Origin of the sequence: Colwellia sp., from assembly GCF_013215345.1 — a bacterium.
In the GTDB taxonomy this organism is placed as follows: domain Bacteria; phylum Pseudomonadota; class Gammaproteobacteria; order Enterobacterales; family Alteromonadaceae; genus Colwellia.
On record NZ_JABSOV010000013.1, the window covers coordinates 1 to 57,671 of the forward strand.

The 57,671-nt window shown below is 40.2% G+C and carries 48 protein-coding genes, 1 rRNA gene and 1 riboswitch (1 of these 50 running past the window's edge); of the genes, 18 read left to right on the forward strand and 31 right to left on the reverse strand.

The window, feature by feature from the left end; translation table 11 throughout:
- The 7 genes from HRT50_RS02430 to HRT50_RS02460 all read right to left on the reverse strand — a co-directional run.
- Positions 1 to 342: ribosomal RNA gene (locus HRT50_RS02430) — 16S ribosomal RNA — on the reverse strand; the annotation flags it as partial.
- A gap of 671 nt (positions 343 to 1,013) precedes the next feature.
- On the reverse strand, positions 1,014 to 1,784 hold the full coding sequence (locus HRT50_RS02435; RefSeq protein ID WP_291610984.1) for an SDR family oxidoreductase: 771 nt from the start codon (positions 1,782 to 1,784) through the stop codon (positions 1,014 to 1,016).
- Between the two features lie 10 nt (positions 1,785 to 1,794).
- Entirely contained in the window at positions 1,795 to 2,685 is an 891-nt protein-coding gene (gene mmsB / locus HRT50_RS02440; RefSeq protein WP_291610986.1) for a 3-hydroxyisobutyrate dehydrogenase, read from the reverse strand.
- Between the two features lie 384 nt (positions 2,686 to 3,069).
- A complete protein-coding gene (locus tag HRT50_RS02445) occupies positions 3,070 to 4,242 on the reverse strand; it encodes an enoyl-CoA hydratase/isomerase family protein (protein WP_291610988.1) in 1,173 nt (390 codons plus the stop codon).
- A gap of 45 nt (positions 4,243 to 4,287) precedes the next feature.
- Positions 4,288 to 5,076 carry an enoyl-CoA hydratase gene (locus HRT50_RS02450; protein WP_291610989.1) on the reverse strand — a complete coding sequence of 263 codons (789 nt, stop codon included), beginning with the start codon at positions 5,074 to 5,076 and terminating at the stop codon, positions 4,288 to 4,290.
- 101 nt (positions 5,077 to 5,177) lie between these two features.
- The gene (locus HRT50_RS02455; protein ID WP_291610991.1) at positions 5,178 to 6,335 is read right to left on the reverse strand and encodes an acyl-CoA dehydrogenase family protein; all 1,158 of its coding nucleotides are present in this window, start codon (positions 6,333 to 6,335) and stop codon (positions 5,178 to 5,180) included.
- Between the two features lie 9 nt (positions 6,336 to 6,344).
- Positions 6,345 to 7,544 carry an acetyl-CoA C-acyltransferase gene (locus tag HRT50_RS02460; RefSeq protein ID WP_291610993.1) on the reverse strand — a complete coding sequence of 400 codons (1,200 nt, stop codon included), beginning with the start codon at positions 7,542 to 7,544 and terminating at the stop codon, positions 6,345 to 6,347.
- A 309-nt stretch (positions 7,545 to 7,853) separates the two neighbouring features.
- On the opposite strand from HRT50_RS02460, the gene HRT50_RS02465 reads away from it, so the two are divergent.
- The 10 genes from HRT50_RS02465 (at position 7,854) to HRT50_RS02510 (ending at position 19,059) form a co-directional block, all read left to right on the forward strand.
- Positions 7,854 to 8,246 (forward strand): MerR family DNA-binding transcriptional regulator, encoded by a 393-nt coding sequence (locus HRT50_RS02465; RefSeq protein WP_291610995.1) that lies wholly within the window; start codon positions 7,854 to 7,856, stop codon positions 8,244 to 8,246.
- Between the two features lie 137 nt (positions 8,247 to 8,383).
- Positions 8,384 to 9,553: an isovaleryl-CoA dehydrogenase gene (locus HRT50_RS02470; protein WP_291610996.1), complete on the forward strand. Its 1,170-nt coding sequence runs from the start codon at positions 8,384 to 8,386 to the stop codon at positions 9,551 to 9,553.
- A gap of 313 nt (positions 9,554 to 9,866) precedes the next feature.
- A complete protein-coding gene (locus tag HRT50_RS02475; protein WP_291610999.1) occupies positions 9,867 to 11,483 on the forward strand; it encodes a carboxyl transferase domain-containing protein in 1,617 nt (538 codons plus the stop codon).
- Between the two features lie 62 nt (positions 11,484 to 11,545).
- On the forward strand, positions 11,546 to 12,445 hold the full coding sequence (locus HRT50_RS02480; RefSeq protein ID WP_291611000.1) for an enoyl-CoA hydratase/isomerase family protein: 900 nt from the start codon (positions 11,546 to 11,548) through the stop codon (positions 12,443 to 12,445).
- Between the two features lie 4 nt (positions 12,446 to 12,449).
- Positions 12,450 to 14,510, forward strand: a complete 2,061-nt coding sequence (locus tag HRT50_RS02485; protein ID WP_291611002.1) for an acetyl/propionyl/methylcrotonyl-CoA carboxylase subunit alpha — start codon at positions 12,450 to 12,452, stop codon at positions 14,508 to 14,510.
- Between the two features lie 2 nt (positions 14,511 to 14,512).
- Positions 14,513 to 15,460, forward strand: coding sequence for a hydroxymethylglutaryl-CoA lyase (locus HRT50_RS02490; RefSeq protein WP_291611003.1), 948 nt, complete (start codon positions 14,513 to 14,515; stop codon positions 15,458 to 15,460).
- A 51-nt stretch (positions 15,461 to 15,511) separates the two neighbouring features.
- Positions 15,512 to 16,237, forward strand: coding sequence for a CoA transferase subunit A (locus tag HRT50_RS02495; RefSeq protein ID WP_291611005.1), 726 nt, complete (start codon positions 15,512 to 15,514; stop codon positions 16,235 to 16,237).
- Positions 16,238 to 16,239: 2 nt separating this feature from the next.
- Positions 16,240 to 16,896, forward strand: a complete 657-nt coding sequence (locus HRT50_RS02500; protein ID WP_291611007.1) for a 3-oxoacid CoA-transferase subunit B — start codon at positions 16,240 to 16,242, stop codon at positions 16,894 to 16,896.
- Between the two features lie 230 nt (positions 16,897 to 17,126).
- A riboswitch (cyclic di-GMP riboswitch) is annotated at positions 17,127 to 17,229 on the forward strand.
- A 59-nt stretch (positions 17,230 to 17,288) separates the two neighbouring features.
- Positions 17,289 to 17,648: a DUF3718 domain-containing protein gene (locus HRT50_RS02505; RefSeq protein WP_291611009.1), complete on the forward strand. Its 360-nt coding sequence runs from the start codon at positions 17,289 to 17,291 to the stop codon at positions 17,646 to 17,648.
- A 259-nt stretch (positions 17,649 to 17,907) separates the two neighbouring features.
- Complete coding sequence (locus tag HRT50_RS02510) at positions 17,908 to 19,059, forward strand: patatin-like phospholipase family protein (protein ID WP_291611012.1); 1,152 nt, start codon at positions 17,908 to 17,910, stop codon at positions 19,057 to 19,059.
- A 183-nt stretch (positions 19,060 to 19,242) separates the two neighbouring features.
- Here the strand turns inward: HRT50_RS02510 and HRT50_RS02515 are convergent, their stop codons facing one another.
- Positions 19,243 to 21,210 carry a monovalent cation:proton antiporter family protein gene (locus HRT50_RS02515; RefSeq protein ID WP_291611014.1) on the reverse strand — a complete coding sequence of 656 codons (1,968 nt, stop codon included), beginning with the start codon at positions 21,208 to 21,210 and terminating at the stop codon, positions 19,243 to 19,245.
- 362 nt (positions 21,211 to 21,572) lie between these two features.
- Between HRT50_RS02515 and HRT50_RS02520 the strand changes: the two genes are divergently transcribed.
- On the forward strand, positions 21,573 to 22,490 hold the full coding sequence (locus tag HRT50_RS02520) for a GGDEF domain-containing protein (protein WP_291611016.1): 918 nt from the start codon (positions 21,573 to 21,575) through the stop codon (positions 22,488 to 22,490).
- Between the two features lie 33 nt (positions 22,491 to 22,523).
- Here HRT50_RS02520 and HRT50_RS02525 read toward each other — a convergent pair whose 3' ends face one another.
- The 3 genes from HRT50_RS02525 to HRT50_RS02535 form a co-directional block, all read right to left on the reverse strand.
- Positions 22,524 to 23,315: a hypothetical protein gene (locus HRT50_RS02525; protein ID WP_291611018.1), complete on the reverse strand. Its 792-nt coding sequence runs from the start codon at positions 23,313 to 23,315 to the stop codon at positions 22,524 to 22,526.
- A 29-nt stretch (positions 23,316 to 23,344) separates the two neighbouring features.
- Positions 23,345 to 24,697: a DEAD/DEAH box helicase gene (locus tag HRT50_RS02530; RefSeq protein ID WP_291611020.1), complete on the reverse strand. Its 1,353-nt coding sequence runs from the start codon at positions 24,695 to 24,697 to the stop codon at positions 23,345 to 23,347.
- Positions 24,698 to 25,075: 378 nt separating this feature from the next.
- The gene (locus HRT50_RS02535; RefSeq protein ID WP_291611022.1) at positions 25,076 to 25,705 is read right to left on the reverse strand and encodes a TetR/AcrR family transcriptional regulator; all 630 of its coding nucleotides are present in this window, start codon (positions 25,703 to 25,705) and stop codon (positions 25,076 to 25,078) included.
- Between the two features lie 485 nt (positions 25,706 to 26,190).
- On the opposite strand from HRT50_RS02535, the gene HRT50_RS02540 reads away from it, so the two are divergent.
- Positions 26,191 to 28,050, forward strand: a complete 1,860-nt coding sequence (locus HRT50_RS02540) for a M2 family metallopeptidase (RefSeq protein WP_291611024.1) — start codon at positions 26,191 to 26,193, stop codon at positions 28,048 to 28,050.
- Between the two features lie 211 nt (positions 28,051 to 28,261).
- Here the strand turns inward: HRT50_RS02540 and HRT50_RS02545 are convergent, their stop codons facing one another.
- From HRT50_RS02545 to seqA, 5 genes are all read right to left on the reverse strand, one after another.
- Positions 28,262 to 29,515, reverse strand: coding sequence for a dihydrolipoyllysine-residue acetyltransferase (locus HRT50_RS02545; protein ID WP_291611026.1), 1,254 nt, complete (start codon positions 29,513 to 29,515; stop codon positions 28,262 to 28,264).
- 30 nt (positions 29,516 to 29,545) lie between these two features.
- Positions 29,546 to 30,523 carry a transketolase C-terminal domain-containing protein gene (locus HRT50_RS02550; protein WP_291611028.1) on the reverse strand — a complete coding sequence of 326 codons (978 nt, stop codon included), beginning with the start codon at positions 30,521 to 30,523 and terminating at the stop codon, positions 29,546 to 29,548.
- Between the two features lie 180 nt (positions 30,524 to 30,703).
- Positions 30,704 to 31,885: a thiamine pyrophosphate-dependent dehydrogenase E1 component subunit alpha gene (locus tag HRT50_RS02555; RefSeq protein WP_291611029.1), complete on the reverse strand. Its 1,182-nt coding sequence runs from the start codon at positions 31,883 to 31,885 to the stop codon at positions 30,704 to 30,706.
- A 359-nt stretch (positions 31,886 to 32,244) separates the two neighbouring features.
- Positions 32,245 to 33,906 (reverse strand): phosphoglucomutase (alpha-D-glucose-1,6-bisphosphate-dependent), encoded by a 1,662-nt coding sequence (pgm, locus tag HRT50_RS02560; protein ID WP_291611031.1) that lies wholly within the window; start codon positions 33,904 to 33,906, stop codon positions 32,245 to 32,247.
- Positions 33,907 to 33,957: 51 nt separating this feature from the next.
- Positions 33,958 to 34,569, reverse strand: coding sequence for a replication initiation negative regulator SeqA (gene seqA / locus HRT50_RS02565; RefSeq protein ID WP_291611033.1), 612 nt, complete (start codon positions 34,567 to 34,569; stop codon positions 33,958 to 33,960).
- 373 nt (positions 34,570 to 34,942) lie between these two features.
- Between seqA and HRT50_RS02570 the strand changes: the two genes are divergently transcribed.
- The 5 genes from HRT50_RS02570 to fur all read left to right on the forward strand — a co-directional run bounded on the left by HRT50_RS02570 (position 34,943) and on the right by fur (position 37,640).
- Entirely contained in the window at positions 34,943 to 35,731 is a 789-nt protein-coding gene (locus HRT50_RS02570) for an alpha/beta fold hydrolase (protein WP_291611036.1), read from the forward strand.
- 226 nt (positions 35,732 to 35,957) lie between these two features.
- Positions 35,958 to 36,179, forward strand: coding sequence for a DUF2788 domain-containing protein (locus HRT50_RS02575; protein ID WP_291611106.1), 222 nt, complete (start codon positions 35,958 to 35,960; stop codon positions 36,177 to 36,179).
- A gap of 3 nt (positions 36,180 to 36,182) precedes the next feature.
- Entirely contained in the window at positions 36,183 to 36,464 is a 282-nt protein-coding gene (gene ybfE, locus HRT50_RS02580) for a LexA regulated protein (RefSeq protein WP_291611038.1), read from the forward strand.
- Positions 36,465 to 36,496: 32 nt separating this feature from the next.
- Positions 36,497 to 37,024: a flavodoxin FldA gene (gene fldA / locus HRT50_RS02585; protein WP_291611040.1), complete on the forward strand. Its 528-nt coding sequence runs from the start codon at positions 36,497 to 36,499 to the stop codon at positions 37,022 to 37,024.
- Between the two features lie 172 nt (positions 37,025 to 37,196).
- Entirely contained in the window at positions 37,197 to 37,640 is a 444-nt protein-coding gene (gene fur, locus HRT50_RS02590; protein WP_291611042.1) for a ferric iron uptake transcriptional regulator, read from the forward strand.
- A gap of 126 nt (positions 37,641 to 37,766) precedes the next feature.
- Here the strand turns inward: fur and HRT50_RS02595 are convergent, their stop codons facing one another.
- The gene (locus tag HRT50_RS02595) at positions 37,767 to 38,336 is read right to left on the reverse strand and encodes an alkylphosphonate utilization protein (protein ID WP_291611044.1); all 570 of its coding nucleotides are present in this window, start codon (positions 38,334 to 38,336) and stop codon (positions 37,767 to 37,769) included.
- Between the two features lie 182 nt (positions 38,337 to 38,518).
- Between HRT50_RS02595 and sstT the strand changes: the two genes are divergently transcribed.
- Positions 38,519 to 39,742: a serine/threonine transporter SstT gene (sstT, locus tag HRT50_RS02600; RefSeq protein WP_291611046.1), complete on the forward strand. Its 1,224-nt coding sequence runs from the start codon at positions 38,519 to 38,521 to the stop codon at positions 39,740 to 39,742.
- A 192-nt stretch (positions 39,743 to 39,934) separates the two neighbouring features.
- Here sstT and tilS read toward each other — a convergent pair whose 3' ends face one another.
- From tilS to uppS, 14 genes are all read right to left on the reverse strand, one after another.
- A complete protein-coding gene (gene tilS, locus HRT50_RS02605) occupies positions 39,935 to 41,284 on the reverse strand; it encodes a tRNA lysidine(34) synthetase TilS (protein ID WP_291611048.1) in 1,350 nt (449 codons plus the stop codon).
- Between the two features lie 56 nt (positions 41,285 to 41,340).
- Positions 41,341 to 42,297, reverse strand: coding sequence for an acetyl-CoA carboxylase carboxyl transferase subunit alpha (gene accA, locus HRT50_RS02610; protein WP_291611050.1), 957 nt, complete (start codon positions 42,295 to 42,297; stop codon positions 41,341 to 41,343).
- Positions 42,298 to 42,407: 110 nt separating this feature from the next.
- Entirely contained in the window at positions 42,408 to 45,962 is a 3,555-nt protein-coding gene (gene dnaE, locus HRT50_RS02615) for a DNA polymerase III subunit alpha (protein WP_291611108.1), read from the reverse strand.
- Positions 45,963 to 45,975: 13 nt separating this feature from the next.
- Entirely contained in the window at positions 45,976 to 46,632 is a 657-nt protein-coding gene (rnhB, locus tag HRT50_RS02620; protein ID WP_291611052.1) for a ribonuclease HII, read from the reverse strand.
- A gap of 45 nt (positions 46,633 to 46,677) precedes the next feature.
- On the reverse strand, positions 46,678 to 47,853 hold the full coding sequence (gene lpxB, locus HRT50_RS02625; RefSeq protein ID WP_291611053.1) for a lipid-A-disaccharide synthase: 1,176 nt from the start codon (positions 47,851 to 47,853) through the stop codon (positions 46,678 to 46,680).
- A 149-nt stretch (positions 47,854 to 48,002) separates the two neighbouring features.
- The gene (lpxA, locus tag HRT50_RS02630) at positions 48,003 to 48,773 is read right to left on the reverse strand and encodes an acyl-ACP--UDP-N-acetylglucosamine O-acyltransferase (protein WP_291611055.1); all 771 of its coding nucleotides are present in this window, start codon (positions 48,771 to 48,773) and stop codon (positions 48,003 to 48,005) included.
- Positions 48,774 to 48,821: 48 nt separating this feature from the next.
- On the reverse strand, positions 48,822 to 49,274 hold the full coding sequence (gene fabZ / locus HRT50_RS02635; RefSeq protein ID WP_291611057.1) for a 3-hydroxyacyl-ACP dehydratase FabZ: 453 nt from the start codon (positions 49,272 to 49,274) through the stop codon (positions 48,822 to 48,824).
- Between the two features lie 127 nt (positions 49,275 to 49,401).
- The gene (gene lpxD / locus HRT50_RS02640; protein WP_291611059.1) at positions 49,402 to 50,451 is read right to left on the reverse strand and encodes a UDP-3-O-(3-hydroxymyristoyl)glucosamine N-acyltransferase; all 1,050 of its coding nucleotides are present in this window, start codon (positions 50,449 to 50,451) and stop codon (positions 49,402 to 49,404) included.
- A gap of 72 nt (positions 50,452 to 50,523) precedes the next feature.
- Positions 50,524 to 51,042, reverse strand: a complete 519-nt coding sequence (locus tag HRT50_RS02645; RefSeq protein WP_291611061.1) for an OmpH family outer membrane protein — start codon at positions 51,040 to 51,042, stop codon at positions 50,524 to 50,526.
- A 124-nt stretch (positions 51,043 to 51,166) separates the two neighbouring features.
- Positions 51,167 to 53,707 carry an outer membrane protein assembly factor BamA gene (gene bamA, locus HRT50_RS02650; protein WP_291611063.1) on the reverse strand — a complete coding sequence of 847 codons (2,541 nt, stop codon included), beginning with the start codon at positions 53,705 to 53,707 and terminating at the stop codon, positions 51,167 to 51,169.
- 234 nt (positions 53,708 to 53,941) lie between these two features.
- Positions 53,942 to 55,300, reverse strand: a complete 1,359-nt coding sequence (gene rseP / locus HRT50_RS02655; RefSeq protein ID WP_291611065.1) for a sigma E protease regulator RseP — start codon at positions 55,298 to 55,300, stop codon at positions 53,942 to 53,944.
- Between the two features lie 21 nt (positions 55,301 to 55,321).
- Positions 55,322 to 56,539 carry a 1-deoxy-D-xylulose-5-phosphate reductoisomerase gene (gene ispC / locus HRT50_RS02660; RefSeq protein WP_291611066.1) on the reverse strand — a complete coding sequence of 406 codons (1,218 nt, stop codon included), beginning with the start codon at positions 56,537 to 56,539 and terminating at the stop codon, positions 55,322 to 55,324.
- 71 nt (positions 56,540 to 56,610) lie between these two features.
- Positions 56,611 to 57,474 (reverse strand): phosphatidate cytidylyltransferase, encoded by an 864-nt coding sequence (locus HRT50_RS02665; RefSeq protein ID WP_291611068.1) that lies wholly within the window; start codon positions 57,472 to 57,474, stop codon positions 56,611 to 56,613.
- 92 nt (positions 57,475 to 57,566) lie between these two features.
- Positions 57,567 to 57,671, reverse strand: the 3' end of a protein-coding gene (gene uppS / locus HRT50_RS02670; RefSeq protein WP_367238742.1) for a polyprenyl diphosphate synthase. It continues 660 nt past the right edge of the window; only the last 105 of its 765 coding nucleotides appear in the window; its start codon lies beyond the right edge, outside the window; the stop codon is at positions 57,567 to 57,569.

Consider the following 57,671-nt stretch of genomic DNA (forward strand, 5'->3'; position numbering starts at 1 on the left):
GGAGTCTGGGCCGTGTCTCAGTCCCAGTGTGGCTGATCATCCTCTCAAACCAGCTAGAGATCGTCGCCTTGGTAAGCCTTTACCTTACCAACTAGCTAATCTCACTTGGGCTAATCAAATGGCGAGAGGTCCGAAGATCCCCCCCTTTGGTCCGTAGACGTTATGCGGTATTAGCAGTCGTTTCCAACTGTTGTCCCCCACCATAAGGCATATTCCCAAGCATTACTCACCCGTCCGCCGCTCGTCAGCAGAGTAGCAAGCTACTCTCTGTTACCGCTCGACTTGCATGTGTTAAGCCTGCCGCCAGCGTTCAATCTGAGCCATGATCAAACTCTTCAATTAAAAATCGTTTGTGTAACCTCATCACAAGTGATGTGTTACTGCTCAATGAATTCTGTCGTGATACCAACCGAAGTTGATATCGCATTACATAGTCGCTACCTATCTCGCTAGAAATAAGTAACTATATTTATTTGCATGAACATCATTCATTAAGCGTTTTTGTTCTCCTCGAAAGGAAAACTAGGTAAAACAACATTAATGTGAGTGCTCACACAAATTGCATGATAACTAATTGTTAAAGAAAACGTCCCGTATGGAACGTAGATAAGAGTCACATTCGCTCTTCATCTGGAGCAAATTAAGTTGAACTTAATTTGCGTTGCTCGTTGCTGTAGCCCCGAAGCAGGATGCGTATAATACGCTTCCGAGTTTTGAAGTCAACGTTTTTTCTTAATTAAAAGTAAAGTATTTTAAAACACTTTAAAACTCAACGTTAAGTTAACTAATTTACCTTAATAGCAAGTAGATAACTTATCAAAACAGTTCTTTGATGATTCAATTTGCGTGAACCCCTTGGAACTGGAGCGCATTATAGAGAGAGTTCATTTTAGTACAAGCATTAATATCATTTTTTTATCAATTCTGGTTTGTTCGAACAATGATCGTACAAACCAGCGATATATTGATTAAATAGCATGCTAACAAAAGGCTACGGTCGGGAAGAATGCAAGCTACATGCAAAGACCGCCATCAATTTCAACAACACGACCAGTGAAGAATTCATTTTCAAAGATGTATTTTGCTGTATGAGCAATTTCTTCTGCTTCACCTAAACGACCAACAGGTTTCATTTTCTCTAACCGGTCGCGCATCTCTGGTTTCATTGCATCTGTCATGGCTGTTCGGATCACACCAGGTGCAATTGCGCCAACACGAATACCGTGACGGCCAAGCTCTCTAGCCCAAGTTGTTGTCATCGCAACTACGCCCGCTTTTGAGGCCGCATAGTTGGTTTGTCCCATATTACCGCCACGGGCAATTGAAGACATATTAATAATGACGCCTTTCCTACGCCCTTCAATCATATGAACTGCTGCTTCACGGCCACATAAAAATACCCCGGTAAGGTTAACGTCAATGACAGACTGAAAGCTTGCTAAGGACATCTTCTTAGCGACAACACCGTCTTTAGCTTTGACAAACATCCCGTCACGTAATATTCCAGCATTATTAACTAAGCCATCAATACCATCGAAGTCTTTATTAATTTGTTGGAAGGTTTCTTCTACTTCAGCTTCTTTACTGACATTCGCTATGTAGTAGTTAACTTTTATATTTTCATCGCCCGCGGCAGTAACTTGCTTAACGCTTTCTTTTAACTGCTCTTCATTTAAATCGATTAACGCGATATTGGCGCCACTTTTGGCAAAGCTTATTGCCATTGTCAGACCTAAACCTTGACCACCACCGGTTATAACGATTGTTTTATCTTGTAATTTCATTTGTCTCAACTTAGCTTTTATTAAATAGATTAAAAATACTGGAGAAATCTTTACTGCCATTTCCTGAAGCTGCATGCATAGCGTATAAACTTCGCGCCAACGCTCCCATAGGGGTAGACGATTGACTTGCTAATGAAGTTTCCATGGCTAAACCTAAATCTTTAGCCATTAAATCTACCATAAAACCACCTTGATAATCATTCGATGCTGGTACATTTTCCATTACATCTGGGCATGGGTTATATACATCAAGGGTCCAGTTACTGCCTGAGCTTTTACTCATGATGTTAGACAACACCTTAGGGTCTAAACCATTAGCAAGGCCCAATTGTAATGCTTCACTAGTACCTAGCATTAATACCGACAACAGCATGTTATTACATACTTTGGCTATTTGCCCAGCGCCATGTTCACCGGCATGGAAAATATTCTTGCCCATGGCCTCAAGGATTGGCTCGGCTTGGGAAAACTCTTTACTGCTGCCGCCGACCATAAAACTTAACGTGCCAGCTACAGCACCACCCACACCGCCTGAAACGGGTGCATCAACAAAATTGATGTTTTTTTCAGCCAGTGCTTTAGCAACTTTGCATGAGGTAGCGGCATCAATAGTTGATGAGTCTATGACTAGTGTGCCCGGTTCAATATGGTTAATCAGGCCATTTGATTCCGAAAGGTAAACGGCATCAACATGTTTGCCTGCCGGTAGCATTGAGATAACAAATTGTGCACCTTGTACACATGCTATAGCACTAGTCTTAGTGCTAGCCCCAACTTCAACAACATGAGCCACAGCTTCAGCTGAAAGATCAAAAACACAAACCTCGTGACCCGCTTTAACTAAGTTAATAGCCATTGGGCCGCCCATATTACCTAAACCAATAAAAGCGATATTTGCCATGATGTATCCTTAAAAATAATTACAGTTGTTATAATTGTTATATACCCAAGCGACTTCAAGATACTCGTTTCAGGATTGCTGAGCGATTCATAATCAAGGCGCGTATTTTATTAATGGTTATTCCCTTAATTACATACGTAACGATGAATATTATTTGCTCATACGTCCCACTAGGGCTGGTTTAGAAACGTTTTATCCATCGTTATTGATTTCGACAAGGGAATAACCATTTTCTTCAATCAATGCCTTGCCTAAAGACGTTTCTAATTCCAGCTGAATCCTGCATCTTGAGGTTGTTTGGGTATATGTCTTATCTAATAACTAGCTGCTAACCCAGCACTAACTCTGTGACTTAGTCCGTCTCTTAGCCTGAGTTAATAAAATTTAGCCAAGTTTAACCAGCGGATGTTCTACTGCTGACCATTTAGACTCAAAAAACCAATCCACTACCTTGCTATCAATTGACTCAACTGACGAGTATTGCCATTGAGGACTATTATCTTTATCGATTAATAATGCTCTGACACCTTCAAGGAATTCGCCAAAGTGACCACATTTAACCGCTAAGTTTAACTCCATACGAAAGCAATCAGCCAATGGCATGCCTTTACCTAGTTGCAATTGCGAATAGGCAAGTTGTGCACTTAAGGCACTGCCTCTTTTCAACGACTTTTGTGCTCTGTTAAACCACTTATCTTCTATTTCAACACTTAAGATAGCGGCGACAATTTCACTCAAGTCTTGCTTTTCAACTAACTGACTTATAAATGTTTGATGTTCTCTTAATAATGATGTTGGCAGTTTACTTACTGAGCCTTGTTCAAACTCTTGTAATAGTTGCGCCGCTTTATCGTGATTTAATGGTATTGTCTCGCCCCAGTTAATCATTGTAAGTTGCTCGAGAAAGTTACCTTTGTGTTGCTGCTCAATAAAATAATCAGCAAGCTGGCAAAACTTGGCATCAGCCGCATTGATTGATGCACCTGTTAGGGCAAGAAATAAACCACAACCTGCAGGCATTTTATTTAAAAAGTAGCTACCGCCGACATCAGGGAATAAACCAATACCTATTTCAGGCATGGCAATACGTGAGCTTTCAGTAACAACCCTATGGCTGCCGCCAACAAGCATGCCCAGACCACCACCCATGACAATACCACTACCCCAAACAATAAAGGGTTTGTTAAAGGTGTGAATTAAATAATCTAATTGGTATTCTTGGGTAAAATAATCTTCAATTTCTGGTGCGAAATTTTTATCTGTAATCAGCGCTTTAATTTTATCTTCACTGCTAATGCTATTTTTCAGCGCATTATCTTTCATCGCCTCATATAAATGCACTATATCGCCGCCAGCACAAAAAGATTTATCACCTTCTCCCTGTAAAAATACCGCGGCAATGTCTTCTTGCTGTTGCCAGGTAAGTAACTGCGGGTACAGTAGGCCGATCATCTCGCCACTTAAGGCATTAAGTGATTTAGGTGAATTAAGGGTGATTACACCAACCTTTTTACCGTTATCACAATTAAGTTCATGAAAAAGAACTACATCCGTCATATTTTTTCCTATTTATAGGCTGTTTAGCGTTTTAAAGTATTGATACTACTTATTTAGCCAGACAGGCTTACGTTTATCTAGAAAAGCTTGTACGCCTTCTTTTTGATCAAGTGAATCAAATAAATCGACAAAAGCTTGCCGCTCTTGTATCAATACTTTATTAATAGGCATGATTCGATTTTTTTGAATTAAACGCTTACAAACGCTTACCGCTACGGGGCTTTGCTTGGCGACTTTAGCCGCTAAAGCGATTGCCGCAGATTTACCTTCACCTTGACCAACAACCTCTTCAACTAAACCAACTTTTAATGCTTTATCAGCATCAAGGCGTTCACCACATAAAATCATGCGCTTAGCCCAGCCTTCACCGACTAACAGTGCTAAATTTTGTGTACCACCAGCACAAGGTAACAAACCAACACTTGCTTCTGGCAATGCCATTACGGCATGTTCTTCGGCAATACGAATATCACAAGCTAAGGCGACTTCTAGGCCTCCGCCCATGGCATAACCATTAATGGCAGAAATTGAAACACCACGAAAAGCAGCTAAGGTCTCAAATGCCTGAGCAAAGATATCACTCATCTCTTTAGCTACTTGTTTATCACCATCGGCGAAAACATTAAGGTCGGCACCCGCAGAAAAGAACTTAGTGCCATCCCCTGTTAACACCAAAGCGTATATATTTTTATCTTCATTGAGCGACAAAACTAAATCACGCAAGTCTGCCAAACTTTGTGCAGTCCAAGTGTGCGCTGGAGGGTTATTAAAGGTGACAACGGCAGTATGGTCAATTACTTCTGCCTTTAAAAACTGTGATGAATAATCAGACATTAGATTTCCTTTACTAGGTGCTTTTTTATATTTATTTTTATTTAACGCTAATATTATTGATAACTTAGCGTTACTGATAAAATGTGCTTTGCTAGTTTTAGCTAGAGTATTTGCCCTGCCCCTTCGGTTAATAACCTTCTAGCAATAATTACCCGCATGATTTCATTGGTACCTTCAAGGATTTGATGGACACGTACATCTCTAAAGTGACGCTCTAAAGGGTATTCTTTCATATAGCCATAGCCGCCATGGATTTGTAGGGCAGCATCACAAACTTGAAAGCCTATATCCGTAGCAAAGCGTTTTGCCATAGCACAATAGGCAGTTTTCTCAGGGTCGTTTTGATCTAATTTATAAGCAGCTAAGCGCACAAGTTGTCTCGCGGCAACCAACTCTGTTGCCATATCGGCAAGTTTAAATTGTAACCCTTGAAAAGCGGCAATGGGTTTACCAAACTGTTCTCGTTCTTGCATATATGCCATAGCGCTATTTAATGCTTGCTGGGCAGTACCAATTGAACAAGTGGCAATATTAATACGTCCACCATCAAGTCCCTTCATGGCGAGAGAAAAACCTTCGCCTTCTTTGGCAAGTAAGTTCTCTCGTGGAATTTTGACATTATCAAAAGTAATTTGCTTGGTAGGCTGAGCATTCCAGCCCATCTTATCTTCGGCTTTACCATAAATAACGCCCTCGGCGTCAGCTGGAATAACCACGGCAGAAATACCTTTTGCCCCTGCTTCACCTGTACGTACCATAACAACTAAAACATCAGTTTCACCGGCACCTGAGATAAACATTTTTGAACCATTAATAATATAATGATCGCCATCAACTTTTGCACTAGTGCGCAGTGATGCCGCATCAGAGCCAGAGCCTGGTTCAGTTAAACAATAAGAAGCTAACTTTTCCCCTGTAACTAACTCAGGGCACCATGCTGCTTTTACTGTTTCAGTGCCCCAAGTGGCAATCATCCATGTTGCCATATTATGAATAGTCATCATGGCCGTTGTGGTGGTACAACCCATGGAGAGTTGTTCAAAAATTATTGATGAGTCTAATCGACTTAGCCCTAAACCACCGGCATCTTCTGGTGCATATAAACCACAAAAACCTAACTCGCCCGCTTTAGTGATAACATCTTTTGGAAAAGTATGTTCTAAGTCCCACTTAGCGGCATTTGGTAATAATTCGCTGTCGCTAAATTGCTTGGCGGTATCCGCAAACATTTTCTGGTCTTCGGTTAAATCAAAATTCATGGTTTACTCCTACATTAATTCAAGGGCTATAGCAGTCGCTTCACCGCCGCCAATACAAAGAGAAGCAACACCTTTTGGCTTACTACCATCAGCTAAGCCTTTATTTTTCAATGCATGAATCAAAGTCACCATAATACGTGCGCCACTTGCGCCTAATGGATGCCCTAATGCACAGGCACCACCGTGAATATTGACCTTATTAATATCTAGCGACATATTTTTAACCGCAAGCATAGTTACCATGGCAAAGGCTTCGTTGATTTCAAACAGATCAACATCTGCTGTTGTCCAATTTGCTTTAGCTAATACTTTGGTCATAGCGCCTACCGGGGCAACAGTAAACTCGCTTGGTGCTTGTGCGTGAGTTGCATGAGCAACAATCTTACAAAGTGGTGTTAGACCACGCTTATTCGCTTCTGATAATTTCATCATAACTAGCGCTGCAGCACCGTCAGAAATTGAACTAGAGTTTGCTGCGGTAATAGTGCCGCCTTTTTTAAAGACTGCACGCAATGACGGAATTTTATCTGGGCGAGCATTGCCAGGTTGTTCATCGGTATCAATAAGCGTTTCTTTACGTCGATTAGTCACAGTAACTGGCGTGATCTCATTTTTAAAAGCACCACTTTCAATGGCAGCATTGGCACGAGAAAGTGAACGGATAGCAAACTCATCCATAGCTTCACGAGTAAAGCTTGCTTCATCAGCAGTATCTTGAGCGAAACAGCCCATAGAGATGCCGTCATAAGCATTTTCTAAACCATCTTGCATCATATGATCAATAACTTGGCCATGTCCCATACGTAAACCTGTTCTTACTTTGGGTAATATATAGGGCGCATTACTCATACTTTCCATACCGCCAGCAACGGCTACATCGATAGAGCCAGCAAGTAAGGCATCATGTGCTTGCATGGCAGCTTTCATACCTGAGCCACAGACTTTGTTAATTGTGGTACAAACCGTAGATAAAGATAAATCTGCAGCAATGGCAGCTTGTCGTGCTGGCGCTTGTTTTAACCCAGCAGGCAATACACAGCCCATAATGACCTCGTCAATTTGGTCAGTGGCTATGTTAGCTTGTGCTACTGCTGCTTTAATTGCACTGGCGCCTAACTCAGGGGCAGTAACACTTGCAAAGCAACCGCCAAAGCCGCCCATAGGGGTTCTTACCGCGGAAACAATAACAATAGGATCAGGTGATGACATTCGGTTCTCCAACAAATTTAATCAGATATAATAATTAGTAATTCCTCAAGCCTAACTTAATAACAGCTTTACGCCAACGTAAACTTAAAGGCTTGTTCATCATTCAGACGATAAAGTGTAAGCAGTTAATTACACTCAGCGGTTACAGTCATCAATAGACAAGATTGCTATAAAATCACAGGGGTTACCCCTTAGCGGCTTGAAATTTAAACTGCTAATTCAACAATAGGGTCTAACGCCACCGAGCTTTACGTTAACGTCAACTTCATATAAGATAAATCAATAAATAAGTTTTTGAGTAAAAATTACATGAGCCAACAACTGACTTCGATAAAGTATTCAATTAGTGATTTATCGAAAGAGTTTGATATCACCACCCGAAGCATACGTTTTTATGAAGACCAAGGATTACTCTCCCCTGCTAGAAAGGGTCAGACTCGGATTTATAATCAAAGAGATAAAGTACGATTAAAGTTGATTCTCCGTGGTAAACGACTAGGGTTTTCTTTAGCTGAAACAGGTCGTTTGTTTGAACTTTATGATGTCGATAAAACCAGTGCCACTCAGTTGAATAGCATAATGACCTTGATTACCGATAAAAAAAATGATTTAAAGCAGCAGCTTGAAGATATTAATGCGGTATTAATTGAGCTCAATGATTTAGAAGATAACTGTAAAGGCATTCTCAATTCTTTTGATTAAAGTCAGCCATTAGCAGTGATAGCAAAGCACAATAAATTATAGAAAATATAAACATAAGTAAACACGAACAAACTAAGCCCATTCAATCGTTACTTTGCCTCGCTAAGCGGGGTTGAGTTTAACAAAAAGGAAAAATCATGATTTCACAATACACGTCACTTAACTTCAATTTAGGCGAAACCGTCGACATGATTCGCGATCAGGTCAATGCTTTTGCCCGTGATGAAATCGCGCCACGCGCAGCACAAATCGATATTGATAATGAATTCCCTAAAGATTTATGGCGTAAGTTTGGTGATATGGGCTTATTAGGCATGACCGTCGAGGAGCAATATGGTGGCTCAGGTCTAGGTTATTTAGAACATATTATTGTTATGCAAGAAATCAGCAGAGCTTCCGCCTCTGTCGGCTTAAGTTATGGCGCTATGTCTAACTTATGTCTAAACCAATTACGTAAAAATGGCTCTCATGAGCAAAAACTAAAGTACCTACCTAAGCTTTGTACTGGTGAACATGTTGGTGCTCTTGCGATGAGTGAACCAAATGCTGGCTCAGATGTGGTAAGCATGAAACTTCGCGCCGACAAAAAAGGTGACAAGTACATTCTTAACGGCAATAAAATGTGGATTACCAACGGTCCAGAAGCCGATGTTTATGTGATTTATGCCAAAACAGATACCAGTGCTGGTTCAAAAGGTATTACGGCATTTATCGTTGAGCGTGATTACCCTGGCTTTTCTCGCCATCAAAAATTAGACAAATTAGGTATGCGCGGCTCTAATACCTGTGAGCTAGTTTTTCAAGATTGCGAGGTTCCTGCGGAAAATATATTAGGCGGTGAAGGCAAAGGCGTACGTGTACTGATGTCAGGTTTAGACTATGAGCGCGTGGTTTTATCTGGTGGCTCTTTAGGCATAATGGATGCGTGTATGGATTTAGTTGTACCTTACATTCATGACAGAAAGCAGTTTGGCCAATCTATTGGTGAGTTCCAATTAGTACAAGGTAAAATTGCTGACATGTATACCCAAATGAATGCGGCTAAGTCATACGCGTATATGGTTGCTCAAGCTTGTGATCGTGGTGAAACCACCCGTAAAGATTCAGCAGCCGTTATTTTATTTGCGGCAGAATTAGCGACAAAAATGGCTCTTGATACCATTCAATTACTTGGCGGCAATGGTTATATCAATGAATTTCCCGCTGGCCGTTTATTACGTGATGCTAAATTATATGAAATTGGCGCCGGTACTTCAGAGATCCGTCGTATGCTAATTGGTCGTGAATTGTTTAACGAATCTAAGTAATAATTCATCTTGTTGCTGTGCAGCCTAATTAATTCGTTAAAAGTACTCATTGATAGTTATCAATTCCGTGCCTTTTCCTTTTAATTAAACCGTACAGCTTAAAGATAAATCACTACTAAATTAGCTAATTAACTTCATTGAATGATAAATGAAGCATTCATTTGAATACCAGTGATTGTTTAGTTTGCAGCGGTTTGACTAAAGTACAAGGCAAAAAAGTGGAGTTGACGTTAGTCAATGAGCATTTTTCAACGCTGTAGTTGAGTTAAAGCGCAATAAAATAAATGATGACTAACAAATAAAAGGCTCTCCCGTGGCAAAACTAGTAAGTAAGATAAACACCCGCAGCCAAGACTTCGTCGACAATGCTGCCCATATGCAAAGTCAAATTGATGATTTGCGTGACAAACTCAGTGAAGTAAAACTTGGTGGTGGTGAAAGAAGTCGCAAGCGTCATCTAGACCGCGGTAAGTTATTGCCACGTGACCGAGTTAACGCATTACTCGATGCAGGCTCGGCATTTCTAGAATTATCACAACTCGCCGCTTATAAAGTCTATGATGACTATGTACCTTGTGCTGGCATAATCACCGGTATCGGTCGTGTATCAGGACAAGAATGTGTCATTGTTGCCAATGATGCCACAGTTAAGGGTGGCACTTACTATCCGCTCACGGTAAAGAAGCATCTTAGAGCACAGGCAATAGCCCAAGAAAATAACTTACCTTGTATCTACCTCGTTGACTCCGGCGGTGCTAATTTACCCAATCAGGACGATGTTTTCCCTGATAAAGAGCATTTTGGTCGTATTTTTTTTAACCAAGCCAATATGTCAGCCAACAATATCCCACAAATTGCTGTGGTTATGGGCTCTTGTACCGCAGGTGGTGCTTATGTGCCAGCCATGGCTGATGAATCAATTATTGTTAAAGAGCAAGGCACTATCTTTTTAGCTGGCCCCCCTTTAGTTAAAGCGGCAACGGGTGAAGTAGTAAGCGCTGAAGAATTAGGTGGCGCTGATGTCCATTGTCGTACCTCTGGGGTAACCGATCATTACGCACAAAACGACCATCATGCCCTTGATATTGCTCGCGCTGCGGTTAAAAACTTAAACAGGGTTAAACCGATAAACCTTAATATTCAATCTTTAGACAAAGTAGCAGAGCCGGCTTACCAAGCGGATGAAATCTACGGCATCATTCCTAAAGATACCCGTCAGCCATATGACGTACGCGAAGTTATTGCCCGTATCGTTGATGGTAGTAATTTTGATGAGTTTAAAGCGCTTTATGGTAATACCTTAGTTTGTGGTTTTGCCAATATTTTTGGCTACCCGGTAGGTATCGTCGCGAACAATGGCGTGTTATTTGGTGAGTCTGCCGAAAAAGGAGCACATTTTATTCAACTGTGCGCCCAACGTAAAATTCCACTTGTATTTTTACAAAATATTACCGGCTTTATGGTTGGTAAACAGTATGAGGCTGGCGGCATTGCCAAACATGGCGCTAAAATGGTAACTGCGGTAGCTACAGCACAAGTACCTAAGTTTACTATCTTAATTGGCGGCAGCTTTGGCGCCGGCAACTATGGTATGTGTGGCCGAGCTTATGATCCACGTTTCTTATTTATGTGGCCAAACGCGAGAATATCGGTAATGGGCGGCGAGCAAGCTGCTGGCGTAATGGCGCAAGTTACCCGAGATAAAAAAGCTAAATTAGGGGAAAGCTGGAGCGAAGCAGAAGAGCAAGCATTCAAACAACCTATTATTGAAGACTACGAACACCAAGGTCACCCTTATTATGCTTCGGCGCGTTTATGGGATGACGGTATTATCGATCCCGCTGATACTCGCCAAGTTTTAGGTCTAGCCATATCAGCGTCACTCAATAAAACCATTGAAGACACCAAATTTGGTATTTTCAGAATGTAGCCTGCCCTCACCTGTAGTGAATAAGGGTAAATAATACATAGGAAATAGCTAAAGGAAAAAGTATGTCGATTGATACATCTGACTCAAATAAGTCAAACAATTTAAGTCACTCAAGCAAGGTGCTTTATACAGTAAGCGACAATGGCGTAGCTACCGTTACTTTTGATAATGGTGCCAAGCATAATGCTTTTGATGACACTATTATCAAAATCTTAACCGATATTTTTAATGATATTGCTAAGCGTGACGATATTAAAGTGATGGTGCTTGCCGCTAACGGTAAAAGCTTTAGTGCTGGCGCTGATTTAGGCTGGATGAAGCGCATGGCCGGTTATTCTTATGAAGATAACCTAAAGGACGCTCATAAATTAGCAGATATGCTCAAGGTCTTGAACTTTCTGCCACAAGCAACCATAGCTAAAATCCAAGGGGCTGCATTTGGCGGCGCCGTTGGTCTAGCAAGCTGTTGTGACATAGTGATCGCCAGCAATAAAGCCAGCTTTTGTCTGAGCGAAGTTAAATTAGGGCTTATCCCTGCAACCATTAGTCCTTATGTAGTAAATGCCATTGGCTTAAAAGCCTCACGACGCTATTTTCAAACTGCTGAGCGATTCTTTGCCGATAAAGCCATGCAAATTGGTTTAGTGGATGAAGTTGTCGACGCCGAAGAGTTAACGCCAGCGGTTGAGAAAATGATAAATACCCTGCTTAGCAATAGCCCTCAAGCAATGCGTCAAGCTAAACAGCTTGCTTTTGATGTTGCTTATCAGAAAATTGATGAACAGCTACTCAGTGATACCAGCGCACGCATTGCCAGTATTAGAGTATCAAACGAAGGCCAAGAAGGCCTGAGCGCTTTTTTTGAAAAGCGTAGCCCTGCTTGGCAACAAAGTGCCAATACAGGCAATCAGCTAACTAGCAACCACCTAGCTAGCAGCCAATGTAACGACAGCGAAGGATAAACAAATGTTTAGTAAAATATTAATTGCTAACCGTGGTGAAATTGCTTGCCGCATAATAAAAACAGCCAAAAAAATAGGCATATTAACGGTCGCCGTTTATTCTGACGCTGATAAAGATTCCTTACACGTACATATGGCAGACGAAGCCGTTTACCTTGGTGCTTCACCTTCTCGTGAAAGTTACCTTGTGATAGAAAAAGTCATTGCCGCAGCCAAGAAAACTGGTGCGCAAGCGATTCATCCTGGCTATGGTTTTTTATCAGAAAACGCGGATTTTTGTCGAGCCTGTCAGCAAGAAAATATTACTTTTATTGGTCCTCCTGTAGCCGCTATTGAAGCTATGGGTTCAAAGTCTGCTGCCAAAAACATCATGGCAGAAGCAAACGTACCTTTGGTTCCAGGCTACCATGGTGATGATCAAAATGAACAAACCTTAAAACAAGCCGCCGATGACATGGGTTATCCTGTTCTGCTTAAAGCCACAGCAGGTGGCGGCGGTAAAGGTATGCGCCAAGTATGGAATGAAGCAGAGTTTTCCGAAGGTTTTGCTGCCGCCAAACGTGAAGCAATGTCTTCTTTTGGTGACGATACCATGTTGGTTGAGAAATATTTAACCCAGCCTCGTCATGTTGAAATTCAAGTGTTTTGCGACAACCACCAAAATGCGGTGTATTTATTTGAGCGTGATTGCTCAGTACAACGCCGTCACCAAAAAGTCATCGAAGAAGCACCCGCATTTAGTATGAGTGAGTTTTTGCGCAGTAAAATGGGTGAAACGGCGATAAAGTCAGCGCAAGCCATTGGCTATCAAGGCGCGGGCACGGTTGAGTTTTTACTTGACGTTGATGGTTCATTTTATTTTATGGAAATGAATACCCGCTTGCAAGTGGAACACCCGGTCACTGAAATGATTTCCGGACAAGACTTAGTTGAGTGGCAATTACGTGTTGCCGCTGGTGAAAAGCTGCCTAAGACACAAGAAGAATTGACGATAACCGGTCATTCCTTTGAAGCAAGAATTTATGCCGAAGACCCAAGTAATGATTTTTTACCGGCAACTGGCCAATTAAACTTATTAAAAACGCCACTAGAAAGTAAACATGTGCGTATCGATACCGGTGTTCGTCAAGGTGATGAGGTCAGTGTCTTTTATGATCCCATGATAGCAAAACTCATCGTTTGGGATGAAAACAGGGACAAAGCCTTACAACGTTTAGCGAAAGCCTTACGTGAATACCGTATTGATGGTGTTACCACTAACATTGAATTTTTATATAACTTGGCCACTACTGATGCTTTTAAAAATGCCGATATAGACACAAGCTTTATTGAAAAAAATCACCAAGCTATTTTTCATCAAGCCGATGAAAAGCAACATGATGAGTTATTAACGAAGCAATTACCTACTGCCGCCTTATACATTGTGCTTGCGCTAACAAATAAAAACAAAGAACAAGCAGCATTGAGTAATGATCGCCACTCACCTTGGCATATGACTAATGCATGGCGGTTAAATGAACCACATAATCACTCATTAACCCTTGCTTATAATGACATTGACTATGCAATTACCATTGAACAAAAGCGTCAAGCAAGCGCTGTTTATTACCAAATAACGATTAGCGATGCCGGGACAACCAGCCATACGGTTGATTGCCAGGGCGAAATAGAAGGTGAAAATATAACTGTAACTATCGATGGTCATCGTAGCCAAAGTATTGTTGCTCATCACGAGAACAGCATAAGTCTTTATCAAGAGCATGGCGTATTTAGCTTTAGCCATATCCTGCCGGATCATGGCGAAAATCAAGATGATGATAATCATGGCGGTTTAATGGCACCTATGAATGGCACTATGGTAAGTGTACTGGTAACGCCTGGTGAGCACGTTAGCAAAGATCAGCCATTGGTTATCATGGAAGCGATGAAAATGGAACACACCATTAAAGCGCCAAGTGACGGTGTAGTAAATGAAGTGTTTTTCAGTGCCGGTGATATGGTTAATGGTGGTGCTGAATTACTCGATTTTTCAACACTAGCTACCAGCAAAAGTGAAGAGGCCTAATAATGAGCATTCAACCCCCTGCTTTACCACAACAATTACCTAAACAAGTTAAGATTGTTGAAGTTGGCCCCCGAGATGGTTTGCAAAATGAAGCTCTCATTAATGGAAAGGCTATTAGTGCTGCCGATAAAGTGGCACTTATTGAACAATTAGCTGATGCTGGCGTTAGTTATATCGAAAGTGGCAGTTTTGTCTCACCTAAATGGGTGCCGCAAATGGCAACCTCTGCGGAAGTATTTACCACAATAAAGCGCAATGAAAAAGTCACTTATGCAGCTTTAACGCCAAACATGAGGGGCTATGAAGCGGCAATTGCCGTTAATGCCGATGAAGTTGCCATTTTTGCTGCCGCTTCAGAAAGCTTTAGTCAAAAGAATATTAATTGCTCGATAGCAGAAAGCATTGAGCGCTTTGCCCCTATAATTGCTGATGCTAAAAAGCGTAATATCAAAGTCCGTGGCTATGTTTCTTGTGTTGTTGGCTGCCCTTATGAAGGTGATATTTCCCCTGAGCAAGTAGCCATGGTGGCAGAAAAATTACTGGCTATGGGCTGTTATGAAATATCGCTTGGCGACACCATAGGTGTTGGTACACCTGCCAGCGTAACTAAGATGTTACAGGCCGTGAGTGCCCGTGTACCCACAGCTCAGCTAGCGGTTCACTTTCATGATACCTATGGCCAAGCGTTAACTAATATTTACGCCGCATTAGGCCTAGGGATTTCAGTTATCGATAGTGCTATTGCAGGTTTAGGCGGCTGTCCTTATGCTAAAGGTGCCTCAGGTAACGTAGCCACAGAAGATGTAGTTTATTTACTTAACGGTCTGGGCATATCAACGGGTATAGATTTCGATAAGTTGCTACAAACCGGCTGGTTTATCAGTAATAAGTTAGGAAAACCACCAATTTCTAAGGTATCAAGCGCTTATCTTGCACAGCAGCAATCATAATCGACCATCCATAAACGATAAATGACACAAATTATATAGCAGGAGATAAAAATGGCAGGATTTGACAAAGTAGTAGCAAGCTATGCTGAAGCCATGGCAGGACTTACCGATAACATGACAGTAATTGCCGGTGGTTTCGGCTTATGCGGCATTCCAGAGAATTTAATTAGCGAAATAGAACGCAAAGGCACTAAGGGCTTAACCTTAGTTTCAAATAACTGTGGTGTTGATGATTTTGGCTTAGGTGTGTTGTTACCAAATCGTCAAATTAAAAAAATAATTGCCTCATATGTCGGTGAAAATGCCGAATTTGAACGTCAAATGATGGCGGGTGAATTAGAAGTTGAATTAACCCCACAAGGTACACTCGCAGAAAAAATGCGTGCTGGTGGTGCTGGTATTCCTGCATTTTTCACCGCCACTGGTGTTGGTACACCTGTAGCAGATGGTAAAGAAGTACGTAGTTTTAATGGCCGTGATTATATTTTAGAAGAAGCTATTGTTGGTGACTTTGCCATTATCAAAGCGTGGAAAGCCGATAGATATGGTAACTTAGTTTTTAGGAAAACAGCGCGTAACTTTAACCCTTTAGCCGCGACTGCCGGTAAAATCACCGTCGTTGAAGTAGAAGAAATTGTTGAAGTGGGTGAATTAGACCCAGATCAAATTCATACACCGGGCATTTATGTTAATCGGGTAATTCAAGGGTCTTTCGAAAAACGTATTGAACAACGTACCACACGCCCAGCAGATCCGCTTATAGCAAAAGGAGCATAACCATGGCTTTATCAAGAGAACAAATCGCCCAGCGTGTTGCCCAAGAGCTAAAAGATGGTTATTACGTCAACCTAGGCATAGGTATACCGCCCTTAGTAGCAAACTTTATCCCTGATGATATTGAAGTGATGTTGCAATCAGAAAACGGCTTACTGGGCATGGGACAGTTTCCAACGGAAGATGAAATTGATGCCGACTTAATCAATGCCGGCAAACAAACCGTAACTATGGCCGCCGGTGCTTCTATTTTTGACTCTGCAGAATCTTTTGCCATGATACGTGGCGGTCATGTCGATTTAACCGTACTAGGCGCTTTTGAGGTAGATGTTAATGGCAATATCGCTTCCTATATGATCCCGGGTAAATTAATCAAAGGCATGGGCGGAGCCATGGACTTAGTTGCGGGTGCAGATAATATCATTGTCACTATGACCCACGCTTCTAAACACGGCGTATCAAAGTTACTGAGTAACTGCACTCTGCCGCTAACAGGTAAAGGCTGTATTAAAAAAGTATTAACTGATTTAGCCTTTATTGAAATTAGGGATGGTAAGTTTCATTTGCTTGAACGAGCCCCGGGTGTATCAGTAGAAGAAATAATTAAGTTAACAGATGGTGAACTTGTTGTTAGCGGTGAGATAGCAGAAATGAAATTATAATTCAGTACAATTTTGTAACCAAAGAATAAAGTCCACTTTGTACGATTATAAGTACGAAGTGAATTTTCAGTTAAACTCATAAAGGCAATAGTTATCAATCTGTTGCCTTTTTCGTTACCTACCGTACATAGCATAAAACCTTAACTACCTAGCAGTAATAGTCGCTAAAATCTAGCCACTCGGCCCATTTAACTTGCACTTTGGTTACAATTACGTGATAATTAATTTTGACAAAGAAAAGGCAAAACACGCGAAAACGTGTTACGCAAAACCACCGGTCTAAGGACATATTTGCTTTATAGCAAGTTAATCTATGACAGCGGAGTCACCTCGTTAACAGGTACATCCCGTGGTTTTTTCTTTTATTAACTCAATTAATTAAGGTTTATAAAATGAAAAAATTATTAATAGCTTCAACCATCACTGTTTTAACATTAGCGTCTGCTGTAACAACACCAACGGCACAAGCTGCGGACATTGCGACAAGTTTATGTCAGTACGTAGCATCCGATGACAAGAAACGCATGCGTTCATTTTTAAAGACGAATAAATTAAAGATTCGTCGTATCTTCAACGGTATTCAGTGTAATGGTAAAAACTTATTAGAGTTTGCATCGACTTCAGGATCAGTAAAAACAGGCTCTTTGATGATTTCAAAATTACCAAAGAAAGTTGTTTCGGCTAACCTAACATTCCTTCAAACTGGATCGCAACCATTGATAGACGCTGCCAACGCTCGCGTTAGCAGTTAAAATTATTTTAAAGTAGACGTTAATACCTTTTAGCAATAAAAACGGATGAGTAAAAGCAATACTATTTAATAATTCTATGTCATTTAAAAAGCCAGCTTAGCTGGCTTTTTTTTGCTCTAAGATAAAGTCAGTCCTTCTATAATATTGTTGATATTCCCTAGCGAAGTAAATAAAAAGCACTTACACTTAATAGCAAGTTGGTTAAGCAATAACTGTTGTGCAAGTAGTTAAAAATTATAACAAAAATAACTGATTCTCTATGACACTAAAAAGAAATTACCTTGAGAGTAAAAATGCGCTGGTGTTAACCGGTGGTGGTGCCCGTGCTGCTTATCAAGTTGGGGTATTATCAGCCATAGCAAAGTTCATCCCAAGAAACCATGGCATTCCCTTTCCTATTCTTTCTGGCACCTCTGCTGGTGCTATTAATACCACCTCACTCGCCTGTTATGCTTCCTGCTTTCATTTAGGGGTAAAGAAACTAGAGTGGGCTTGGAAAAACTTCAATATATCAAGTATCTATTATAGTGACCCTGTTAGGGTTTTTAGTCACATAAGCCAAGGTATGTTATCGAGTTTTCAAGCGGATTATGCCAATAAAAAACCCCACTGTTTACTCAATAATGCACCACTAAGAGAATTGCTTGACCAGATACTCGATTTTAACCGTATAGATAATAATATTGCCCGAGGTTATTTATCTGCGGTATCCATTACCGCATCAAGTTATAGTAACGGTGACTCCATTAGCTTTTATCAATCTGATGGGATGGCACAACCTTGGTCACGCGTTAAAAGGCGCGGCGAATTATGCCAATTAAACACTGAACACTTAATGGCTTCAGCTGCTATCCCTATGGTGTTTCCCTCAGTAAAAATTAAGAATCAGCATTTTGGTGATGGCTCAGTGCATCAACTATCGCCTTTAAGCCCAGCAATTCATTTAGGGGCAAAGAAAATATTTGTTATTGGTGTAGATCAACCCAAAGAGCCGTTACACCCAAGAGAAAATAATCCCCATCCACCCAGTTCGGCAACAATTGCTGGTCATTTACTGGACTCAATATTTGCTGATACCATGCACAGCGATCTCGAACGCATGGCCCGTATTAACTCCACCCTCAAATTAATATCAGCCAAAAATAGAAAGGCAAACGAAGGGTTACAGCATATCGAAAGTTTTGTCATAAATCCAAGTCATGATTTTAATGCTATTGCAGCCCAGTATTATTACGATTTGCCCTTATCTATTCGTATACTTTTACGCGGAGTTGGCATAGCTAATGACTCAGAGTCGAGTATTCTCAGTTATTTACTCTTTGAGAAGAATTTTTGTAGTGAATTGATAAGACTAGGCTTCGCTGATGCCATGGAACAAGAGCAAGCCATTAAAGCCTTTCTAGAAATTTAATGGGACTTACAGTGATTTTGGCTTAAAGGCTTAGCTCTTTTCTGCCAAGCCTACTATTTACTTCTTATTTAATGAACCGCCCCAATATTAAAAGCACAGTGTTTTGCGTAGTCCTTGCTGAACTCTTGTATAACTATTGCTTAGCTATTTCTTAACACTTGCAAAATTAGCTCCTTTAATAAATTAACCACCTTCTTGTAAATAACGCTCAACACGTTCCACTCGGCGCGGCTTTCCTCTAACAACTAGGGTATCTTGATCTTGTAATACCGTATCTAATGCTGGTGACTCTGTTTCTACGTCACCTCGGTGTAAAGCAACAATATGAACACGGCGCTGATCTAGCGCTAAAGAAGCAAGTGATTTACCGCGAGCAAAAGAGTTGTTATTGATCTGTATTGCATGGGCGAATTCAATCCGGTCAATAGCCTCTGGACTCATATCTGTTTGTTCGCCCTGAAAAAAACCATGCAGATGATTGTAGTGATTTTTACGCTCTTTTTGCACTCGGCGCATAATTCGAGAAAACGGTACCCCGGATAATGACAGGACTTGAGAAACCAACATCAAACTGCCTTCTAAACTTTCCGGTACAACTTCATTGGCTCCTGCCGCTTGTAATGCGTCGAGTTGGTCATCATTACGTGTTCTGACTAAAATAGGTACATCAGCATTCATACTTCTGACTTTTTGAATTACCTCAATCGATTGTTTATCATTACCAAAAGCAATAACCACCAGCTTAGCTTCGGCTAAATTAGCGGCATTGAGTACCTCTGTTTGACGACATGAACCAAATAGTACTTTTTCACCGGCTTCTCGAGCTTTTTGTGTGCGCAATGGATCAACATCGATAGCGACAAAATCAATTTTATCTTGTTTTAAGAAGCGACTTACTGTTTGACCAATGCGACCAAAACCACAAATAATGACGTGATTTTCCAACACTTTATTTTCAGGTAATTGTGATAAATCTAAGGTCTCCGCAGTCTTTTCTTGGCTTAAAAATAGCGCCCAAGATCGGGCATTGTTAATCATATAAGGGGTGATCGCCATACTAAGCACACCTGCACCGAGCAGCATAGAAGCAACATCAAGTGGTAATACCTGACTTTGACTGGCTAAAGCAATCAATACAAAGCCAAATTCGCCCATTTGCGCCAGCATTAGCCCAGATGCCCAAGCATCTTTACTTGACTGCCCAGCTTTGACTGCCAGCGTTTTAATAACCATAACTTTAACCAACATAAAGCAGAACATCAAACTGACTAAACTTAAAGGCGAAGATAATAATAAGTTAACATCAAGTTTCATGCCGACGGTAATAAAAAACAGGCCTAACAGAATATCACGGTAAGGTCTGATATCAGCTTCAAGTTGATGTTTATATTCACTTTCTCCTAGCATCATACCAGCAAGAAAAGCGCCTAATGCCATTGATAAGCCAAACCATTGGGTGAAAGCGGCCGCCAACAGGGTTACTAATAAGGTGGTTAAAACAAAGAGCTCATCGGTACGAACTTGCGCAATGATATTAAAGACTTTTGGTAGTAACCATTTACCGACAAATAATAATAAGGTAACAACCACTACACCTTTCACCATAGCCAGCATTAACGCCCAAACCATGGTGCTCTGACTATCTAATGCCAACATAGGAATAATTATTAATAGCGGGACAACGGCAACATCTTGAAAAAGTAAAATGGCGACGGAAAGCTGCCCAGACTTTCGCTTCATGGCGCCACTCTCACTTAACTGCCTGATGACTATAGCCGTTGAAGAAAGCGCTAGTATTCCACCAACGACAAAAGCCGCAGAGAAACTTAAACCAAAAAACACTCCGGCAACCATGAAGACAAGCAGAGAAATAGCAACTTGTAAACTGCCTACCGAGACCACTAAATGACGCATGGCCATTAGCCTAGGCAATGAGAATTCAAGCCCTAAGGTAAAGAGTAAAAAAACAATACCTAGCTCAGCAAAGTGATCGTAATCAACTTGATCATTCGCAATGTTTAAGCCATGTTGACCAACGATCATGCCAGCGACTAAATAAGCTAATATCGCTGGTAACTTCAATCGACGAAATAGCCATACCACGAAGACAGCACAGGTTAATATCGCAAGAATTTCAAAATAACCGCTCACACAACTTCCTTTATTTTGCTTTGTTAATTTCTAAGTATGAGCAATAGCTCAAAACTTGAGGTTATTTGCCAAGCGGCAATAACCTGCCATCTCAGTGATCATTCAAGGCAAAATAACGACTTGCCATAATTATAGTTTACCTAGCCTTAAAGTATTTTAACAACAAAAAAAACTATATTTCAATTAGTTAAAGTACGCTATTACATTAATAACCTATCTTTGCTCTAAAAAGTACCCGTATTGAAAAAAATGGTACATTTTTTGCTTTTATCTGTGTAGTGAAAAATAACGTCAAAATATACTCTTTGAGCAATTAAGTTTTATCAATTGACGTTAATAGATAAAGTTAATGAGGTTGTTGTATGCAAACACTAAACGTACTTGATAATAGATTCTCACCGTTCAATACCTATAGTACATTGAGAACTGATGCGCATGTTGCTGGAACTTTTACTAATACTGTTTTCGATAAGCGTCAGATCTTAGCCTTTATGACGCAATTACAAACCACACTCGATATAGATAAGCTATTAAATATTTTTGCGGTAGAAGCGGCACGCTACGTTGATTTTTCTGGGCTTTACTTTAAAAGCCAGAGCGTTAACAAGACGTTACCTGGTAGCAGAAAAGCAAAAAAAGAACGTCGTTTTGATTTGACAATTACCGATGATTTTATAGGTACCCTTAGTTACGGCATCAATAGCCCTATCAGTTTAACTAACTATAAAGTTTTACAACAACTGCACTTATGTTTATTACACCCGCTTAGAAATGCCATTGCTTACCATGCGGCTATGCAACTTGCCATGCAAGATGCATTAACAGGGCTAGGAAATCGCCGTTATTTTGATGAGCAATTAAAGCGTTCTATGCATAATGCTAATCGCCATCATAGTTTGGTGGGTTTAGTCTTAGGTGACTTAGATAAATTTAAAGCGATTAATGATGCTTATGGCCATGTAACTGGCGATTTAGTGTTGCGAGAATTTGCCAATGTGCTGCGCCAGTGTACTCGAAACTCAGACAGTATATTTAGATTTGGTGGCGATGAATTTGCCATTATCGTCGAGAATGCTGACGAGACTGCTTTAGCCATAATTGAAAATAGAATAAATTTAGCATTAACAACGAACGTATTGTTAAGTAAATACCAACTAGGTTGCAGTATAGGTACTACTTTTATGAATAGAGTTGATAATGAAATGAGTTTCTTTGAACGCGCAGATGAAATTTTATACCGCAGTAAAATGCAAGCGGCTGCGCACTTAAGCGTGGTATAGCTTGAAGTCAACCGTCGATAAACGGATTAGACTCTAACTATTTTCAGCCTTTAGCGCCTTAAATGCCACTTTACGTTCATTCGGAGTGGCATTTACTAATAGCCGACAAAAGCGAACCGCTTGGGCAAATGATTTTTCATCGACAGTAATTCCATCAACATTGGCCTTACTTAAGTATTGTAAAACAGCGGTAAAATAGACTTCATCTAAGAAGAACACCTTAGCGTAGTGAGTAATCGCATCCGCTAATGAGGGATACAAGACACCATCAAAACTAAAGGTTGCGCCTTCATCCAATTCAACATCAACCTCATCAAGCTCAATACCATTAGCCACCAATGGCCAACCTAAATAGTTGACTCTCTCCTTGGCAACTTCATACATAAACCAAGCACTTCGGGCAAAACCGGCAAAGTTGCCTTGCTCAAAACCACTGTTCGCTAATTCTTGCTCTGTCCAATTAATACCGATAGCAAGGTCTTTTGCGTAGCGTTTTAATAACTGGCGCTTTACTTGCTCTTTAACTGCCCAAATGGAATTTTCATCGGCTTTGCTGGCAAGCTGTTGACACTCTCGGCACGTTGGCACAGATATCATGGGATGAGGGCATGAGCGTAACAAGTAGTTGTTACGCTCATTAGTAACAATTTTACTCTCGGCAGGAACAATAAAACTTACTTGGCTAGGCTCACCACAAAACCAACAGCAGTGCCTTTTATTAAAAGGGGTTTCAGTAATGATTACTGCTACTGGCTCTGCTGTGTGTACTGATATTTCAGCTACAAGGGGTGCTACCATATTGGTTTCACTACCAGTTTTACTCATTGACTATGAGTGAGCCGTTCAACAAGGTTCTAGCGCTTTCTTTTAATTTTACTATTGTACTTGCTGTTAGTTTGCTCAGCTTTATTTTTCTGCTTTGCTTTACCTTTAACATCTTTTTTAGCTAAGTTTTGATTTTTTTCTTGAGTAGCACGATATCGATTCTTACTTTCACGCTTAACCGTTGCTTCTTGATAAGCTTCATTTTCTTGGTGATTAAACTCGTAACCTGGCACCACAATACGTTCAAATCGGCGACCGATAAGTTCTTCAATGTTTCCTAAAAAGCGCTCATCTTTCGGGCTTACTAAAGAAATTGCCGTACCTGACTTACCTGCTCTGCCCGTACGACCAACACGATGAACGTAATCTTCGGCAAGGAACGGTAAATGAAAGTTAACAACATAGCCAAGGTCTTCTATATCTAAGCCACGAGCAGCAACATCGGTTGCCACTAATACGCGTACCTTACCTTCTTTAAATTGCTCTAAGGCTTTATTTCTTGCGCCCTGAGTTTTATCGCCATGACATAACGCGGCTTTAATACCGTCCAATTTAAGCTCTTTTGCTAAGAGATTAGCACTTTCTTTGGTACCAGCAAAAACAAGCACTTGTTGCCAGTTGTTGACGCCAATTAACTCAGAAAGTAATTCACGTTTACGCGCTTCACTTACCCAATATACTGATTGCTTTATTTTACCTGAAGTGGTGTTTTCTCTAGAAACGCTAATAGTTTTTGGCGTTTTTAACAATTGATTGGCTAATGTTTTTACCCGATCAGAGAAAGTCGCTGAAAACATTAACGTTTGGTGTTTATGTTTAATTGCTAAAAGTAACTTTTCTATGTCGGTTAAAAAACCCATGTCTAGCATGCGATCAGCTTCATCAAGTACTAGAAATTTAACTTGCGATAAATCAACATTGTGCGAGGCTAAGTGCTCTAACAGACGACCTGGCGTTGCCACTAACACATCAAGACCTTGCTTAAGCATATTAGTTTGTGAGGCCATTTTACCGCCACCATAAACCACACCTGTTTTTACTGGCAGGTATTGACTGAACTGCTTAATATTATCGTTAACTTGTTTAGCAAGCTCACGGGTTGGTGTTAGTATCAAGGCACGAATCCCCTGACCTGAAGCACTTTTTTCATTGCCAGCAGTAGTTGAACTGTGCGCCGCATGGTTGGCTTTAGCAATCGCATCTAAAATCGGTAAACTAAAAGCAGCAGTTTTTCCGGTACCAGTTTGTGCGCTCGCTAAAAGGTCAGTACCTCGGCGAATAACCGGAATTGCTTCTTGTTGAATTGGGGTTAAATTCTTATAACCACAGGCCTTAACCGCTTTTAATAAATCCGCTGATAAGCCAATTGCATCAACACTCATATGTCACCTAAACCCTAAAATAAACGCGTAAAAAACTGAAATAGTATAATTGGGCGGGATTATAATACAAATTGTTGTTAAAAGCAGAACTAGTCTTGATTAATTAGCTTTCTGGCTTATTTGTCAAATTAAGGGCCTTGTTGTTGGGTAAGTAATAGCTTTCAACAAAAGAAAAAGCCCCAACAAGCAGCCATCAATGATTTTAAAGAGGTGAAGCAGTTGTGCATTTAGAGTCATAACAACAGCTATCACAGGTTATGTGATTCTTAAGCTTGATGTCGAAAAATTCAGAATCAATATTGGTTCTACAGCTAATCGTTATATGGTTAACTGTAGAACAGTGAAGTTACTAAATTACCAGTACTGTACTCATTCTTGCTAATTATTAGTAATAGGGGCGGCAACGCCAGCGGCAACATAAGGAATGACGCGCTCTATAACTCCGGCGATATCTAACTTGTTATCAAAATCATTTTGAGCAATATCAATCAAGGCTTCACTTGAAGACATAGTAAAAACAATAGTGCCCATGGTGAAGTGTAAACGCCAAAACATTTCTTCAGTTGTTAATTCTGGGTAAGCTATTTTTACCGCTTTGGTGAAATTGGTGAACACATTAGGATACTGGGTTGTTAAGAACCAGCGTAAAAAGCCCTGACTGTCCGTGTACCCGCGGCCTAATAACTGCAAAAAGGTGCTGGTACCGTTTTCTTTAAACTCATTAAGCTTAAGTAACGGATCGATAAAGGCGTAAAATACCTCATGCAAAGTCGGCTTTTGCTCTGCTTGGCAAATTAATGACAGTGCTGACTCTAATTGTGGAGATAATTCATCCATATAACGAGACATCACCGCTTTGATTAACTCTTTTTTAGAGCCAAAATGATAATTCACCGCCGCTAAATTTACATTAGCTTGGCTGGTAATTTCTCTTAAAGAGGTACCATTAAAACCTTTATCGGCAAAAAGTACATCGGCGGCATCTAATATTTTATTTTTGGTACTCATACTTCCACTTCTAACTGCTTGCTGTTTAGCTTATTTAATACTAATAGCATTAAATATAAACAGCTAGTTTAAACACCCGTTTAAAATAGCGTATTCTTTGTAAATAGGTCAAGCTTTTATAAATGACGATATTATAAATATTTAAAATGTAGCGAACAAGAGCACTCTATTACAAAACGTTACCTAATCTATACAGTAAAACACAGGCGGAGCATTTATCATTAACTCAGTTTCAAACAAGCAGTGATTTAACCAGTCGCTGCAGACCTTGACTCCCTTTTATACCATTGTTTTTGTTTATTATTGTTTTATATTTCTACCCTGTTTCATGTTGTAGTTTGCTCATTCATTTGAATGAGCATTTTTTTTGCCTGCAATTCAACCTTCCCAGCCCTAAGTAACTATTTCCCTTATAAACTTTGTATCAAGCAAACATTTTTATATACTAGCGCCACCTAATAACTTATCTAATAACGATTATAAAAATGATACAGATTAAGAAAACATTCAAGTTTACCGGTCTTGCTTTAATTATTGCCGCTTCTTTAACCGCGTGTAATCAAGGCTCTAGTCAACAAGCCTCCGCAGAACAAGCGACTACGGCCACAACTCAAACAGCACTAACCTCAGCCGACGCGCAAAAATTCTTAGATGATGTTGCTAAAGAAATGGTTGTTATGAACCTAGAAGGTTCACGTGCAGCATGGATATATGCTAACTTCATCACTGAAGATACTGCTGCCTTAGCTGCAGATGCCGATCAAAAATCCACTGATGCTGGTGTTAGATACGCCATGAAAGCAGCTACTTTTGATAAGGTAGCGGTTAACGACATACAACGTCGTCAATTAAACATTTTAAAACAAAGCTTAGTTATGCCTGCACCACAAGACTCAGCGAAGTCTGCTGAACTTGCCAACATTGGCGCTAAGCTTGGCAGCATGTATGGCACAGGTAGCTATACCACCAAAGCAGGTGAGAAACTTAGTTTAGGTGATATGACCGCTAAGATGGCTAATTCTCGTGATTACGATGAATTACTTGAGCTGTGGTCAGGCTGGCGTGAAATTAGTCCAGAAATGAAACCACTTTATACCCGCCAAGCAGAGCTTGCCAATGAAGGTGCGAAAGGCCTGGGTTATAAAGACTTAGGTGCTATGTGGCGTTCAAATTATGATATGCCTGCCGATGAGTTTGCTAAAGAACTAGACAGACTTTGGGGACAAGTTAAGCCTTTATATGATGACTTACATTGTTATGTAAGAACTGAGTTAGGTGAAACGTACGGTACTGATAAAGTAGCCCAAGACAAACCTATTCCAGCGCATTTATTAGGTAATATGTGGGCCCAATCTTGGGGCAACATATATGATTTAGTTGCGCCTGAAGATGCCGATCCTGGTTATGATATTACCAAACAATTAGCCATTCATAATTATGATGAAGTAGACATGGTTCGAGGTGCGGAGAAATTCTTTACTTCACTAGGTTTTGACGCTTTACCAGAGACTTTTTATAGCCGTTCATTATTTACTAAACCGGCTGATAGAGACGTAGCTTGTCACGCCAGCGCATGGGACCTTGATGCTAAAGACGATATTCGCATCAAGATGTGTATCCAAAAAACCGGTGAAGAGTTCAATGTTATCCACCATGAGTTAGGGCACAATTTCTACCAACGTGCTTATAAAGACCAACCGGTATTCTTCCAAAACAGTGCCAATGACGGCTTCCATGAAGCTATCGGTGATACGATTGCTTTATCTGTTACCCCTAAATACTTAAAAGAAATTGGTTTAATCGATACCATTCCTGACGAATCAAAAGACATTGGTTTATTAATGAAGCAAGCCCTTGATAAAATTGCTTTTATTCCCTTTGGCTTGATGGTTGATCAATGGCGTTGGAAAGTTTACTCAGGTGAAATCATCCCTGAAAACTACAACACTTCATGGTGGGAATTACGTGAGAAGTATCAAGGTGTAGCAGCTCCTATTGATCGTGATGCTAATGCCTTCGATCCCGGTGCTAAATACCACGTACCCGGTGGTGTTCCGTATAGCCGTTATTTCTTAGCACACATTCAACAATTTGAATTCCATCGTGCTTTATGTGAAATTTCAGGTAATACTGACCCAATTCACCGCTGTTCAATTTACAACTCAAAAGAAGCCGGTGCTGCACTTAATACCATGCTAGAAATGGGTTCAAGCCAACCGTGGCAACAAGCTTACAAGGTTATTACTGGCAATGAGCAAATGGACGCTAGTGCTATTTTAGATTACTTCGCACCATTACACGTTTGGTTGAAAAATAAAAACCAAGGTAAACAATGTGGTTTTTAAGGCTTAAGCATTAAAAGATTAATTGTTGACTAATAGCTACTGATTAACCTTGTGCAATTAAATAAGGTTAATCTAAACCAGCTTTACTTAAGAAAAGTAGTCTAAACATGAGCCACTAAAAAGCCCCGTTACCTTAGGTATTAACCTTTAGATAACGGGGCTTTTTTAATGCGTTTAATTTAGCTTTATAGCGTAACTAACGCGTTAGAAGTTAGCTCATATGTACTAACATATGACTCGGCTTCTCAAGGAATGATTTCCATAGATTACAAAAACGGGCAATAGTACCACCATCAATAACTCTATGATCGCCAGACCAGCTCACTTGCATAATACTGCGTGCTTCGACTTCACCTTGCTCATTAAAGCGTGGTAATTTTTGTAATTTACCCAAAGCAACGATAGCCACTTCCGGCTTGTTGATAATAGGCGTCGCTACAGTGCCACCTATTGCGCCAATGTTAGAAATGGTGATAGTACCACCTTTCAAGTCTTCACTAGCGACACGACCACTACGGGCATCATTGGTTAAACGCATAATATCGTTAGCTAGCTCTAATATTGATTTAGCTTGTACCTGTTTAATATTAGGTACAAGTAAGCCAACTTTAGAATCAACTGCCATGCCAATATTGTGATCGTCAAAGTAAGTTAGCTCAGTGCAGTCGTCATTCACTTTGGTGTTAACCAAAGGATACTCTTTAATCGCTAATGACATAGCTTTCATAAAGAACGGCATCATGGTTAATTTAATATCTTGCTTGGCGTAAACTTCTTTTAGCTCTGTACGTAAAGCGATAAGCTCTGTAAGGTCAATTTCTTCACAATAAGTAAAGTGCGGAATAGTGCTGACGCTATTTTGCATCGCTGTTGCCATGATCTTTTTAATACCGCGAATGGGCTCAACTCTTGTATTACCAATAACAGTACTGCCTACAACACCAGGTGCAACACATTGACCATTTTGACTATGAGCTAAAACATCATCTTTATAAACGCGGCCTTTTTTGCCACTGCCGGCAACTTGATGGATGTTAATATCAAGCTCACGCGCAACGCGCCTAACCGCAGGGCTGGCTAATGCTTTACCCGTGGCGGTTTTATTAGTGTTATCAACTTTTGCATCATTTATTGTTGATGCTACTGGGCTAACAACTGCTGCTTCTACAGCTGGTGCTTTTGCTTCTGGCTCAGCGGTAACTTCAATGTCATCACTGCTGCTTTCTTCATCTGTAGTCATAGAAAAAAGTGGTGAATGCACTTTGGCTATTTCACCTTGTTTATAATACAGCTTTTGCACAACACCTGAATACATGGCAGGAATTTGTACTAAGGCTTTATCTGTCATTACATCAGCAATTGGCTGATCTTCAACAATAGTTTCACCTTCTTTAACTAACCACTCGACGAGTTCACACTCAACGATACCTTCGCCAATATCAGGTAATATAAAATCAATACTCATGTGCTGTTTCCTGTTAATAGGGAGTTATCGTTAAAAGTTAACGGTCTTTTTAATTGCTTCATATACTTTGAGGTGATCGCTAACATACTCTTTTTCTAACGCTAATGGGTATGGCGTATCTAGTCCACATACTCGAGCAATAGGTGACTCTAAATGTAAGAAACATTCACTTTGAATAGTCGCGGCAATTTCACTAGCAAAACCTGCGGTTAACGGTGCTTCTTGACTGACAAGTAAACGCCCTGTTTTCATCACTGAGTTACTAATGGTGTCGATATCCCAAGGTAAAATAGTACGTAAATCTACCACCTCACAAGAAATACCATCGTTACTGGCCAATTGCGCGGCTTTTTCAATGATTTCCATTTGTGCGCCCCAAGCGAGTAAGGTGATATCAGTGCCCGTTTGTACCACTTCTGCTTTACCTAGTGGTAACTGGTAATCTTCTTCTGGCACTTCTCCAACCGAGGCGCGATATAGGCGCTTAGGTTCAAAAAACACCACCGGGTTATCATCACGAATAGAGGCAAGCAATAAGCCTTTAGCTTGATATGGATTACGAGGAATAACGACCTTTAAACCTGGAGTATGAGCAAAATAAGCTTCTGGTGATTGACTATGGTATAAACCACCGGCAATACCGCCGCCGTATGGAGTACGAATAGTCAGTTTACCGACATTAAATTCATTGCCGGTACGGTAACGAAATTTAGCTGCTTCATTGACGATTTGATCAAAGGCTGGAAATATGTAATCAGCAAATTGAATTTCAGCAATAGCAACACTGCCTTGAGCAGCTAAGCCATTGGCAAAACCAATAATGCCCTGCTCTACTAACGGGGTATTGAAACAACGTGCTTTACCATACTTCTCTTGTAAGCCACTAGTGGCACGAAAAACACCGCCAAAATGACCAACATCTTCACCAAAACATACCGTGCGGTCATTGTCCGCCATGGCAATATCAAGTGCGCTATTAATAGCATGTAATAAATTAATTTTCGCCATGATTAGAGTTTCCCTGCCGCTGTAGTTGGGTAAGCTTCATGAGAGTCAGTGTTGATATCACACACTTGGTCAATATAGATTTGCGTCATGATTAAAATTTCCCTGCAGCTGTAGTTGGATAGGCTTCATGAAGATCATTGTTGATAATACACTCATTATCAGTATAAATTTGCGTCATGATTAGAATTTCCCTGCGGTAAACGGATAAGCTTCTGGGTATTTTTTGATGTGAACTTTCACTTCATCTAACTGTGCTTGAAGTTGTGCTGATGGCACATCATAAACATCGGTGATCATGGTATCGATATGCGGCTTGTCTATTTTCTCTGCCACTTTTACTGCCGCTAACACTTGCTCTCTATACTGCTCGTACAAAGCTGTGTCTTGTGCTTCATCCCACCAGTTTTGCTTCAACATCCAGTTTTTCATGCGCAAAATAGGATCATTACTTTGCCATTTAGCTTCTTCTTCTTTTGTTCGATAACCTGATGGATCATCTGAGGTAGAATGTGCGCCAAGACGATAAGACATCGCTTCGATTAATACCGGTTTACTTTCTTTTACCGCATAAGCGCGAGCAATTTGTGTTGCTTTTAGTACCGCTAGAATATCGTTGCCATCAATACGAATGGTTTTAATACCATAGCCAACACCACGCGAAGCAATGCCGTTACCTCTAAACTGCTCTTCAGCAGGAGTCGAAATGGCATAACCATTGTTTCGACAGAAAAAGATAACTGGCGCCTCTTGTACTGCCGCCATATTTAAACCGGCATGGAAGTCGCCTTCTGATGCAGCCCCTTCGCCAAAGTAGCAAATAGTCACAGCATCAAGACCTTGTAATTTTTGCCCATAAGCATAACCAGTCGCTTGTGGAATTTGTGTGGCAAGTGTCGAAGAAACCGTCATACAGTTCAGCGCTTTAGAGCCATAGTGTATTGGCATTTGACGGCCTTTACCTAAATCTTCCGCATTACTAAACAGTTGGTTCATAAAGTTTTCAAGGCTAAAGCCACGATACATTAAGGCACCCTGTTCACGATATTGCATCATGATCATATCTTGCGGCTCTAACCCCGCAGCACCACCAACGCTGGCAGCTTCTTCACCTAAAGCTGTCATGTAAAAGCTTAAACGCCCTTGGCGCTGCGATGCTACCATGCGTTCATCTAATACACGATGAAAGGCTAGCGTCTGATATATTTTTGTCGCTAATGTTTGGTCAATATCAGGTAAATCAGCACCCGGATAGGTGGTGCCGTCTTGATGTAAAATTCTCAATTCAGGAATTTCAACACTGTGGCCATCGATAAAAGTAGGCTGATGCACTACCGGTCCATCATTATAAAGTTCTGTGCTCATAACGTTCTCTTCTTTTTACTCTAACGCGCAAGATATTGCGGCTAAAGTCTGCGAAAGTTGATACCAAGTCGATGATATTAGAAAGCTTAATCAACTTGGTATTAGCTAGGCTTAATTTTTTGTTTTTAGTATAGCTAATTTATACCTATGCCTAAGTAAAGTAAGGCGTGCCATAATAGTCAATTTACTTTACCTTTACGTCAACTGACAATCAATAAACAAAGACAATAAGTTACTATGTGCACAATAGAAAGTGAGCAATATTCTTTACAGTGGGATTAACGTAATGAAGTGGTGGCAATTGATGAAAAAAAGAGTTATTACTAAGTGGGGGGTAATAACTCTTAAATAGCAGAAACCTAGAGCCCTGCTGCTTTAAATGCAGCACTGACAATAGCTTGTGCTTCACTGATGATTTTTTGCAGATGATTATCATCGATAAAACTCTCTGCATAAATTTTATAAATTTCTTCCGTACCTGAAGGACGCGCAGCAAACCAACCATTATCAGTCACTACTTTTATGCCTCCTATGGCAGCACCATTGCCAGGTGCATGGGAGAGTACTTGTATAATTTTATCACCAGCAAGTATGTCGGCACTAACATCATCTATTGAAAGAGCCGTTAATACACGTTTTTGCTCAAATGATGCCACCGCTTCAACTCGACCATAACATGGTTTCCCTAAACTTTTAGCAAGTTCAAGGTAATATAGGTAAGGGTCTTTGCCGGTAACAGCAAGAATTTCTGCGGCTAATAAAGCTAGGATAAAACCATCTTTATCTGTGGTCCAAGTACTGCCATCACGTGCTAAGAAAGAAGCACCTGCACTTTCTTCTCCGCCAAAGGCATAACTTGCATCGGCTAAACCATCAACAAACCACTTAAAACCAACGGGTACTTCTGATAAGGGTAACGACAGCTGGTTAGCAACACGATCAATCAGTGAGCTGGACACTAAAGTCTTGCCTATCTTACAGCTTTTTGGCCAATCTCTATGGGTCATCAAGTAATGAATCGCGACAGCGAGGTAATGATTAGGATTCATCAAACCGCCAGTCGGGGTAACGATACCGTGGCGATCAAAGTCGGGGTCATTACCAACACTGATATCAAAATCATCTTTCATGGCGATTAAGCCAGCCATAGCGTATTTTGAAGAACAGTCCATGCGAATTTTGCCGTCTTTATCTAGTGGCATAAAAGCAAAGCTAGCATCGACAACTTCATTAACTACCTTAATTTTAAGGTCATATTGCTGAGCAATCACCGGCCAATAATCAATGCCTGAGCCGCCAAGCGGGTCAACACCTATAGTTACTCCGGCTTTGGCAATAGCCTGCATATCAATCACTTGGTCAAGTTGGGTAACATAATGATTAATAAAATCTTCTTTAACGAGTAAAGAGGATTGTAATGCCTGCTGGTAAGATAGCTGCTTTATACCCTCTGAGTTAGCGGCAATTAATTCATTAGCACGCTGTTCAATTTTTTTAGTGATGTCACCTTCGGCAGGACCACCATGAGGGGGGTTATATTTAATACCCCCATCGCTAGGTGGATTATGCGAAGGAGTGATCACCAGACCATCGGCAATGTTATTAGCGTCTGATTTATTATGGCAAATAATTAAACGAGAAATAACCGGCGTTGGCGTAAAGCCCTTTCCTGATAATGCGTCACTTTGTATAACAACATTAACACCATTGGCAATAAGTACCGAGATAGCACTAGCAAAAGCCGGCTCAGATAACGCATGAGTATCTTTACCTAAAAAAAGTGGACCATTAATGCCATTATCTTGGCGATACTCAGCGATAGCCTGACAAATAGCAATAATATGCTGTTCATTGAAACTACGCTTGCTGGCACTGCCACGATGACCTGAGGTACCAAAACTAACTTGCTCTGCTGCTAAGCTAACATCTGGAGTCTGGGTAAAGTAGTCACTAACTAGCTGACCAATATTAATTCTATCTTGAGGACGAACAGGTTTACCGGCAAAAGTATCAACACTCATATTTTCTTCTTAATGATTAATGGCAATTAGTTAGAGTCTCTACGCGTTTAGTTAGAGTAACTCACGAATTTTCTCAACATCAATATCACTATAACCTAATGAAATTGACGCTTTAGTTAACATCATTTTTTTACGTGTGGTGTTAGAGTTAGTAATAACCCAAAAAGGACTTTCCGGTATTTGGCGAGGTTTAGTACTGCTACCACTTTCTGCTAATTTATTTTCACTGTTAGCAAAATACAAGCGATCACGGCCACTGATCTCAGTGACTACGCCAAACTGCTCAGGATGCGCACGATATAACGCCGCAAGGATTAATAAAAACCGACCGACAGCGCCACGTTGCATGGCTAGCTCTTCTTTATTAATAAAGTTAAACACAGTTTCATGACTCTCAGCCACTGCTTTAACAAGCTTAACCGCCTCTGGCTTTATAATTCCCGCAGTTTTAATACTCACTACAGGCTGGTCGACTTTAAGGGAGACTTCGACCTTATCTGAAATTTCATTAACGGTAACAGCTTCAACAACGGTTGCTGAGTCTTTAGCTTCTAAACCAAAATTTAGCAAACGGCGTAAAATGGCAGAAGCACTTTCACCAATATATTGGGTATTCGTGGCAATGTATTGATAAAGTTCTTCATCTATTTCGATGTTTTTCATTGTTACCCTTAACTTAAAGAATTCGGGCAGATTATATAGGGAAATGGCGGATGGTTGAACTGATTTATACCCATTACCATTCAAAGTGCAGGATTTCAGTGGGAATTAGCATGACTTTAGACAAGATAACTAATTTATGCATAGTTATTCTATTCTATGCTTTGATTATTTACCGCAGTATAAAGCCATGTTAAACCCATCGAAGAAGGGCTTAACATGGCTATCCTTAAAACGAATTTCACCACATCACATCGAAATAAAATTACCCCGCACTCTGGAACATGCGTCTTGACTGGTAACGGGTATCCTTGCAAATAGTCGTTAAAAACATGACAATATCGTCATTAATGGACAAATAAAAACTAAGTCAAACATGATAAAACAGCACGCAATACTTAACTATAAACAAACAGGTACTGGCGAACATCTTGTACTTATCCATGGTTTATTTGGTAGCTTAGAAAATCTCAATATGGTGGCAAAATCATTAAGTAACAATTTTTGTGTTACTAGTGTTGACGTAAGAAATCATGGTAATTCGTTTCATGCAAGCTCCATGGAATACCCTGAATTAGCACAAGACATTATCAATTTATTAGACCATTTAAACATTTATACTTGTCTATTACTTGGACATTCTATGGGAGGGAAAATAGCCATTCAAGTCGCTATAGAACAGCCTCAACGAATTAAAAAATTACTTATCGCTGATATTGCGCCGGTTAGTTACCCGCCACATCATTTAGAGATAATAAAGGGTTTGCAAGCAATCGATTTATCCAAGGTGATGAAGCGAAAGGATGCTGATGAGCAACTTGCGCCCTTTGTCGAAAACCTAGGTGTTAGACAATTTTTATTGCGTAATTTAGCACTCGATAGCCAAGGTGAATTCAGCTTCAGATGTAGCCTTAGCAACATTAGTTTATGCTACCCACAAATAATGAAAGCCAATGAATTAGCGGCCAACCAAGCCGCTTATAACGGACCAACATTGTTTATCAAGGGTGGTAAATCAGATTATATTTTACCTGAGCATAGAGCAGCTATTGCAAAGTTATTACCTAACAGTAAAGCAAAAATAATCCAAGGTGCTGGTCATTGGCTGCATGCTGAGAAAACCCTAGCCTTTAACAAGATTGTTGTCGACTTTATCAAGAGTTAACGGCTGGTAAATATTTATAAAAACACAAGTTCCCCCCGTCGACTTGACTATCATTGATGAAGATCAAAATTCTTAGTGCCAACACACGCTATTGTTGTTATTTTCTGAGCTTATTTAGCCATTAGTCATAAATGCTAATGGTATGGCGGAGATGATATGTTATAATCCCGCCAATTTTTTGGCCTTAATGTTTTTGGCCTTAGTGTATAAGAAACAATCAACCACTATGCTAGTAGAACATTTTGAGCTTATTGAGGCCATCGGCCTGAATTTATTTTTCCTTTTTATCTTTGGTTTTATCGGCTTATCTATTCATGGTGTGATGAATGAAAACGATGTGCCAAAAATGGGTAAAATGGTGGTATACACTGTTTTATTTGCCGGCTGTGCCGGTTTTATTGCTAAGGCTATTATCCAGTTTATCTGGGAAAGCCAGGGTGTGGGTTAACTCATGGCAAAAGAAATATCCGATTTAACCACTATTGACTTATTCAATAATGAAAAACGCCCTGGACGCCCAAAAACGAACCCAAACTCTCGTAGCGTACAAATAAAGATAAATAAGCGAAATCAAGTTAAACGTGATAAAAACAATGGCTTAAAACGCGTTGAGTTTAAGGTTCATCACAGTTTATTCGAACAATTAGAGCAATTAGCTGAAACTCAACAAGTGAGTCGAAGTGAATTAATAGAGGCGCTGCTAATAGAGTCGTTAGCCGCACACGTTAAGTAATTTTTAAGAAAGCATCTATAAGGTAAAATTTCATGGCAATCGTAGGTTTATTCTTCGGCAGTGATACCGGTAATACTGAAGCAATTGGAAAAATGATCCAGAAAAAACTTGGCAAGCAAATGGTTGATGTGAAAGACATTGCCAAAAGCACTAAAGAGGAAATCGCTGAGTTTGATCTACTGATTTTAGGCATCCCTACTTGGTACTATGGTGAAAACCAATGTGATTGGGATGACTTTTTACCTGATTTAGAAGAAATTGATTTCACTGACAAATTAGTTGCCATCTATGGTTTAGGCGACCAAGAAGATTACGCCGAATACTTCTGTGATGCGATGGAGCCATTGCGTGACATCGTTGAAAGCAAAGGTGCTATCGTTGTTGGTAATTGGTCAACCGAAGGTTATGAATTTGAAGCTTCTAAAGCGCTTGTTGATGAAAATACATTTATCGGCTTATGTATTGACGAAGACAGACAAAGTGAATTAACAGAAGAGCGTGTTGATAAATGGCTCGTGCAATTAAATGATGAAATGTGTTTAGCTGAATTTTCCGAATAACCTTATTTCATTCATGGATATAATAGAAAAAAGCCCATTAATTGGGCTTTTTTTTTAGCTTTTTCAAGCAAATCTAAAAATATCATCAAAGAATAAAACTAAAGCTTTTCTCTTTATCGATAACCCCCTATAATTTTGATATTACATTACTTAATCACTTTAGAGACTTAATATGGCTGAACAAAACGAAGAACTTAAAAGAGCTGGATTAAAAATCACCCTGCCTAGAATTAAAATACTAAGTATTCTTCAACAGCCAAATAATCAGCACATCAGTGCTGAAGATGTGTATAAAATATTACTAGGGCAAAATGAAGAAATTGGCTTAGCTACTGTATACCGAGTATTAAACCAATTTGATGATGCTGGTATCGTTACCCGTCACCATTTTGAAGGTGGTAAGTCAGTCTTTGAATTAGCCCATAAAGCACATCATGATCATTTGGTTTGTTTGAAATGTGGTAAAGTGGTCGAGTTTGAAGATAATGTCATTGAAGAAAGACAAAAAGATATTGCCGTAGCTAACAAGATCAAGCTAACTAATCATAGCTTATATCTATACGGTGAATGTGAAGATCAAGAGGCTTGTGAGTCGTACAGAAAAAAACATCAATAAAAGACATTACTAGTTCAGGTAACTTTACTTACCTAGTTACCCAAACATAAAAACGCTGCGATATCACTATCACAGCGTTTTTTGTTGTCGATATTTTGCTTATTGAAATCTGTCGTTAAGGTCAGATCAGGCTTTTTTCAAGTAAGCTGATACTAGAACTATGCGAGTGCCGTTTACTTTCCCTTCGATGTGTTCAGGGTTATCCGTTAGCGTAATACCGCGTACTAAGGTGCCTTGTTTGGCAGTAAAGTTTGCCCCTTTAACTTTTAAATCTTTAATTAGTGTCACATTATCACCGTCTTGTAATTCTGCACCATTACTATCTCGGGTTGGTCCATTACTACGCTCCGCTGCTATACCCTGCTCTGCCCAGGTTTTAACTTCATCTTCCAAGTAAATCATCTCTAAGGCGTCTTGTGCCCAACTTTCTGTAGAGAGTTTGTGTAACATGCGATATGACATGACTTGTACCACTGGCTCTTGATTCCACATACTGTCATTCAAACAGCGCCAATGGTTTAGATCTAACTCGCTTTGACCTTCAATCTGTGACAAGCACTTTTGACAAACATAAATAGATTGCTGAGCACTTAAGTCACTTGTTGGCGGTACAGGATAAACTGCCAGCGTATTGGTACTGGTACAAAGTTCACAGCTATTATTACTACGGGTTTTTAATGCTTGTTCTGCAGGCATAATTTTTCCAAAGATATTCGTTATTTTAATAAGCTAATTATACCCGCATCGCCTTATATTTCTATGAAAAAACTTACTTTAACGGTTAAATCCCCTCGTTTATCGATTACCCCTAGACAATGACTATTCTTCAATGATAAAACTCCCCCATAATTATAAACTACTGAGTAGCAGGCTAAACCATGACCAGCGCAACGACAGCGAATGTATCTTTTTTTCAAAAACTTAAATCGACCAGTTTGGTCAGCCAAATAATCGTCGCAATTATTTTAGCTTGCCTATTAGCAACTCTATCACCAGAATCCGCTAAGACATTCGGCATGCTCGGCAGCTTATTTGTCAGCGCCTTAAAAGCAGTTGCGCCAATTCTTGTGCTGGTATTGGTCACCTCTGCTATCGCTAATCAAAAGCTCGATAGTAGTGCTGAGTTAAAGCCTATCATTGGCTTATATTTCTTAGGAACCCTGAGTGCAGCCTTTATTGCGGTATTATTAAGTTTTGCTTTTCCGACTGAGCTGACCTTAGATTTAGCCGGAGCGAGCGCTAACCCGCCACAAAAATTAACCGAAGTTTTGGCTACGCTGGCTTTTAAAGTGGTTGAGAACCCAATAACAGCTATTGCTACTGGTAATTTTATCGCTGTACTTGCTTGGGGATTGGGCTTAGGATTTTCATTAAAACATGCCAGTGCGTCAAGTAAAGCTATGGTGCATGACTTAAGCGAAGCAATTTCGAGCATTGTTCGTATGGTAATACGCTTTGCACCACTAGGGATATTTGGTTTAGTAGCGAATACTGTTGCCACTACCGGCTTTAGCGCTTTAGGTGAATATAGCCACTTGGTGGTCGTGTTGATTAGCGCTATGTTAATTATTGCCTTGCTGGTTAACCCGCTTATTGTCTTTATTATCACTAAGAAAAACCCTTACCCTTTGGTTTTCACTTGTCTTAGAGAGTCAGGTATTACCGCCTTTTTCACCCGTAGTTCCGCAGCGAATATTCCAGTGAATATGGCCTTATGTAAGAAGTTAGATTTACATGAAGACACCTATTCGGTATCAATTCCATTAGGTGCCACTATCAACATGGCAGGTGCCGCTATTACGATTACCGTACTAACCTTGGCGGCAGCGAATAGTTTAGATATTGAAGTTAGCTTTGCCACGGCAATATTACTGTCAGTGGTTGCCGCTATTTCAGCATGTGGTGCCTCTGGTGTCGCTGGTGGCTCACTATTACTTATTCCATTAGCTTGTGGCTTATTTGGCATCAATAACGATATTGCTATGCAGGTTGTTGCCATTGGTTTTATTATTGGCGTTATTCAAGACTCAGCCGAAACGGCATTAAACAGTTCAACCGATGTGGTGTTTTCAGCAGCAGCTTCGCATCATATAACTAAGTAGCGAACTGCCAGATAAACAAAAGCTGACGCTCATATTAAAAAGGCCGATAATACATTAGTACTATCGGCCTTTTAAAATTCTAATTCTAATTCTAATTCTAATTTTGAACTTAGAAGTTTAGAAAAGTATGGTCAAAGTTTTTGATAAAATCCCGTTGAATAGTTGCTTGCTCATAGACATCGTTTTACCATACTAATTCCAGTTTATAGTGATGCTTTTTTCATTGTCCTTGGCGATAAAAGGCTGACAAATAAAATGCCCCACCGCTGCGACCAACTCATTATCGTAATATAAGAAAGCAATACGCTTACGCTGCCAAGGGGCTATATTTAGCTCTTGTAGTACTTTTTTAACGCTACGGGAATGCTGTCTAAAATCAGGTAAACACTTAGGGTTATGATGACTAAAACGTACCGTGACGCGCTGTTTCTGTTTAGGAAAAATAATAGCTGACGAGCCATTAGCTTTACCGATGTTATGATTGAAAATCAGTTTCCCTAAGTTATCCGGTAAAGTGACTGCAGTGTTGTCTTCGGACAGAGCAACTGACGTTTGCCAATCACTTAAGTCTTGATAATCTGGTGTTAAGTAAAGCGCACCTTTAAAGCGGCGAAAAACCTGCCCAGACACGTTAATTTGTGGACTTTTATCATCAGCTGCCTGTAACTGTTGCCTAACTTGGTTCAGCTGTTCAGTACTTGGCATCAAGCAAGCATGCTGCGCCATAAAATAGCGAATTAGATTATTAAAACGGGCTATTGATAATGACTGCAAGCGATCAATATGTAAGCTGTCTTCACTGGCACTACATACGCTTAAATCTTGCTCGGCAAGTTCATCCAATAACTCTTGTCCAGCTAAACAATGGCTGGCACTGCGATTAATGGTGTTACTAATACTGGGCCAACGTGCACGTAAAAGTGGCATGACCTGCTGCCGAATAAAGTTACGATCAAAACAAGTATCAAGATTTGACTCATCCTCAATCCAATTAAGCTGGTGAGCTTGCGCATAAGCTTCTATTTCTTGTCGGGAGATACTCAATAACGGACGAACTAATAAGTGCTGAGCAAGTTGAGTTTGCGCTGACATAGCTGCAAGACCTTTTAAACCTGCACCTCGTTTCAGCGCTAATAAAAAGGTTTCACTCTGATCATCACTATGATGGCCAGTTAACACCAAAGACTTTTGAGCCCTTAATGTTTTCAAAGCATGGTATCTAGCATCACGTGCTAAAGCTTCAAGCGAGTGTTGTGCTTGCGCTTGTACATGCACACTTTTAATAACGAGTTTAACCGAAAGCTTGTCACATTCTTGCTGAGCGAATTGCTGCCAATGCAGGGCATTGTCACTTAAACCATGATTAACATGACAGACTGTTATGTTATTATTGACCAGTTTTTTTTGCTTTAATTGCATTAAAGCGTGTAACAGAACCTGAGAGTCAACACCGCCACTATAGGCAATAACTAACTCAATATTTCCATGTATTTCGAAAAGACTTTTGAGGGTGTTATGAAGGGTTGTTATTATATTATGCATAGTAAAAAACCGGCAGCTATATCCAAGATAATTGAAAATACTGCCGGTTAAGTTGTTTAGCAGTAACCAAATGACATTAATCTGTCATAGCGTTGCTCAATCAGCTCATCTTTACTTAAGCCTTCTAAGTCAGCTAGGTCCTTCTTAAGTGCTTGCTTAAGATGTGCTGCCATAAGATCCATATCGCGATGTGCTCCACCTAATGGCTCTTCAACAATAGTGTTGATTAAATCTAATTCTTTAATGCGAGTAGCAGTAATGCCCATAGCTGCAGCTGCGGTAGGCGCTTTCTCAGCCGTTTTCCATAAGATAGATGCACAACCTTCAGGAGAAATTACTGAGTAAGTTGCATATTGCAGCATGTTTACTCTGTCACCAACACCAATGGCTAAAGCGCCACCTGAGCCACCTTCACCAATTACAGTACAAACGATAGGTACAGTTAAACGTGCCATTACTTTTAAGTTACGGGCAATCGCTTCACTTTGACCACGCTCTTCCGCACCAACACCAGGGTAAGCACCAGGAGTGTCGATAAAAGTGATGATAGGCATATTAAAACGTTCAGCCATTTCCATTAAACGTAGCGCTTTACGGTAACCTTCTGGACGCGGCATACCAAAGTTACGTTTAACTTTCTCAGCGGTTGAGCGGCCTTTTTGATGACCAATAATCATCACAGGTTTGCCATCTAAACGTGCGGTACCACCAACAATGGCACTATCGTTTGCATAAGCGCGATCACCGGCTAATTCATCAAATTCAGTAAAGATACGCGGAATATAATCAAGTGAGTAAGGACGTTGTGGATGACGTGCTACACGTGCAGTTTGCCATGGGTCAAGATTGGCAAATATTTTCTTAGTTTGCTCTTTGTTTTTTTCGCGCAACTGCGTGATTTGCTCTTCTAAATCAAGATCAAGCTCTTGGCCGTTATTAACCAACTCTAGCTCTTCAATTTTTGCATCAAGTTCAGCAATAGGCTGCTCGAAATCTAAAAAGTTTAATGACATGCTTATTTTTACCTAATAAATCTAGTTAATTTTTAAAATAGTTTTTAAACTATGCAAACATATAATATTAATCAATATAGCTTTGTTAATATATTTTGTTGAATAGTAAGTTATTTAAATTCCATGGCGACACAGTCGTCACCAAGCAATGTTTTTAATTCGTATAGCAACATATCGGCTGGCGTTACTCGCCATTGCACGCCTAACTCGAGCATAGCTTGAGCTTCTTCGCGCTGATAAAAAACCCGCACTGGACAGGTACCTTCTTTAAAAGGCGTTAACACCTGAGCAAACTGCTCGATAAAATCATCTGCTATCAAGCTCTTATCGACTTTAACATCAATTGAGCTGAGATAATTTTCACGCGCGGCAGTGACGGTCATTATATCCCGAGCGGTCATTGTATTACCACCTGAATAATCATCAAAGCTGACCTGTCCGCTACAAACCAAAATAGCGTCATTTACTAGCAGTTCAGCGAAGCGATCATAGTCATCAGGAAAGAGTCGAATATCCATTCGGGCACTCTTATCATCCAAGGTCACTAATGCCCAGCGACGCCCGCGCTTATTGACTAACACGCGTACACCAATAACTAAACCAACGGCTACTGCTTGGCTATCACGACCGGTAGGTTGCATCGCAACCAGTCGATTAGAAGAATATTTTTTTATTTCACTCAAGTAACGATTAATTGGATGACCGGTTAAATAAAGACCTAAAGTTTCTTTTTCACCGTCAAGCCAAACTTCTTCCGCCCAAGCTCTTACCTCTTTATAAGATTGTCTAGAGTCTGTTTGTTCATCATTGATCAAACCAAATAAATCATTTTGTCCTAATGATTCCGCCTTGGCATGCTGCTCTGCGGCTTTAATCGCTTCAGGCAGGCTTTCAAAGAGTGCCGCACGGTTAGCGCCCTGCTCGGTGACAATACCTTTTTGATATTTCGGCCCTAAGCTATCCATAGCGCCCGATTTAATTAATTTTTGCAGTACGCGCTTATTAGTTTTCTTCAAATCAAGACGAGCACAGAAATCAAATAGGTCGGTAAAAGGACCTCCTGCTGTGCGTGCGGCAATAATGGCTTCAATAGGGCCTTCACCGACACCTTTAACGGCACCTATGCCATAAACAATTTGATCTTCTTCATTGACGGTAAATTTATACTGCCCAGCATTTACATCAGGTGGTAATAAGTCGATATCCATATTGCTACATTCATCAACTAAAGTAACAATCTTCTCAGTATTATCCATATCCGCTGACATAACCGCAGCTAGAAAAGGTCCCGGAAAATGGGTTTTCATCCACAATGTTTGATAGGAAACTAAGGCATAAGCGGCAGAATGAGACTTGTTAAAACCATAACCAGCAAACTTCTCTACTAAATCGAAGATTTTCATTGCCAGTTCGCCATCAACACCGCGATCTATAGCACCTTTTTCAAAGCCCGCACGCTGCTTGGCCATTTCTTCTGGCTTTTTCTTACCCATGGCACGACGCAACATATCTGCGCCACCAAGTGAATAGCCCGCCAGTACTTGCGCAATTTGCATGACTTGTTCTTGGTACAAAATGATGCCGTAGGTTGGCTCAAGAACGGGTTTTAAATCAAGATGCTGCCAGGTTTCATCTGGATAGCTAACTTCTTCACGACCATGTTTACGCTCGATAAAGTTATCCACCATGCCTGATTGCAATGGCCCAGGGCGAAATAATGCCACCAGAGCGATAATATCTTCAAAACAATCCGGTTTTAGTTTCTCAATTAACGACTTCATGCCGCTAGATTCAAGCTGGAATACGGCCGTGGTTTTCGAGGCAAGTAATACCTTAAAACTGGCTCTATCTTCCAGATCGATTTTAGTGATATCAATAGGCTCTTTGCCAGCTTTAAGCAATTTCACATCAGCCATTTCAATGGCCCATTGCAAGATTGTTAACGTTCTTAGCCCTAAGAAATCGAACTTAACTAAACCCGCATCTTCAACATCATTTTTATCAAACTGGGTAACCGGGTTTTTACCTTCGTCATCACAATAAAGTGGCGCAAAATCTGTGATGGTAGTCGGAGAAATAACCACGCCTCCGGCATGTTTACCAGCATTACGCGTAGTACCTTCCAGAATTCGGCACATATCAATAAGATCTTTGACTTCCGGATCTTGTGCATAAATTTCAGGTAGCTTAGGCTCTTCTTCAAAGGCTTTAGCTAAGGTCATGCCAGGTGTTGGCGGAATAAGCTTTGAAATTCGGTCAACAAAGCCGTATGGATGACCGAGTACACGACCAACATCACGGATAACGGCTTTCGCCGCCATGGTACCAAAGGTGATAATTTGCGAAACCGCATCACGGCCATAAAGCTCGGCCACATGGTCAATAACTTCATCACGTCTGTCCATACAAAAATCGATATCGAAATCTGGCATGGAGACACGTTCAGGGTTTAAGAATCGCTCAAATAACAAGTCATATTCCAAGGGGTCGAGATCGGTAATATCAAGTGAATAAGCAATCAAAGAGCCAGCACCTGAACCACGACCAGGGCCTACGGGTATATTATTATCTTTACTCCACTGGATAAACTCCATAACAATCAGGAAATAACCAGGGAAGCCCATATTATTAACAACTTCAAGCTCTATTTTTAAGCGTTCATCGTAGCGCACTCTAATTTGGGCAAAGTCTTCGGCATTACGATCAAATAGTTGGTCGAGACGTTTTTCCAAACCTTCTTCTGAAACTTTAATAAAGAAATCATTAATCTCCAAACCTTCGGTTGGGAAGTCCGGTAATACATATTCGCCTAGGGTGACGGTGACATTACAGCGCTTCGCTATTTCAACGCTGTTGGTTAGAGCTTCAGGTATGTCACTGAATAGTTCACACATTTCAGCTTCGCTACGCAAATACTGCTGCGTACTGTAACGCTTCGGGCGCCTCTTATCATCAAGGGTAAAGCCGTCATGAATGGCCACGCGAATTTCATGGGCATCAAAGTTTTCAGGTTCGAGGAACATCACTTCATTAGTGGCAACTACCGGCAAGTTTTGCTGCTCTGCCAGTGCTACGGCAAGGTGAATATAGTTTTCTTCATCTTCTCGACCCGTTCTAATTAGCTCAAGAAAAAAACAACGGTCAAAGTGTTGCTGATAAAAGTGAACCATCTCATTAACAAGTTCAGTATTACCTTTTAACAAGGCTTTACCAATATCGCCTTCGCGACCACCTGAAAGTATGATCAAACCTTCTTTATATTCAACTAACCATAATTTATCAATAACAGCCTTGTTTTGTACATGTCCACGCAGGTAGGCTTTAGAGATGAGTTCGGTTATGTTTTTATAGCCAACATTATTGGTAGTAAGTACCACAATGCGTGACAGCTCATCTTCTAGCTCATCACTTTTAACCCAAAAATCACAGCCAATGATCGGCTTGAGACCAGCGTTATGTGCAGCATGGTAATATTTCACTAGGCCGCATAAATTAGTCTGATCAGTTAGGGCTACCGCTGGCATATTAAGCTCAGCAGCTCTAGCGATGATAGGTTTAACCTTCTTTAGACCATCACACATAGAGAAATCACTATGTACACGTAAATGGATAAATTTAGGCGGCACATAAACGCTAGACTCGGTTTCGGTCGAAAGATCAGTCATGATTTCCCCCATGCTATTTGTCATGATAAGTACCTAGCACCCTAGCGACAGGTTTAAAACTTTGTCGATAGCAATCAAGTACACCATGCTCAATGATTTTTTCTAAATGTAACTTGGTTGGATAACCTTTGTGTTTGGCAAAACCATACTCAGGGTGGAGTTTATCTAGGGCGATCATTTCATCATCACGGGCGACTTTAGCAATAATGGAAGCGGCACTTATTTCGGCAACGCGCGCATCACCTTTTACCACAGCTAGGCTAGCTATTTTAGCACTTTGTGCTTGCTCATCACGGCTTGAGCTTAAAAAAGTTGGACAGCGATTACCATCCACTAGCACGAAATCAGGCTCTACGCTAAGCCCTGCTACAGCGCGTTGCATGGCAAGCATGGTAGCGTGCAAAATATTTAAGGTATCTATTTCTTGCGGGTTAGCGCGCCCTAATGACCAAGCAATAGCTTTTTCTTTTATTTCAATAGAAAGTAAAGCGCGCTTCTTTTCAGATAGCTTTTTTGAGTCCTTTAGCCCTTCAATCGGATTATCTGGGTCTAGAATGACTGCCGCAGTAACCACATCACCAACCAATGGACCACGACCAACTTCGTCAACACCAGCAATACAATAGGCGATGGGATACTCAAAATCTGGAAAAGTTTGCTTGCTCGGCATAAATTTAGTCTTATATTATTTATTAATTACTATTGATTGAAATTATTATTCAGCTAAAGGCTTAGTCGATAAAACATCAAGTACTGCTTTGGCTGCTTGCACACTGGCATCACATTTTAGTTGCTGGTGAATGGTAAGGTAGCTGTCATTAAGCTGGCTTTGATCTTGATATAAGCGCTCTTTGATTAACGGCACAATATTGTCAGGGCAAACTTCTTTTTGCAATAACTCCGGAACTAAAGACTTATTTGCTAATAAATTAGGCAGAGAGAACCATTTCAATTTAACCAACCAGCGAGCTAAGAGAAATGTTACTGGGCTGAACTTATAACAAATCACCATGGGTCTTTTTATCAAAGCGGCTTCTAAGGTGACTGTACCCGAGGCTGTTAATAAGCAATCACTGGCTGCCATCACCGCTTGGGTTTGATTGAGGATAACTGTTACCGGCAAGTCTGGGGCAAGCTCAGCTTTAAGGGTATTGAATTGCTCAGTGCGTTGTTCACTGATCATAGGTGCGATAAAAAGTAATTCACTATCTTGGGCGTATAATTGTTTGGCACTTTCAAAAAAGTCACTAAGTAAGCGAGATAATTCCCCACCACGACTACCGGGCATAAGTGCTAATATTTTTTGCTCTTGCGCTAAGCCTAGCTGAGCTCTAGCCGCCGATTTATCACTATGCATGGGGATATCATCGGCAAGGGGGTGACCAACAAAGGTACAAGGTACATTATGTTTATCGTAGAAGGCTTTTTCAAAAGGCAATAAAGCCAATACCATGTTAGTTGCTTTGGCTATTTTAAAAATACGCTTTTCACGCCAAGCCCATACAGACGGGCTAACATAATGCACTGTTTTAATGCCCTGAGCTTTAAGTTTCAACTCTAGACCAATATTAAAATCAGGCGCATCAATGCCAATAAATACGTCTGGCTTATGGCTGGTAAAATAATTGCTTAAGGTTTTACGGACATGCAGTAAACGTCGGATACGGCCAAGTACTTCTACTAGTCCCATCACTGACAACTCATCCATAGCAAATAGACTTTCAAAACCAAGTGCTTGCATTTTTGGACCGCCAATACCAATAAACTCAGCATTAGGGTGTATTTTACGTAATGAAGTTATCAGGCCTGCGCCTAGGGTATCACCTGAATGTTCACCAACAACAATAGCAAAGACAAGTTGTTGATGAGCTTTTTGATTCTGAGCAGTCATAGGCGTTAAAGGTACTTAAAGTGAACGGTACCTTTATTAACGGTACCTATAGTAACGGTATCTGTACAAAGTACAGGTATTAACGACACATGGTTAACGTACTAGGTTTAACGTACTAAATTTAATGTACCAAATTTAATGTACTAAGTTTAACGAATGATGCCGCGATTAGATTCTTTGATTGAATCACAAAACAGTTGTAATTCTGGGGATTGTGCTGGCATTTCGCTGATTAGCTTTAATGCTTCATCAACGGAAAAACCTTGGCGGTACATGATCTTATAAGCACGTTTAATGGTTAAGATAGTTTCTTTACTAAAGCCACGACGCTTTAGCCCTTCACTATTTAAACCAAAAGGTTTTGCTGGTTGCCCTGACGCCATAACATAGGCAGGCACATCTTTAAGTATTAAGGCATTACCGGCTATAAAGCTATGGGCGCCAATACGACAGAACTGATGTACTCCTACCATGCCACCAATAATGGCATGATCACCAACGTGAACATGACCAGCAATAGAAGCATTATTAGCAAAAATACAATGGCTGCCAACTATACAATCGTGGGCAACATGGGTATAAGCCATAAATAAATTATTACTGCCAATTTGAGTAATACTATTATCTTGAATAGTGCCACGGTGAATAGTACAGGACTCACGAAAGGTATTATTGTCACCAATAACTAACTCTGTTGGTTCACCTGCGTACTTAAGATCCTGACAGTCTTCACCAATACTGGCGAATTGAAAAATACGGTTACCTTTACCTAACCGTGTTGGGCCATTAATAACCACATGTGAGCTAATTTCACAGTTATCACCAATAACAACATTACTGGCGATATAGGTCCATGGACCTATGGAAACATTTTTGCCAATCACTGCGCCTGGCTCAATAATAGCTTGGGGATGAATCATATGTTTAATCTTCTACTGGATAAGTGAGCGTTTGTTATTAAATAAAAGTTATAAGGCGCGACGTGCACACATAAGATTGGCACTACAAACTACCTTGCCATCAACCCTTGCCTCACCATAAAACTTCCACATGCCTCGACGCTCTTTAAGCAGTTCAACATGTAAATGCATGGTATCACCGGGTAATACCGGCTTTTTAAACCTAGCCTTGTCTATTGAAGCAAAAAGGTACATTTCATTATCTTCACGACCTTCTGTACTTTTAAAGCCAAGTATACCCGTTGCCTGTGCTAAGGCTTCTAAAATTAAAACACCAGGAAATATTGCTAACTCCGGAAAATGGCCAGTAAAAACAGGTTCATTTATCGTAACATTTTTTATCGCATGTAACGTTTTCCCTGGTTCATGATCTATAACTTTATCAACTAATAACATTGGGTATCTGTGCGGTATCAATGTTTTTATTTCGTTAAGATCTATTGGTTTTTTTACAGTTTCCAAATGAATATTCCTTGTTGGCTAGCGCGATTAGTTAATAGAGAACTAATCGCTTACTATATATACGTCCGCATCGTCTTGAATGATGGAAGAGACTTTGCAGCATTTTACGCATTGGCGGGGTTAATAGCTAGTTATTCGCGAGTAATTTTTCTAACTCTTTCACTCGTTTGGATAAGCTATCTAGGCGCCTAACCCTAGCATTGGTTTTATTCCATTCTTTATTTGGCGCTGCTGGCATACCAGAAGAATAAACACCTGCGTGAGGGATATCTTTGGTTACCATAGCCATACCGGTAAAAACACAATTATCAGCAATATTGATATGGCCATTTACGCCAACCAAACCAGCAATGGTACAGTTTTTGCCCATTACTGTACTACCGGCAATGACACTACAAGCCGCCATCGCAGTATTTTCACCAACGATAACGTTATGGGCAATTTGTATTTGATTATCTAAAATCACCCCATCTCGTATTTCGGTATTGTCCAATGCACCACGGTCAATGGTAGTACTGGCACCAATTTCGACGTGATTACCAATAATTACACTACCCAACTGGGGGATTTTATGCCATTTGTATGGGCCCTTCACTGGCGCATAACCAAATCCATCAGAGCCAATAACGGTATTAGCCTGAATTAAACAATGGTGACCAATTTGAACTTGATGGTAAATAGTAATATTTGCCCAAAGCGTAGTCGCTTCGCCAATTTTTACTCCTTGACCAATAAAGCAGCCCGCACCAATGCTGACGTCATCAGCTAATTGAGCGCCAGATTCAATCACGGCATTAGCACCAACACTGACATTTTTACCGATAACAACATTATCCGCAATAACGGCACTTGCATGGATACCACAGGCAACTTTTGGCGTGCTGTTAAGTAAATTAGCAAGAATGGCATAACCCATATAAGGGTTAGCCATCACTAGGGCACTGACAGGACAAGACTCAACTGCATCGGCAGTAACAATTACTGCGCTCGCCTTGGTTGAACTAAGTTGTTGCTGGTATTTGCTATTAGATAAAAAAGCCACCTGCCCGCTAGCTGCATTTGCTAGCGTTGCTAAGCCACTTATTTCAACTGAAGCCGCTTGTGCATCATCTAGCTCTGCTGGAACTACTAATTTAGCATCTAGCTTGATAGCTATTTCAGCTAGGGTGTAAGTCATATCATTGCCTTTTATTACAATTATTAAGCCAATAAGTCGTATTAATAATGATTGTTAACAGCCTATTCAAATTTACTTAAGCTTACTTACATGCTCTACCACAAGATCAGTAATGCTAGCACCCGGTTTAGAGTAAACTACCGCTTGTTGAGAAAGTACTAAATCATAATCTTGTTTAGCCGCAATATTATCAACAGCTTGACGAACTAAAGCGATGATTTTATTAGTCTCTTGGTTTTGACGTTGAGTCGCTTTTTGCTGTAGTGCTTTGCCCTTTACTTGGTACTCTTGAAATAAAGACTTAATTTTAACATCTAATTCTTCTTTTTCTTTAACACTCATTAATGAGCCATCACGCTTAAGTTTTTCTTGATAATATTTAATATCTTTTTCAAGTTGAGTGATGATAGCTTTTTCATCTTTAAACTCGGCTTCTAAACTTTGCATTAAAGCTGCTGTTTGCGGAATTTTACCCATAATTTCTTGAAAGTTTACTACGGCAATTTTTTGATCAGCAGCCATTGCCGAACTTGCTAATAACATACCTGACGCAGCTACGCCCATAACCATAGTTTTGATAACTTTATTCAACGTTGTTCCCCTTTATTTATTATTTATTATTTATTTCTAGCCATTAATAATGACAATTTTCTAGTCGGACAATATAGCAAGATTAATTCATTTAACGTAGCTAAAATCTACTGGTTAAAGTGACTTAAAACGTTTTACCAATATTAAAGCTAAAGCCTTCTGTATCGTCACCTTCTTCTTCTCTAATTGATTTAGAAAAACTAAAAATCATTGGCCCCATCGGTGAAAGCCACTGAATTGATATACCTACTGAACTACGAAAACGTGTTGGATCAGAAAAATCAACAATCTTCTCGTACTCATTCGGCGCTAGATCTTGGTAATCGGCTACATTAAACTCGGTATCCCAAACACTACCTGCATCCCAAAAAATACTAGTACGGACACTATTACTATAACTTTCATCTAAAAATGGTGTTGGCACTATCAACTCTATACCCGCAATTGCCATAGCATTACCACCAACAGAGCTTGGGCTAACATAAATAGAGGCATTGTCAGGACCTAAACAACAGCCACCTGGAATTGATTGTGGCGTACGATATATTGCTCGTGGACCAATAGTATTGTTTTCAAAACCACGTAAGGTATCTGCGCCACCAGCACTAAAATTTTCCCAGAATGGTAACAATTGGTCATTACCATCAACGGTTCCGTAACCATTGGCATAACCTAGCTGTATGCGAGTTAACACCGACCACTTTTGACTACGAGTTAATGGGAAATAAAACTTGGCATCATAATTTAGTTTGAAATACTGTAAATCAGACTTTGGTGAGGTCATTTTTGCATTAAATCTTTGTGATGAACCTGCCGTTGGGAAAGTACCACGGTTTAAAGTACTACGAGATAAACCGGCATTTAAATCTAATGTTTTAAAAGTTAACTGACCATCGGGATCATTAGGGTCAGCATAAATATCATAGAAGTCTTGAATTTGATCATAGGCTTGCAATTGTGATATTTGGTTAAACTTCCAACCGACACCAAAGTTTAATCGTAAGTATTCATTAACTGGGAAGCCCCAATTTAGACCAGCACCAAAGGTTTTATTTTTATAATCAACCATATTGGCATTACCGGCATCGTATTCGCTATAGTAAACTTGTCCGCCAAGAGAAATGGCATCGACAGTAAAATACGGGTCGGTATAAGAGATGGTGGCACTTTGTTGATAATAATTTTTGGCGACATTAAAACCAAGCTGGTTACCTGTACCTAAGAAGTTATTTTGCTGAACGCCAGCGTTTAAGCTTAATTTGGTTTCTGAGCCATAACCAATACCCGCATTAAAAGAACCTGATGGTTGCTCTTTTACGGTAAAGTCAATATCAACTAAGTCGTCTTCGCCTTGAATTTGTTTCGTTTCAAACTCAACAGTTTCCATGTAAGGCAGACGCATCAACCAAGATTTTGATGACTCTACCACGCCATTGGATAACCAAGCCCCTTCCATTTGACGCATTTCACGGCGCAAAACATTATCAGCCGTGACATGGTTGCCGGTAAAGTTAATGCGATTAACATAAACACGTTTACCTGGGTCAATGGATATAGATAATTTAACGGTATGATTTTCATCATCAACTTCAGGAATGGTTCTTACTTTAGGGTAAGCATAACCGTAACGTCCTAAAAACTTACTAATAACCTCTTCGGTGTATGTGACTTCTGCACCGTTATACAATTCATCTGCTTGCAGAGGGTTTATGGCACGAATAGTATTTTCAAAACCAGCCATATCACCAATAAAGTCAACTTCACTAATAGTATAAGTCTCCCCTTCGCTGACATTTAGCGCGATATAAACCGCCTTTTTATCTGGGGTCATTGATACTTGAGTAGAGTCTACTTTAAAACGTAAATAGCCGCGGTTAAGATAATAACTATTAATTGTTTCCATATCTCCTTGCAGCGCTTGTTTCTGGTACCTATCTTGCGCCATAAAGTTCCACCATGGCGAATCAAAGCTCAACTCTATTTTATCTAATATTTCTGCATCAGAAAAAACTTCATTACCGACAATGTTAATTTGTTTAATGGAAGCGGAGTCGCCTTCAACAAAAGTAAATTCTAAGATAACTCGATTTCTCGGTAAATGAGTGATTTTAGCGGTAACTTTGGCATTATATTTACCGACACTGTGGTAAAAGTTTTCTAAGCCCATTTCGATGCCTGAAATGACAGTACGATCAAGGGTTTCACCAACACGAATATTACTACCATCAAGGCTTTCGGTTAACTGCTCATCTTTAAGATCGCTATTACCGTCAAAGATTATATCACTGATAGTTTCTCGCTCTTTTACCCGATAGACCAAGCGGTTGCCATCACGGTAAACACGGATATCATTAAAATGACCCGACTGATAAAGTGACTTAATTGATTGTGATATTCTAAATTCATTAATATTATCACCAACATTAAAGGGAATATGAGTTAATGCAGCACCTAAAGCAACTCGCTGCAAGCCCTTAACTTCGATATCTTCAACTTGAAAGCTGAGTGCAGCTTGGGCGCTTTGTGCCGATGTACTTAGGGCATCATGCTGCAGACCTTTACCGTTAATATCTTTAACTTGAAAGCCTGTTTCAGCTTGAGCATTTTGTGTCGATGTTCCTAGTGCACCTAACAGGAGGGCAAAGGCAATTTTTTTCATGATCATAAATTATAAACTTCGTTACTTCTTTTTATAAAAACTATTAGCTACACACTCAAGACATTACTATTGCGCTAACTCTCAACTAAAATCGTAAATAAACAATTCATCTTTGCATATTCTCTAAGACACATCCTTGAAGTTGGTCTATTAAACTTTCTCCCGTATTGCGCTCAACTTTCCCTCTAAAGGCGGTAACAGTATCACAGCTAGCAGGAATAAGTGTTGTTCTTGCTTACGTTACCCTAAAACCCGACTAAAATCATTGAATAAGCCAATGGCCATTAACATCAACAATGCCAATGCACCAAATTTAAAGCCAGCTTCTTGAATCTTCTCGGGCACTTCTTTCCCGGTAAAAAGCTCTATAACATAATAGAGTAAGTGTCCGCCATCAAGTACTGGTAATGGTAAAAGGTTAATTATTCCTAAATTAATACTAATTAGCGCTAAAAAGCCTAGAAAATAAACAAAACCATGACTAGCACTGCTACCTGCTCCTTGAGCAATACCAATGGGTCCACTTAAATTCTTAACGGATACATCACCGGTGATTAACTTACCAATCATACTAAATGTTAAGGTGGTTAAATTCCAAGTTCGTTGTGCACTTTCCTTTATCGCCTCAATTGGGCCATACCTTAACTCAATTAATAGTGACTCTGGCCAGGCATCTACTCTAGGTGCTACACCTATATAACCAATAACTTTCCCAGCTTGCTCAACACTGTTAGGCGTCACAGCTAAAGTCAGTAGCTCACCATTTCTTTTGACGGTGATTAAGACTTCTTCTGCTGGAAATTGTTTTATTTCCTTAGCAAAGCTTTGCCAGTCACTTGTCTTTACATTAGCCACTGAAATAAGGGTATCACCCACTAATAACCCTGCTAATGCTGCCGGACTTTCTTCTGCTACCGCGGATAATTCATTATGCACATTAGGCCTGAAAGGGGTAATACCTAGACTGGTAAGCGCTGAGGTTTTATCCGGTGAAAACTGCCAGTTACGGGTATCTAAAATAAAGCTAGAAATATATTGGCTATCTGCTTGTTTGGTATTTATGGTGATTTTGTCATTGCCAATTTGTCCAATAAGCGCCAGATTAACTTCCTGCCAATCTCGAGTAACATTACCGGCAACACTAACAATTTCGCTGTTATTACTTAGTTTAGCTTTACCCGCAATTGAGCTTGGCGCTATATCACCAATCACAGGTTTTACCCCAGGCACGCCAATTAAGAACATCAGGTAGAAAGCAAATAAAGCAAAGATAAAGTTAGCTAAGGGCCCTGCCGCAACAATGGCTATGCGTTGATAGACGCTTTTGCTATTGAAAGTTTTATCTTTATCTTCAGGCTGAACATCATCAACACGTTCATCGAGCATTTTGACATAACCACCAAGTGGTATCATGGCCAAAACATATTCAGTGCCATCTTTAGCTGTTTTGCGCCAGATTGCCCGGCCGAAGCCAACAGAAAAACGTTCAACTTTAACGCCGTTCTTTCTAGCAACCCAAAAATGACCATATTCGTGCACTGTCACTAAGATGCCCAACGCGACAACAAATGATGCTAGGTTCCACAAAAAATCAAACATGTTATTTATTACCCTTTAGCATTACAGACATTTATTGGTATTAAAATCAGCCAATAATGTTTGTGTAAAAATGCGCACTTGCTTATCAAGGGCAATCACCTCGTTTATATTATCTACCTGTTGTGAGACAAATTTTTTCACAGAAGTTTCATTTATTTTAAATATATCGGTAAATTTTATTTTTTCGTCTAAAAAAGCAGCAACGGCTATTTCATTGGCGGCATTAAGCGCAGTACAGGCTGCTTGCCCTTGTTTACAAGCATCGATAGCCAATTTTAAATTTGGGTAACGAGCAAAATCGACTGGTTGGAATTCGAAAGAGGCGGTATTAAAAAAGTCTAAAGGAGCAACACCCGACTCTATTCGCTCTGGAAAATTCAAAGCATGAGCAATTGGCGTACGCATATCAGGATTACCCATTTGAGCAATAACTGAGCCGTCTTTGTATTGTACCATGGAATGTATGGTACTTTGTGGATGCAAGACCACTTGAATATCTTCAGCTTCGATATTAAAAAGCCACTTGGCTTCAATAAATTCAAGACCTTTATTCATCATAGTGGCAGAGTCTACTGATATTTTTCGGCCCATATCCCAGTTTGGATGGTTACAAGCTTCTTGTGGAGTTACCGTTGCTAATGTATCGATAGCTCTTGTTCTAAAAGGCCCACCTGAGCCAGTTAACAGTATCTTACTGATGCCGTTGGCTAGCAGTTGGCATTCACCAAGATTAGCTTGCTGCTGAGCGGGTAAACATTGAAAGATAGCATTGTGTTCACTATCAATGGGTAGCAATTCAGCACCCGAAGCTTTTACCGCCGCCATAAAAATAGCACCTGAAGTAACTAAAGCTTCTTTATTTGCCAGCAAGACCCGTTTGCCTGCATTTACAGCCGCAAGCGTAGGTAATAGACCTGCAGCGCCAACAATAGCCGCCATTACCGTATCAGTAGATTTACATTGAGCAAGTTCAATTAAGGCTTGCTTGCCTGACAACACAGTAATATCGCTAAGATTAGCGCCCTTAAGCTTTTCAGCCAATAGCTTGGCATGATCACTTGAAACTAGCACCACTTGCTGTGGTTTGAATTCAAGGCATTGCTCAAATATCACATCAACGCTAGCGTGAGCAGCTAAACTGATCACTTGAAACTTATCAGGGTGAAGACGCACCACATCTAAGGTACTGCTACCAATAGAGCCCGTTGAACCTAAAATACAAAGTTGACGTTTAAGCACGTATATACCTCACTTTTCTAATCAAAAACTAATCAAAACACTAACAATTTAAATTTTTACTCTTTAAATTGTTAAGCAAGTAATACGTAACAAAGCGCAAAAACTGGTGCCGTTGCCGTTAAACTATCAATTCTATCTAAAATACCACCATGGCCGGGTAAGATAGTGCCACTATCTTTAACACCTGCTTGGCGTTTAAACATACTTTCCGTTAAGTCACCTAAAACAGAAATAGTGGTAATTAATACTGTCACCAGTAAGGCAGTAACAAACTCCTCAATAGACCACTGTAATGAAATACCAACAACGACAGTTAATACTGCAGCGCAAGCCACCCCACCAAGGAAGCCTTCAATAGTTTTTCCAGGGCTAACATTAGGCATGAGTTTATGTTTACCTATTGATTTCCCGACAAAATAAGCACCGACATCAGCACTCCACACGAGCATAAATAGGTACATCAATAACTGTGCACCTTGAAATTCATCTAACGCATAGTTATTGCTGCGTAAGACTATAAAAGCTAACCAAGTAGGCACTAAGGTTAACCAGCCAAACAAAGCAATAATGACTTTATTCTGTGACCAAAAACCGTTGAATTTAGGGTAGGAAAACATTAATAAAGCAGCAAATAACCACCAAATTACACTTAACCATAGAATTGAGGATATTTCATGCTCTATACCAAAGATCACTAGCCATGTTTTACCCACGGGCAAGAAGAACCATAACACCGCAACAAGTGCTGTGGTAACAATAACATAGGCTAAACGTTGTATTGTTTTGGTTAAGCCCATGAAGCGAGCCCATTCCCACGCACCTATGGCGATAATAGCCATTAAAAGCCCAGCAAAGTAATTAATAGGTAAATAGAAAATAGCTGTGATTGCTGTTGGTGCTAATATTAAAGCCGTAATAATTCGTTGTTTTAACAAGGGCTACCCTTTTTATTTTTATAGACAGTTGTTATAGACTTTATTAAGTCCGGCAAGCTCTACGTATAAGATTTTCGGCTTGCTGTTATTATTTATACTTGTTCGTTTTTTGCTTGTTCACCGGTTTTACCAAAACGACGTTCTCGCTGATCGAAGCAGTTTATCGCCTGTTCAAATTGAGCTTCATTAAAATCTGG

What these genes read in the sequence shown, in the direction of transcription:
- HRT50_RS02540 (WP_291611024.1), top strand. Translation starts at nt 26,191, where the DNA reads ATGATACAGATTAAGAAAACATTCAAGTTTACCGGTCTTGCTTTAATT.
- dnaE (WP_291611108.1), bottom strand. Translation starts at nt 45,962, where the DNA reads ATGACTGATCTTTCGACCGAAACCGAGTCTAGCGTTTATGTGCCGCCT.
- HRT50_RS02550 (WP_291611028.1), bottom strand. Translation starts at nt 30,523, where the DNA reads ATGGCGAAAATTAATTTATTACATGCTATTAATAGCGCACTTGATATT.
- HRT50_RS02595 (WP_291611044.1), bottom strand. Translation starts at nt 38,336, where the DNA reads ATGCCTGCAGAACAAGCATTAAAAACCCGTAGTAATAATAGCTGTGAA.
- HRT50_RS02450 (WP_291610989.1), bottom strand. Translation starts at nt 5,076, where the DNA reads ATGTCTGATTATTCATCACAGTTTTTAAAGGCAGAAGTAATTGACCAT.
- rnhB (WP_291611052.1), bottom strand. Translation starts at nt 46,632, where the DNA reads ATGCCGAGCAAGCAAACTTTTCCAGATTTTGAGTATCCCATCGCCTAT.
- sstT (WP_291611046.1), top strand. Translation starts at nt 38,519, where the DNA reads ATGACCAGCGCAACGACAGCGAATGTATCTTTTTTTCAAAAACTTAAA.
- HRT50_RS02455 (WP_291610991.1), bottom strand. Translation starts at nt 6,335, where the DNA reads ATGAATTTTGATTTAACCGAAGACCAGAAAATGTTTGCGGATACCGCC.
- HRT50_RS02510 (WP_291611012.1), top strand. Translation starts at nt 17,908, where the DNA reads ATGACACTAAAAAGAAATTACCTTGAGAGTAAAAATGCGCTGGTGTTA.
- HRT50_RS02500 (WP_291611007.1), top strand. Translation starts at nt 16,240, where the DNA reads ATGGCTTTATCAAGAGAACAAATCGCCCAGCGTGTTGCCCAAGAGCTA.
- fldA (WP_291611040.1), top strand. Translation starts at nt 36,497, where the DNA reads ATGGCAATCGTAGGTTTATTCTTCGGCAGTGATACCGGTAATACTGAA.
- fur (WP_291611042.1), top strand. Translation starts at nt 37,197, where the DNA reads ATGGCTGAACAAAACGAAGAACTTAAAAGAGCTGGATTAAAAATCACC.
- HRT50_RS02525 (WP_291611018.1), bottom strand. Translation starts at nt 23,315, where the DNA reads ATGAGTAAAACTGGTAGTGAAACCAATATGGTAGCACCCCTTGTAGCT.
- HRT50_RS02575 (WP_291611106.1), top strand. Translation starts at nt 35,958, where the DNA reads ATGCTAGTAGAACATTTTGAGCTTATTGAGGCCATCGGCCTGAATTTA.
- mmsB (WP_291610986.1), bottom strand. Translation starts at nt 2,685, where the DNA reads ATGGCAAATATCGCTTTTATTGGTTTAGGTAATATGGGCGGCCCAATG.
- HRT50_RS02495 (WP_291611005.1), top strand. Translation starts at nt 15,512, where the DNA reads ATGGCAGGATTTGACAAAGTAGTAGCAAGCTATGCTGAAGCCATGGCA.
- lpxB (WP_291611053.1), bottom strand. Translation starts at nt 47,853, where the DNA reads ATGACTGCTCAGAATCAAAAAGCTCATCAACAACTTGTCTTTGCTATT.
- HRT50_RS02470 (WP_291610996.1), top strand. Translation starts at nt 8,384, where the DNA reads ATGATTTCACAATACACGTCACTTAACTTCAATTTAGGCGAAACCGTC.
- lpxD (WP_291611059.1), bottom strand. Translation starts at nt 50,451, where the DNA reads ATGACTTACACCCTAGCTGAAATAGCTATCAAGCTAGATGCTAAATTA.
- HRT50_RS02480 (WP_291611000.1), top strand. Translation starts at nt 11,546, where the DNA reads ATGTCGATTGATACATCTGACTCAAATAAGTCAAACAATTTAAGTCAC.
- HRT50_RS02445 (WP_291610988.1), bottom strand. Translation starts at nt 4,242, where the DNA reads ATGACGGATGTAGTTCTTTTTCATGAACTTAATTGTGATAACGGTAAA.
- HRT50_RS02505 (WP_291611009.1), top strand. Translation starts at nt 17,289, where the DNA reads ATGAAAAAATTATTAATAGCTTCAACCATCACTGTTTTAACATTAGCG.
- tilS (WP_291611048.1), bottom strand. Translation starts at nt 41,284, where the DNA reads ATGCATAATATAATAACAACCCTTCATAACACCCTCAAAAGTCTTTTC.
- HRT50_RS02545 (WP_291611026.1), bottom strand. Translation starts at nt 29,515, where the DNA reads ATGAGTATTGATTTTATATTACCTGATATTGGCGAAGGTATCGTTGAG.
- ybfE (WP_291611038.1), top strand. Translation starts at nt 36,183, where the DNA reads ATGGCAAAAGAAATATCCGATTTAACCACTATTGACTTATTCAATAAT.
- HRT50_RS02535 (WP_291611022.1), bottom strand. Translation starts at nt 25,705, where the DNA reads ATGAGTACCAAAAATAAAATATTAGATGCCGCCGATGTACTTTTTGCC.
- lpxA (WP_291611055.1), bottom strand. Translation starts at nt 48,773, where the DNA reads ATGATTCATCCCCAAGCTATTATTGAGCCAGGCGCAGTGATTGGCAAA.
- HRT50_RS02520 (WP_291611016.1), top strand. Translation starts at nt 21,573, where the DNA reads ATGCAAACACTAAACGTACTTGATAATAGATTCTCACCGTTCAATACC.
- rseP (WP_291611065.1), bottom strand. Translation starts at nt 55,300, where the DNA reads ATGTTTGATTTTTTGTGGAACCTAGCATCATTTGTTGTCGCGTTGGGC.
- HRT50_RS02465 (WP_291610995.1), top strand. Translation starts at nt 7,854, where the DNA reads ATGAGCCAACAACTGACTTCGATAAAGTATTCAATTAGTGATTTATCG.
- seqA (WP_291611033.1), bottom strand. Translation starts at nt 34,569, where the DNA reads ATGAAAAACATCGAAATAGATGAAGAACTTTATCAATACATTGCCACG.
- HRT50_RS02555 (WP_291611029.1), bottom strand. Translation starts at nt 31,885, where the DNA reads ATGAGCACAGAACTTTATAATGATGGACCGGTAGTGCATCAGCCTACT.
- HRT50_RS02485 (WP_291611002.1), top strand. Translation starts at nt 12,450, where the DNA reads ATGTTTAGTAAAATATTAATTGCTAACCGTGGTGAAATTGCTTGCCGC.
- accA (WP_291611050.1), bottom strand. Translation starts at nt 42,297, where the DNA reads ATGTCATTAAACTTTTTAGATTTCGAGCAGCCTATTGCTGAACTTGAT.
- HRT50_RS02570 (WP_291611036.1), top strand. Translation starts at nt 34,943, where the DNA reads ATGATAAAACAGCACGCAATACTTAACTATAAACAAACAGGTACTGGC.
- bamA (WP_291611063.1), bottom strand. Translation starts at nt 53,707, where the DNA reads ATGATCATGAAAAAAATTGCCTTTGCCCTCCTGTTAGGTGCACTAGGA.
- HRT50_RS02460 (WP_291610993.1), bottom strand. Translation starts at nt 7,544, where the DNA reads ATGTCATCACCTGATCCTATTGTTATTGTTTCCGCGGTAAGAACCCCT.
- HRT50_RS02435 (WP_291610984.1), bottom strand. Translation starts at nt 1,784, where the DNA reads ATGAAATTACAAGATAAAACAATCGTTATAACCGGTGGTGGTCAAGGT.
- HRT50_RS02530 (WP_291611020.1), bottom strand. Translation starts at nt 24,697, where the DNA reads ATGAGTGTTGATGCAATTGGCTTATCAGCGGATTTATTAAAAGCGGTT.
- HRT50_RS02490 (WP_291611003.1), top strand. Translation starts at nt 14,513, where the DNA reads ATGAGCATTCAACCCCCTGCTTTACCACAACAATTACCTAAACAAGTT.
- pgm (WP_291611031.1), bottom strand. Translation starts at nt 33,906, where the DNA reads ATGAGTGTTGATACTTTTGCCGGTAAACCTGTTCGTCCTCAAGATAGA.